Source organism: Rhodococcus sp. NPDC060090, assembly GCF_042729855.1.
Classification (GTDB): Bacteria; Actinomycetota; Actinomycetes; order Mycobacteriales; family Mycobacteriaceae; genus Rhodococcus.
Genome location: NZ_JBHWXB010000018.1, coordinates 57,672 through 104,769, shown reverse-complemented (window position 1 = coordinate 104,769; position 47,098 = coordinate 57,672). Strand labels below are relative to the sequence as shown.

Sequence of the window (47,098 nt, the reverse complement as noted above, 5' to 3'; positions counted from 1 at the left end):
GATCGGGTCGAACTACGATCTGTGTCACGGCTTCCTCGATCACACCGGGCTTTCCTTATGACCAGTTCTCACTCAATTACCGAAACATCTTTAATGCACGCTGGCATCCGCTCGCGCTAGTCCTGGGCCCCGTCGCGCCGATCATCCGGATGCGCACGCGTGTGAACGAACTCGTCAACGCGAACTTGCGCTTCACATTCGGTCGATGGACCTCGTACCAGCGATCCGCGGAGCGATCCCAACTGTTGCGGCAAGTCCACCGGTCCAGCTACCGATCTTGCACACGCCGACCGAAACCGACGACGAACACGGGATGACCGTGCATTCGATAGTCGATGCTCGGCCGGAGGCCTGACGGTGTTCAGGTCAGGCGACGAACCTTCTCCAAGACACCGGTCATCACCTCGACGAATTCGGCCTCGAATTCCCTGCCCTGGTATCCGAGCACCATCACGGTGTATCCATTCAGAGCCGCGTAACCGAGTAGCACTTCGTCGTTGCTCCAGTCCGGGTTGTCAGGGTCGGTGACCTCGGACAAGATGACCGCGTCGTCCGATCCGAGTTCCGGAGGAAGATCGAGACGCTCGGTCTGTACTGTCCCTCGGTGCGTGTGGTCGTTGCTGGTGGATGTGAGTGTGTAGGCCGAACATGATCCGGTATGCGCGTCTGCCACCCGAGGCACATCCATGTCGGTCTCGCTGACCAGGACGACGTAGCCGCGTTCACCATTGAGAAGTGCAACGTTGGCGGAGCTGTCCTTGATCAGGCCGACCCTGGCGTTTCCGGACCATGCGAGGTGATGTGGCGGCACACCAGCATGTGGTGGGCGCCCGTTTGGAACCGGTAGTCGACCTCGACGACTTCACCGGTGATGTCGTGGTGCCGAAGGTCGGTGAGCAGCGTGCCCAAGGTTGGGTAGCGAACCCCGGATCCTGAGGCCACGAGTGGGAAGATCCGCAGCTCGCCGCGGGCGAGACGCATCAACTCGCGGATCGCATCGAGGTGGAAGGCGTGATCGAGACGGTCGGAATAGCTGAACAGCAGGTGGGAGCTGAGCACGAGGTCGAATCCGGCATCGGGGAACGGCAAGGACGGTAGCCGTCCGGCGACGTAGCGGTGCGGGTGTCGGCGTATGTCGGCGGCGAATTCCTGGACCGCGTTCCGGCGTACGAGTTGATGCTCGTCGGGATCAGCGAAGAACGTCCAGTCGTATTGCTCTGCGTGGGCACGGATGTATCGGTTACCGCGGTCGGTTTCGGCCTCCCCAACGATGGCCAGCTCTTCGGGTTCGTGGTCGAAATATGCTATATCGCATGCTGTTACGTCACCGCCGAGGCGGTTCGCTGCGCTGGTGAATCCGGCTGCGCCGGCGGGGCAGTCCAGGATCTTTCGGGTCAGGTCTTCGTCGGTGAGGGTGAACATCGATCGGTACTCGTCCAGTGAACGGGCACTGATCAACATCTCGCCGATACCGGCGGTCCGGCCAGGCCTGCTGTCGGGGGTCATGGGGTGGGTCCTCTCCAATTCGAGGCCACCTCACCATGTCGGACGGTGTCACTGCCGTACGGGGTAAGTGAGTGTCATCGACCGCGCAGAGAGGCGGCCGGGCAACACAGTTGACGAGGCCGCTAGGGGTGCGGTTGCCAGGGCTGTGTCGGGGTCATCACTGGTCCATTACAGCACGACCGGGGACCGCACTGATCCCGTAAGGTGCGGATCCGACGCCACCTCGCTTCGATCTCGCAGACTGCTGAGGTCGGCGAGCATTCCCGGGCGCTACTGCGACACCGAGCAGGAAGTGCACCGTGTCGACCACTGGATCGTGGACCGCGTGCTGGACAATCCCCGGTGATGCCACCAACACTGCGCTCGCCCACGGTCGGCTACATCCTGGTGCTGATCCCGTTCATCCTGAGCTTCTTCACCCGATTCGCACCGGGAAGCCTCGCCGGCCCGCTCGCCGAAGAACTCGGATTCTCCGGTGCCCAACTCGGGTTGGCCACGGGCACCTACTTCTACGTCTATACCGTCATGCAGCTACCCGCCGGCGCGATCATCGACCGGATCGGCATCAGCTGGGCGGTCGGGGTCGGCACCGCACTTTCCGCAGGTGGACTGCTGCTCTACGCGGTCGCGATGAACCTGCCGGCCGCGGTCACCGCGTCGGCACTGATCGGCTTCGGCAGTTCCACCAGCTTCCTGGGTGTGCTGCGCGCCATCGGGGCGTGGCATCCGGCAAGCAGATTCGCTGCCATGTCGGGGACGACCATGCTGATCGGCAACATCGGCAGTATCGCCGCCGGTGGCCCGCTGGCGTCGTTGCTGTCGGTGACAACCTGGAGAGGGGTCCTGGCGGCCACCGCGGTGGTGTCGTTGCTGAGCGCCGCGGCGGTACTGCTGTTCATCCGGCATCTTCCGTCCGCGGTGGTGGACCGCACGGCAGGCCAGGACCTCGGCGCCGGTGTCGGCGCCGTGCTGCGGGATCGCACGCTCATCGCGTTCGCGCTCGTCGCGGTGGGTACCAACTCGACGTTCTACACCTTCACGAGTCTGTGGGGTACGCCGTTTCTGACCACGACCGGTATCGCGTCGGCGACCGCGGCGACCGTGATCTCTGTGGCGTTGCTCGTGTACGGGGTGACCTCGCTGGCGGTCGGGCGCTTCTGCGATGCCCACGGTCGGGAGCCGGCGACGATGGTGGTGGTCAGTGCTGTCGGAGTGGTCGGCTGGGTGGCGGTGCTCATCGCGGCGCAAGTGACGGGCGCTGCGGCGGCGGCAACGGTCGGAATGCTGCTGGCGGCGGTCGCAGCAGGCAGCGTCGTCGTGGTGTTCTCGATGGTCAATGATCACACCGGTGCTCGTGGGGGAGCGGCAGCGCTGGCGGTGGTCAACGGTGCGGTGTTCCTGGTGGTGGCGGTGCTCCAGCAGGTTGTCGGATGGCTGGTCGATATCGGGGATGGTAGGCCGCAGTCGTATGCGATCGGTATCGCCCTCGTCGCGGCAGTCGCCACGATCGGGCTCGGATTCGCACTGCGGATCGGCGTCGTCGCCAGACGAGTGGACGCATCCGTCGGTGCCATGACCCGCGCGTGATGCGCGGGTCCGTCCCCGACGATTGGGGCAATTTGCCCTCCCGGGGCTCGCGCGGCTAGCGTTGACCACCATGTTCGGCAAAGATCGCGCGCAGGTCGTGAGCACACGCATGGTGGGCGTCGTCGCTCCCGCGTGTTGTTGTCGCCGTTGCTACTGACGGGCCCTGCCCGAGCGACCTCCCGTAAGTTCTGCCTGTTCCGGATCCTGGGTTACATGTCGGCGCCGGAATAAACCCGTGGCCACACCCGTTCTGTTCGCGACGGTGCGACTCGGCTCGAAAGGATCCACCATGTCCGATACGGCAACTCTGCCCATCATCGACCTCACCGACCTCGACCGGGGCAAGGATGCGCGCGCGGCGCTCCTCGACCGACTGCGGATCGTCACCCACGAGATCGGTTTCTTCCACCTCGCCGGACACGGTATCGACGAGACGCTTGCGGATCGCCTCATCGCGGCCTCACGGCAATTCTTCGCTCTCTCCGATGCCGACAAGCTCGAGATCGAGAACTCGCACTCACCCCACTTCCGTGGGTACACCCGCGTCGGCGGCGAGCGCACTCAGGGCTACATCGACTGGCGAGAGCAACTCGACATCGGGCCCGAGCGTGCTGCGGTAGTGAATGTCGATCCGCAGCGACCCTGGGAAGTGCTGCACGGGCCGAACCTGTGGCCGTCGCAGGTGCCGCAGCTGCGCGACCTGGCGCTGGAATGGATCGCACGCTCCAGCGACGTCGGTCTGATCCTGCTCCGCGCATGGGCCGAATCACTGGGCGCCCCAGCCGAATTCTTCGACGACGCGTTCGCCGATCCCGACCCGCTCCTCAAGATCGCCCGGTACCCGGGTCACGACCGCACCGTCACGAACCAGGGCGTCGGCAGCCACAAGGATGTCGGTGCGCTCACCCTGCTGTACCCCGAACCCGGCAGCGGCGGATTCCAGGTCGAACGTGACGGCGAGTGGCTCGACATCGACCCGCTTCCAGGACACTTCATTGTCAACATCGGCGAACTCCTCGAAGTCGCGACCGGCGGCTACCTCAAGGCCACCGTGCATCGGGTGCTGCCCCCTGCCGCCGGCTCGGACCGCGTGTCGCTGCCGTTCTTCCTCAACCCCGGCCTGGACAAGGCGCTGCCCACAGTCCCGCTGTCCGCGGACCTGGCTGCTGCCGCAAAAGGCGTGGGCACCGACGTTCACGGCGGTACCTTGCATTCTGTGTACGGACTCAACGCCTTGAAGTCGCGACTGCGGGCGCACCCCAACGTCACCGAGCGTTATCACGCAGAATTGGCTCGTTCTTTCGACAGGTGATTCATTGTCGGCTCGACCCGGTGCCGCGCCGCGGACCGGTCTCCACCCATGGAAGGTAAGAAACGATGTTCTTGCGCCGCACCGCCGCCGCATCGGCAGCTGCTGTCCTCGGTCTGGGCCTGGCGGCCTGTGGCTCATCGGGTGGTGACGAGAACACCCTGGTCGTCTCCGCATCCTCCACACCGCACGTCGAGATCCTCGAGCATGTCGTGAGCACCGGTGCGCTCGGCGACTACTCGCTCGACATTCGTGAGGTCACCGGCGAAATCGACCCCAACGAACTGCTCTCCGCCGGCGACGTCGACGCCAACTTCTTCCAACACGAGCCGTATCTCGTGGACTGGCAGAAGCAGAACGGAGTCGACAACCTCGTTGCCGTCGCCGACGTGCACCTCGAGCCGATCAGCCTCTACTCGAACAAGGTCGCCTCGCTCGACGAGCTCGCCGACGGTGACTCGATTGCTGTCCCGCGCGACACCACGAACTATGCGCGTGCGCTGTACCTTCTCGAATCCGCTGGGCTGATCACGATGGATGTGCCGTTCACCGAGGCCGACCTCTCGGTGGTCACCGAGGCGAACATCATCGAGAACCCGAAGAACCTGACGTTCATCCCCATCGAACGCCCGCAGCTCGCCCGTCAGCTCGACGACCCGCAGGTCACCGCAGCCGTGATCAACTCCAACTACGCGCTCGAAGCGGGTCTCACCCCGGCCGACGATTCGATCTTCACCGAAGAGGTCGTGGACAACCCGTTCTCCAACCTCCTCGTGGTCCGCGCGGAGAACGAGAGCGACCCGATCGTGGTCTCGCTCGCCGAGGCGCTCGAATCCCCCGAGACCGCCGCATGGATCGAGGAGACCTACTCGGGCTCCGTGGTTCCGGTGCACCCGGCGAACTGATGATCGTCGTCGACAGTCTCGTCAAGACCTTCCCCGGTGCCGGTGGCGCCGGGGAGGTCGCGGCGCTGCGCGGCATCGACCTCGAGATCGGCGACGGCGAGATCTTCGGGATCGTCGGGCCGTCCGGCTCGGGCAAATCGACGCTGCTGCGCTGCCTCAACCTGCTCGAAGAACCTACCTCGGGACGGATCCTGCTCGGCGGTGACGACCTGTCGAAGCTGTCCGGAGCCGAACTCCGGTCGGCGCGGCGCCGCATCGGGACCGTCTTCCAGCAGTTCAACCTGCTGCACTCGCGCACCGTGGTCGGCAACATCGAGTTTCCTCTCGAAGTGGCGGGAGTCGGCAAGGCCGAACGGCGGGCACGCGCGAAGGCGCTGATCGACCTCGTCGGGCTCGCGGGTAAGGAGAAGTCCTACCCGTCACAACTGTCCGGAGGACAGCAGCAACGCGTCGGCATCGCCCGCGCCCTCGCCGCCGAACCCGATGTCTTGTTGTGCGACGAAGCGACCAGCGCGCTCGACCCCGACACCACCGACCAGATCCTCGATCTCGTCGCGGAGGTCAACCGGCGTCTCGGTGTCACCGTCGTGATCATCACCCACGAACTCGGGGTGCTGCGACGGGTCTGCACGTCCGCGGCTCGGCTCGAGGCCGGCCGCATTGTCGAAACTGGTCGCATCGCCGATCTGGTGGCGGACCCATATTCGGGGCTCGGTGCCGCGATCGTGCCGGTGGGCGACGACCCGTCGGCGGGGGCGATCAGCGACACCGCGCTCGTCACCGCGATCGGCGAGGACGCGCACGGGCCGTGGCTCTCGGAGATGATTCGCGAACTCGACACCGACATCGCCGTGGTCGGGGGTCGGGTCGAGAAGGTGGGCGACATGACCGTCGGCCGGCTGCGTCTGCGCTTCGACGCGGGAGTCGATCGTGCCGGGATCGCCCGATTCGTCGACGAGCGTGAGCACCTGACCCTGTCGTGGGGGACCGACACCGACCTCGAAGGGTTATCGGCATGAACAAGACCGCCTGGTACGAGGTGCTTCCCGAAGTCTGGGTCGCGACACTCGAGACCCTGTACATGGTCGGTGTGTCGTTCGTGCTCACGGTGATCGGTGGGGTGCTCGTCGGGATCGTGTTGCAGATCACCGGTCCGACGGGACTGTGGCCGCAACGAGCGATCAACGCGGTGCTCGGCGTGATCGTCAACCTGTTCCGCTCGTTGCCGTTCCTGATCCTGCTCATCGCCCTGATCGGCGTGACCCGGTTCATCGTCGGCACCGCGATCGGCCCCACCGCCGCGATCGTGCCCCTCACCATCGGCGCGATCCCGTTCTTCGCGCGCATCGTCGAATCCGCGTTGCGGGAAGTGCCACGCGGACGGGTGGAAGCCGCGGAGGCGATGGGAGCGACGAACACTCAGATCGTGCGCAAGGTACTGCTGCCCGAAGCGACGACTGCGCTCGTGGCGGGAGCGACGCTGACACTGGTGCTGCTCGTCGGCTACTCCGCGATGGCCGGCGTGATCGGGGCCGGGGGCCTCGGCGACTTCGCGCTCGTCTACGGCTACCAGCGTTTCAACACCCCGGTGCTGCTCGTCGCTGTGGTCGTGCTGATCGTGATGGTGCAGATCATGCAGTCGATCGGCGACACGATCATCAAGCGGATGGCCCACCGGCGTTGACGGCCGGATGAACGGCGCACACCAGCAACGCGACTTCCGGATCCGATTCGACTGGGGATTGCAGGGGGCCGCGGCCATTGCCGAGGGCGCGGATGTCGCGGTCGTGGTGGACGTCCTGTCGTTCACCACGACGCTGTCCGTCGCGTTGGACGGCGGCATCGACGTCCTGCCGTACCGATGGCGGGACGAGACCGCGGCGACCTATGCCGCTGCACACGACGCTGTGCTCGCGGTAGGACGAAGAGAAGCCACCGACGGTGCGGTGAGTCTGTCGCCTCGTACGATTCGCGCGTCTCGCGGTATCCGGAGGCTGGTGTTGTCGTCGCCGAACGGGTCGTCGATCTCGTACGCGCTGCAGTCGGCGACGTCGACGTGCGTCGGGGTGTCGCTGCGAAACTTCCACGCCGTCGCGGCATGGATCGCCCGGCAGCATGCGGACGCTGTGGTCGCCGTCGTCGCGGCGGGGGAGAAATGGCCGGATGGCTCGTTGCGTCCGGCCGTCGAAGATCTCTGGGGTGCAGGTGCGGTGATCGCGGAGCTGGCGGATACCCACGGTTTCGGGGCGTTGTCGCCCGAGGCCGAGCAGGCGCGCTGCGCCTGGGATGCGGTCGCCGGCCGGATCTCCGAGGCGCTACACGACTGCGCGTCCGGACGCGAACTCGTCGAGATCGGTTTCGCCGACGACGTCGCGATCGCGTCCGAGATGCGGAGCAGCGAATGCGTTCCGGTGCTTGTCGACCACCGCTTCACGGAAGCTGCACCACCCGAGGCGCAGGTGACACGCGGATTGCGACAATGTCTGCCATGAGCAGTTCCCGCGAGGTAGAGGACGCCGACGACGTCCGGTCGTGGTTCGTCGAACGATTCGCCGACTACTGGCAGACAGGTGGCGCATCGAGGATCGAAGGGCGCATCGCCGGCTATCTGCTCGTCGACGAATCGGGCGGGGTCAGCTCCGATGAACTTGCCCGCGCGCTGGGCGCGAGCCGCGGTTCGGTATCGACCTACACCCGCCGGCTCGTCGCACGCGGTTTCGTGCAGCGGGTCCGGCGTGCGGGGGAGCGAGCCCACTATTTCGTGATGGCCGACGACGTCTGGGGCGGCTTCCTCGACATCGAAGAAGACTATCTGCGTAGCCAGCGCTCCCTGGCGGAGGAGGCGCTCGCGAGGGTAGGCCCGGCGTCGGCGGCGCATACCCGGGTCGAGAACATGCGCGACTACATGGGATGGCTGCTCGACAACCGGAAGCTGAGCGCCGAATGGAAGCGGTACAAGGCCGAACGCGACAACGAGAAAGGGTGAAGGCGATACTGGTGCGCCTTCACCCTTTCCGTATGTATCCGCCTCTTACCGGTCCAGTTTCGAGATCGCTTCGTCGATCATCGGGACATAGCGGTCGAGCGCCCACGGCACCGTGAGCGGGTTGATGATCGAAGACCCGGTGACGAAGGGCTGTTCTTCGGGAGCCACGATCGAACCCCGAGAGATCGCCGGAATCTGCTGGTAAACAGGCTGTGCCTCGATCTCGGCGCGGTTGGCAGGATCGCTGTAGAACGTGAAGATCAGGTCCGAGTCGGCGAGCAGATGAGCGTTCTCGAGACCGATGACCGACGAGTCGGTGCCCTCGGTCTCCTCGAGGGTGTCGACGACCGGATCGACGGTGAGACCGAGCCCGCGCACCATCGCGACACGCTGCTCGTTCGCGAGGAACACGCCCAGTGTGGCGGGTCCGGTGTTGTAGATGTAGGAGAAGCTCACGTCCTGATATTCGGGATGCTCAGCGGTCGCGTTCGTGAACGTGTCGTCGATCTCGGTGATGAGATCGAGGGCCTCGTCGTGCTTGCCCATCGCGGTGCCGATCGTCTCGATCTGGTCCTGCCATGTGATGGTCCACGGCAGTTCCGGGTAGGCGACGGTCGGTGCGATGCCGTCGAGCAGGTCGTACTGCTCCTGGGTGACACCGGACCACGGCGCGAGGATCAGATCGGGCGCCAGCGCCGCGATCGCCTCGATGTCGACCTCGGCTCCGCCGGTGAACTGGGCCGGCAGTTCCTCGCCGCGCTCGGTGAGCTCTTCGTGGATCCACGGCAGGTAACCGGTCTCGTCGCTGCCCCACGGGTACTCTTCGATGCCCACAGGAACGGTGCCGAGTGCGATCACGGTCTCCGCGGATCCCATGCCGAGGGTGACGATGCGTTCGGGTTCCTCGGTGATCTCGGCGGTGCCGAGCGCGTGCTCGATGCTCACCGGTTCGAAGTCGCCGGTCGCGGTGGTGTCGGATCCACTGTCGCTGCTCGAGCAGGCCCCGAGCAGGAGTGCGCCGGCCGCGACCATCGCGATGAGCTGGGGCCGGCGGAGCGCACGGCCGAGTCTGTTGTGCATGGATGCCTTTCGACGGGGCCGGGCGAGGGGACGTCCCAACCGATTGCTGGGTCAGCCTAGCCTTACCTAGCTCCTGGTTTCAAAAATTCTGAAACTTCGGGTGGTGGAAGAATCCTCGCCGACGCCGTCACCTAGGGTGAACCGGGCGGAATTCGGGAGGTGCGGTGGACACGCAGAACCAGGCGTCGCACGGCAACGCATTGATGTGGCGCACGCTGCGGCGACACCGCGGACGAATGACCATCGCGGTGGTGTTGTGCGGCCTGCACCAGTTGTTCGAGGCCCTCGTTCCGGTCGCGATCGGAGCGATCGTCGCGAACGCCATCGCCCCGGGCGACCGGACCGTGCTGGTGGCCTGGCTGATCGGACTTGCACTGCTGTTCACGGCCCTCACCTACTCCTGGCGCCTCGGTGCACGCCTTGTCGTCGCCGCGATGGAAGGGGAAGGCCACCGGCTCCGCGTCGAGGTCACCGACACGCTCCTGCGCCCGCGCGGCGTCCGCACCGACATGCGCGCCGGAGAACTGCTCTCTGTCGCCACCTCGGACGCCGACCGCACCACCTGGATCCTCGATCTCGTCGCGCGAGCCGTCGCCGGTGCCGTCGCGGTGATCGCGACGGCGGTGATCCTGTTCGTCATCGATATTCCACTCGGCCTCGGCGTTCTCGTCGGAACGGTCGCACTGCTCGCAGCACTGCACTTCGCTGCGCCGGTCATCGCACACCGCACCGCCGAACAGCAGGCCCGCATCGGAACCGCGTCGGCCGTCGCGACAGACCTCGTCACCGGGCTGCGGCCGCTGCGCGGATTCGGAGGAGAAGTCGAAGCAGGACAACGTTTTCGTGCCGTCAGCGACGACGCCCTGACCGCTACACTCGGCGCGGCGAAGGTCCGATCGGTGTTCGCAGGTGTCTCGACCAGCGCGAGTGCGTTACTTGCAGTGGCAGTCGCCGCAGGGGCCGGTTGGCTGGCGCTCAGCGGCAGGATCGGACTCGCCGAGGTCATCACGGTGGTGGGTCTGGCCCAATTCCTCATCGAGCCCCTCACCACACTCGCCCAGGTACCGGCCGCCGTCGCGGCATCGCGAGGATCGGCCGACCGCGTTGCGCGGGTCCTCGACAGCGCACCGCTACTGCACCCCGGAAGCGACGACGTCAGCCACCGGGCGCAAGGACCCGTCCTCGAGCTGGCCGACCTCACGTACCGGACGCTCGACAGACTCGACCTCACCATCGCGCGCGGAGAGTTCGTCGGAATCGTCGCGTACCGGCCGGAAGACGCCGACGCACTGTTCGCGCTCCTGTCGTCGCAGGTCCCCGCGGACGACTACATCGGATCGTTCACCGTCGGGTCGGTGCCGGCCCGCGACCTTCCGATCGAGCTGGCTCGCACACTGGTCCTCGCCGAACCGCACGACACGTTCCTGTTCTCGGGCACACTGCGCTCCAACATCACAGCGGGTTCCCACATCACAGCGGGGTGTGGCTCCGACGCGTCGATCGACCTCGAACGCGCACTCGACGCGTCCGCCGCCCGCGACGTCGTGGATCTGCATCCGTCCGGTCTCGACCAGCCGGTCGGCGACGACGGCACCACACTGTCCGGCGGCCAGCGGCAACGGGTCGCGTTGGCGCGGGCGCTCGCAGCGGATCCGCCCGTGCTCGTCCTGCACGATCCCACGACCGCGGTCGACTCGGTCACCGAACTGAACATCGCAGAGGGGCTCCTCGCGCTCCGGCACGGAACCGACCCGCGCACCACCATCGTCCTCACCTCGAGTCCTGCACTTCTCGCCGCCGCCGACCGTGTCGTGGTGATCGACGAAGGGCGTGTCGTTGCTACCGCGACGCACCATCAGCTCGTCGAGATCGACGCGGTGTACCAGGAGGCGGTCGTTCGATGACAGAGCTGATCCCGGAGGCCGAACGTCCGCTGCTGCCGGTCGCCACCGCCCGCGAATCGTGGGCCTGGCTCGGCCGGGCGGTCCGAACGAAGTCGGCCATCGCGGCAGCGGGAGTTGTCACGGCAGCGCTGGGCGCGGCGGCGACCGTGCTCCCCGTCTACATGTTCGGGGTCCTCGTCGACCGCGTGCGTGAGTCGGCTCCGATCGCCTCCCTCGGCGGGATTGTCGCGATCATTGCTGTCGCGGCGGTTGCCGCGGGCGTGTTCACCGGCCTTTCCCGCTACTTCGTTGCGGTGCTGGGGTCCACGGTGCTCGCCAGGCTCCGCGAATCAGTGGTTGTGCGCACCCTGCGGTTGCCGATGCGCACGGTCGAGCAGGCAGGCAAGGGCGACGTGCTCGCCCGCGTCGGCGATGACGTCGCCGTGATCGACAAGGCGGTCTCCGACGCCGTCCCACCGGTGATCTCCGCGCTGTTCCTCGTTGCGGTGAGCCTGACCACGATGGTCGGAATCGACTGGCGCCTTGGGCTGGCCGGTATGATCGCCGTCCCCATGTACACCCTGGCGCTGCGGTGGTACCTGCCGCGGTCGGCGCCCCGATACGCCGCGCAGCGCGTCGCGATGGGAGCGCGATCCCAGGCCTTGATCAGCAGCATTCAGGGGCAGCACACCGTGCGGGCCTACGGAACCGAAGCCGTGCACCGAGACCTCGTGGACCAGGCATCGGATCGTGCCCGGGTGCTGGGCATCGACGTGTTCGGGATCTTCGCCCGGTTCGCGAGCCGTGGGAACCGCGCCGAATACGTGAGTCTGGCCTGCATCCTCGCCGCGGGATTCGTCCTGGTCGACGACGGGTCGGTCACAGTCGGCCAGGTCACCGCCGCTGCACTCCTGTTCCACCAGTTGTTCAATCCCATTGCCGCGATCCTGTTCACCTTCGACGAGGTGCAATCGGCCGGGGCGAGCCTGGCCAGGCTCGTCGGCATCGTCTCGCTCCCCGACAGTGCACCGCCGGTCGACCCCCGCCCGCCCACCGATTCACGCCTGCGGCTGAGCGGTATCCGCCACAGCTACGACGGGCATGAGGTATTGCACGGCATCGACCTGACCATCGCTCCAGGTGAACGGATCGCGCTCGTCGGCCCGACCGGGTCGGGCAAGAGCACCCTGGCATCGATCGCGGCGGGCAGCATCACTCCGGATTCCGGCGAGGTGGCACTGGGCGGTGTTCCACTGGCCGAACTGACAGGCACGATCCGCGACCACATCGCGATCGTCACCCAGGAGGTACACACCTTCGCAGGCACACTCCGCGACGACCTGCAGCTTGCCGCCCCGCAGGCCGACGACCAGGTGCTCGAGGCCGCACTCACGTCGGTGGGAGCGATCGGCTGGGTCCGCGCGTTGCCTGCCGCCATCGACACCGTGGTGGGTGAGGGAGGCCATCGGCTCACCGCCGCGCAGGCGCAGCAACTCGCGCTCGCCCGCGTGCTGCTCGCCGACCCCGCGGTAGCGGTCCTCGACGAGGCGACCGCGGAAGCCGGGAGCGCAGGCGCCCGCGATCTCGAGGAGTCGGCGGCCGCCACCGTGACCGGCAGGACCTCGCTGGTGGTGGCGCACCGCCTCACTCAGGCGGCCACCGCAGACAGGATCATCGTGCTCGAGCACGGTGTCGTCTGCGAGTCGGGGACCCACGAGGAGCTCGTCGCTGCCGGAGAGCAGTACGCACGACTGTGGGCGACATGGTCGGGAGCCGCCGCAGTGGGGGACAGTCCACCCGAAGGGTGACCGGATTCGACCAGGGCCACACGATGCAACAGCTTGGTGACGCACCACAGGTCAGTTGCGAGATATTCATCACATTTGGTAGTGTTTCGTTATCCACTACGCCGCGGGCCCGGGCGTAACGGGTAAGGGGCGGAACTCTCGATCCATTCGGATACCGCGACCGTGCATCTCGCACTCTTCGATGCGCAGAGCACACACGGTCGAGTCCGCTCCGGGGAGGGGAGGAAACATGGGCGAACATCGCACCGAGTCGGGGGACCGGTCGCAGAGCAGAGCGTTGGCGATCCTCGTTCTGTCGGCAGGGCTCATCATCGGAACCACGGTGGTCATGATCACCGGATCGGTCGTCTCAGGACTTCTCTACGGTGCGCTCACAGGTGTCTGCGTCGTCGTGGCGCACCTGATGATCACGCCGGGACCGGCTGCCGGCCGGGTGCACAGCGCAGGTGAGCGGCTCCGGAGCCTGCGCCGATCGCATCCGCGGAGAACGTCGACAGTCAGGGACGGTGGCAAGCACTCCGTCGCTTGAGGGGCCATGGCCCGAGAAGTCACGGTAGAGCGGGGAAGCCACCGTGACACAGCGGTACTCCGACGGTAATCCACGACAGGTTCCTGCCGGGTCGGTATGCGCGCGTATCCTCGCCTACTCTCATGAGCCATGAGCACTGGTGACCGGTCGCTGGCGATCGATTTCGGCACGTCGAACACCGCTGCGGCCGTGACCGATCCGGGGGCGGGCATCCACACGCTCTCGTTGACGCACCATGGCAACCTCATGTCGTCGTCGGTCTTCGTCCGGTCGGTGCCGGTCCGGTCGCTCGACGACATCCTTGTCGGCGATGCTGCGCTCAACGCCGCCGAGTCGGATCCGGGAGCCTACGTTCCGTCGCCGAAACGGCTCGTGAGTCTGCCCGCTGTGTCGGTGCACGGCACACCCGTGCCCCGCACGGCCCTTGTCGCCGCAGTGATCGGCAACGCATATCACCGCGCGCTGCGACACAACAACGCGGTCCCGCCGTCCCGCGTCGTGCTCACCCACCCCGAAGCCTGGTCAGCAGACCTGGTCGCGGTGCTGACCGACGCAGCCGCTCAGGTCGGTATCGATCCGTCCACCGTCGTAACGGTGTCCGAACCACGCGCCGCCGCGCACTTCTACTCCCGCAACACCCCCGTGCCCGCCGGATCGGCAATAGCCGTATTCGACTTCGGGGGCGGCACCGTCGACGTGGCGATTCTGCGCGGTACTCCCGACAACGAATTCGAGGTCGTCGCCGCTGTCGGCGACAATGGACTCGGCGGCAAGAACTTCGACGCACTCGTGCGCGGCTGGGCCGAATCCCAGCTTGCCGACCTCAACCCCGACCTCGCCGAGTACCTGCGCGGATCCGGCCCCGAGCAAGTGCAGGCCCGGCGGGCGCTCGAGGAGTCCGCACGTCGTGCCAAGGAAGTGCTGTCCGATGCGCCGTCCGCGACCGTCTCGGCCGTAGGCGGCCCATGGCGCGAGAACCTGCTCCTGACCCGCGACGAGTTCGAAGACCTCATCACCCCTCAGATCGAGCAGGCGGCCTCGCTCGTCCGCACCGCGCTTACGCAGGGAGGTGTTCCGCGCGATCGGCTGCAGGCGATCTACCTCACCGGAGGATCCTCTCGGATCCCGCTGGTACACAGCGTGCTCGGACAGGTCGGCCCCGTCGCGACCCTCGATGACCCGAAAACCGTGGTGGTGCGTGGTGCGCTCATCGCCACCGGCCGCGCCGGCCGCCCTGCAGCGGCGCCCACGGTGCCGGTGCGTGCCTCTCGGCCGCCGGATCCGTCGAATCCGCCGCGTGTATCCGCCCGAACTCTCGCCGCACTCGGCGCGGTGGTGGCGGTCATCGCCGCAGTCGTCGGTGTCGCGGTGTACTGGCCCGATCTCGGCGCAGGCCAGGGCCCGACCGCGACCGGCGGCCCGGCACCGTCGCCGACGGGCAACGATGTGTTCACCGTCTCCGCCGGAGGATGGTTCACGTGCGCCGATTCTTTCGGTGATGTCAGCTGCTGGGGACTCAACGCCTCCGGTCAGCTCGGCGACGGGACCGCCGATTCTCGATACTCACCCGTCTCGGTCGAGCTCTCCGCGCCCGCGTCCGCGCTCGGCACCGGCCGTGAGCACACCTGTGCGGCCCTGGGCGACGGCGAGACCTACTGCTGGGGTTACAACACTTTCGGTCAGCTCGGCACGGGCACGACCGATCCGAGTACAGAACCGGTACGGATCGACATGCCCGCCCCCGTCTCGGCGCTGAGCGCAGGTGAGGACCACACATGCGCCCTGACAGAGAGCGGCGAAGGCTACTGCTGGGGCCGCAACACCAACGGCCAGATCGGCGAGGAGGGAGCCGACCTGATCGAAGCGCCCCGCCGCATCGACCTGCCCACCATGACGTCGCTGGCAGCGGGAGGCAACCACACCTGCGCGTCCACCGTCGTCGGTGATGTCTTCTGCTGGGGCGCGAACACCTCCGGCCAACTGGGACGCGGACACACCAACGACTCCGACGTCGCGATCGCCGATCCGCTGCAGGTGGAGCTACCCGGCCCCGCCGCGTTCGTCGTGGCGGGGCGCGGACACACCTGCGCCGCCCTCGAGGACGCCCGGACCTATTGCTGGGGTGAGAACGGCTGGGGACAGCTCGGCGACGGCACCAACGACTCGCACTCAGAACCGGTGCTGTCCTCGCTGTCCGGCCGAGCCGTTGCGCTCTCGGCCTCGCTGCGGCACACGTGTGCGCTCACGGAGGACGGCGTCGTCTCCTGCTGGGGAACGACCGACTGGGGGCAGCACACGAGCGCTCCCGGCGGTATCTCGACGGAACCGACACCGGTGGCACTTCCTGCCGCGGCGACGGCCATCACGACCGGTGCCGTCCACACCTGCGCGACCACCGTCGACGACCAGGTGTTCTGCTGGGGCGAGAACGGAAACGGTGAGCTGGGCAACGAATCGACAACGGCGAGTGCGGTACCGGTGCGGGTCCCGGTCTGAGCCGGTGTCGCCGCCGCGACACGTTCCTCCACTTGCACGGGTTTCCGTTGCCTCACGACCCACGGCAACCCGCGCAACGTGGGGAAAGATTCGTGCCGAGCTCGGGGCCATCTGCAAGGACATGCGGTCAAGATCAACTTACGGTTGTCGTACTAGTCTCCTCATTCATGAGAGATGACCGATGGTGGCTCGCGATCGACTTCGGGACATCGAACACTGCGGCCGCACACACCCGGGCCGGTGACGGCACGATCCATCCGGTCTCGCTCACCCACCGGTCGAACCTGCTGCCCTCGGCGGTGTTCGTGCGTGCCGACGGGGAGATTCTCACCGGGGACGCAGCCCAGAATGCGGCGGCCCACCACCCGGACAGGTTCGTGCCCGCGCCCAAACGCCTGATCGCCCAGCCGTTCATCCGGGCCGGCGGCGTAGATATGACGCCGTCGCAGATGATCGCCGCGGTTCTGCGCAGCGTGGTCCGCCGGGCAGCGGCGCTGCACAACGACGTGCCACCCGAACGCGTCGTGCTCACCCACCCCGAAGCGTGGTCGCACGCCACCGTCGCGGTGCTGGTGGAAGCGGCGTCGCGCGCGGGAATCGACCCGGCTGCGATCACCACCGTGTCGGAACCTCGGGCGGCGGCCTACCACTACTCCCGCACCGCTTCGCTGCAGGTCGGCACTGCGCTCGCGGTGTTCGACTTCGGCGGCGGCACCGCCGACGTCGCGGTGCTGCGGGTCGCCGACTCCGGAGCGTTCGACGTCGTGGCTGCGCGTGGCGACAACGCGCTCGGGGGCAAGAACTTCGACGCACTGGTCCGGCGCTGGGCACTCGACCACGTGGCCGACCGCGAGCCCGATCTGCGCGCGGAATTCGCGGACGGGGTCCCCGGCAGCATCGACGCGGTCCGGGCGCTCGACGACACCGCTCGCGCTGCCAAGGAAGTGCTGTCCGAAACTCCCTCGGCGACAGTCGCTGTCACGGGAGCGGGCTCCCGGACGGCCCTGTCGATGACCCGACCGGAATTCGACTCGCTGATCACCCCGCAGGTCGAGTCGGCGGTGAACCTGGTCCGCGGCGCGCTCGCCGATGCTTGGGTGGCGCCCGGGTCGCTGCATGCCCTCTATCTGACCGGTGGATCCTCGCGGATTCCACTGGTACACCAGCAACTGTCGCGGGTGGCACCGGTCGCGACCCTCGACGACCCCAAGACCGTGGTGGCACAGGGCGCGTTGATCGCTGCGCGGCAGATGTCGAGCCAGCCCCAGAATCGCAGTGCGTCTCGGAATTCTGCTGCGTCTTCGAACCCTGAGGCGGGCCCGAACGCTCCGGAATCCCCGCCTCACAGCACCTCGAGGGGTGCTCGTCGAGGTGCCCTCGCGGGGGCTGTGACCGCGCTCGTTGCCGTCGGTGCCGTCGTCGCGTGGAGCAGCACGAGGGACGATTCGGCCGACCCCGGGACACTCGCCGGTGCGTCGACGGGTATCACGACGGTCACCACCATGGCGGTCACCGAGGAGGCCACGACCACAGCCGCGCCCACGACGACCACGACCACGAGGCCCACGACGACCAGGCCCACGACGACACGAACCAGCGCGACACCTCCGCGGAGCGTCGTCGCCGTCACGAACGCGGACGCGCAGGGCTTCGTCGGCGGCGACGGTCCGCGATGCAACGCGGACAACGAAGCCGTCGGTATCGCGCGCACCGCGGACTCGCTGATGGTGGTGTGCCGGACCGGCGTCGACCGCCTCTACTACAAGGGCATCCGCGTCGACGACGGCTCCGGCATCGAGATCGAGGATCCTGTCGCGACCGCGGACGGCTTCAGAGCCACCAACGCGGGCGTGACCTACCGCTTCGACGACAGGGCCCTGCTCATCACCGAGAGCGGAGCCGAACTCGCGCGGGAACCCATGCTCGAATTCTGGTCGGCGTACAGCTGAGGGCGCCGACCGAGTCGGCGCGACACGCCGCGCGAGCGTGACCGCACCGTCCGGTGAGGTCCGCGACGCTCTAGCATCGGGCACGTGAGTGATGCCGCGAGCCGTCCCGCAACTCTGAAGGTCCTCGTGTACAGCGACGACGCCACTGTGCGTGATCGAGTGCAGGCTGCGCTGGGCACGACACTGCACCCCGACCTCCCACTGATCGAGTACGTCGAGGTGGCCACGGCACCCGTCGTCCTCGAGCACCTCGACGCCGGGGGGATCGATCTGGTGATCCTGGACGGGGAGACCGCGCCGGCCGGAGGGCTGGGAATTGCGAAGCAACTCAAGGACGAGATCGATCCGTGCCCGCCCGTCGTCGTGATCATCGGCCGACCCGACGACACGTGGCTCGCATCGTGGTCGCGAGCCGAGGCCGTCGTATCGCATCCGATCGACCCGATGAAACTCGGTCGCGAGGTCGTCCGACTCCTGCTTCCCGGCGCCGGTTCGGCACCCGGCCACTGACCCGAACCGCCCGGTGAGGGCACGAACCCTACTCCTTGCCGAGAGCTCGAACAGGCGGACACGCCGCTCCGAAGAATGCGTGTCGAATCCTGGACAAGTCCGGCGTCATCAGCACTAGTGTGTGTGCCGTGGCTCACAGGACATCGAGTGTCCGTCAGTCGCACGACCGGGGATCGACGTTCGGAACCGGAGGTGCCGATGAACGTCTACGTGCCGATTCTGGTGCTCGGCGCAGTCGCGCTCGCGTTCGCCCTCTTCTCCGTGGTCGTCGCGAGCATCGCCGGTCCGAGTCGTTACAACCGGGCGAAACTCGACGCCTACGAGTGCGGTATCGATCCGACGCCGCAGCCGACCGGCGGCGGCCGATTTCCGGTCAAGTACTACCTGACGGCCATGCTGTTCATCATCTTCGACATCGAGATCGTCTTCCTGTACCCGTGGGCGGTGCATTTCGATGCCCTCGGGATGTTCGGTCTGGTCGCCATGGGGTTGTTCATGTTCAACGTGTTCGTCGCATACGCCTACGAGTGGAGACGGGGCGGCCTGGCATGGGACTGACCGGATGAACCCGAAAATTGTTCTCCGCAAATTGATTGCGCCCGAATAAGATCCACAATCCTGTCGAAGGTGGTAGAAGTCGGACATGGGTCTCGAAGAGAAGGTCCCGAGCGGATTTCTGCTCAGCACGGTCGAAGTGCTCGCCGGGTTCGCCCGGAAAGGATCACTGTGGCCGGCCTCGTTCGGTCTCGCGTGCTGCGCCATCGAGATGATGTCGACTGCGGGGGGACGTTTCGACATCGCTCGATTCGGGATGGAGGCGTTCCGTGCGTCGCCGCGTCAGGCCGACGTGATGATCGTCGCCGGCCGCGTCAGTCAGAAGATGGCGCCGGCTCTCCGTCAGGTCTACGACCAGATGGTCGAACCGAAATGGGTTCTCTCGATGGGGGTGTGCGCGTCGTCCGGGGGGATGTTCAACAACTACGCGATCGTGCAGGGCGTCGATCACGTGGTGCCCGTCGACATCTACCTACCCGGATGCCCGCCGCGCCCGGAAATGCTGATCAATGCGATCCTCGCGCTGCACGACAAGATCCAGCACATGCCGCTCGGAAGCAACCGCGAAGAGGCGGTGCGCGCGGCCGAGCAGGCTGCCCTCGCACAGCGCCCGCTCATCGAGCTGAAGGTGCCGCGCAGATGACCGACGATGCGACTCGCGACTCGCCCGCGCCACCCGATGCCATCGCTGAGCGCCGGGGAATGTTCGGCGTTCGCGACACCGGCGACACCAGTGGCTACGGGCGGCTCGTCCGCCGGATCTCGCTGCCGGGCAGCAGCCCGAGACCGTTCGGCGGGTACCTCGACGACGTCGCCGACACGCTCGAGGATGCCTTGAACGACGCGGACCCCGCCGGGTTCGGCAGCGCGGTGGAGCGGATCGTCGTGTTCCGGGGAGAGCTGACCGTGCACGTACACCGCGAGCACCTCCCGCTGGTCGCACGCACCCTGCGCGACCATTCCGCTCTGCGATTCGAACTGTGCCTCGGCGTCAGCGGCGTGCACTACCCGGAGGACACCGGCCGCGAACTGCACGCGGTGTATCCCCTGATGTCGATCACGCACAACCGGCGCATCCTCGTCGAGGTCGCCGCACCCGACGCCGATCCTCACATTCCGTCCCTCCACACCGTCTACCCGACAACGGACTGGCACGAACGCGAGACCTACGACTTCTTCGGTCTCGTCTTCGACGGGCATCCGGCCCTGACCCGGATCCAGATGCCCGACGACTGGAACGGCCACCCGCAACGCAAGGACTACCCGCTCGGCGGAATCCCCGTCGAGTACAAGGGCGCACAGATCCCGCCACCGGACGAGCGGAGGGCCTACAATTGACGAACGACGCTGCAACGGAATCGGATACCGGCACGACCGTCTACGACGCCGCAGGGCAGGACTGGGACGAGATCAGCGCCGCAGCACGTGCCGCCGGTGAAGACCACATCGTGGTCAACATGGGCCCGCAGCACCCGTCCACCCACGGCGTACTGCGCCTGATCCTCGAGATCGACGGCGAAATGGTGACCGAAGCCCGATGCGGAATCGGCTACCTGCACACCGGAATCGAGAAGAATCTCGAATACCGCAACTGGACGCAGGGCGTCACCTTCGTGACCAGGATGGACTACCTGTCGCCGTTCTTCAACGAGACCGCCTACTGCCTGGGAGTCGAGAAACTCCTCGGCATCACCGACCTGATCCCCGAACGCGCCTCGATCATCCGCGTGATGCTCATGGAACTGAACCGCATCTCGTCGCACCTGGTGGCCCTCGCGACCGGAGGCATGGAACTCGGCGCCACCACACCGATGCTGTTCGGATTCCGCGAACGTGAACTCGTCCTCGAGGTGTTCGAGATCGTCACCGGCCTGCGTATGAACCACGCCTACATCCGGCCCGGTGGCCTCGTCCAGGACCTCCCGTCCGAGGCCGTGCCCAAGATCCGCGATCTGCTGAAGCTCATGCCCAGCAGGTTGCGCGACATGGAGCTGCTGCTCAACGACAACCCGATCTGGAAGGCACGCACCGAAGGAATCGGATACCTCGACCTCACCGGATGCATGGCGCTCGGTGTCACCGGCCCGATCCTGCGCGCCACCGGCCTGCCGCACGATCTGCGCCGGGCCCAACCGTACTGCGGCTACGAGAACTACGAATTCGAGGTCGTCACCCACACCGGAAACGACTGCTACGGCCGCTACCTGATCCGGGTGGGGGAGATGTGGGAGTCGCTGAAGATCGTCGAACAATGCCTCGACCGGCTCCAGCCCGGACCGGTGATGGTACAGGACAGAAAGATTGCGTGGCCGGCGCAGCTGGCGCTCGGCCCCGACGGCCTCGGCAACTCGCTCGAGCACATCCGCACCATCATGGGTACTTCGATGGAAGATCTCATCCACCACTTCAAACTCGTCACCGAAGGCATCCGGGTACCTGCAGGCCAGGTATACGTGGCCGTCGAATCACCCCGCGGCGAAATCGGCGTGCACATGGTCAGTGATGGCGGAACCCGCCCCTATCGCGTGCACTACCGCGACCCCTCATTCACGAATCTCCAGGCAGTCGCCGCGATGTGCGAGGGCGGCATGATCTCGGACGTGATCGCCGCGGTCGCGAGCATCGACCCGGTGATGGGGGGAGTGGACCGATGAGCACCGAACACATCGTGCCGGTGGTAGCGGGGCCGGGGTCTTCGGCGGCAGAACCGGTCTTCGTGCCGCTCGGGCCTCGGCCCGAGGAAGACACCCTGCTGGTGCGAGCCGGTGACCGTCGCAGCTACCCCGGAGACGTCCGCGCCCGCCTCGACGCCGACGCCGCGCAGATCATTGCCCGGTACCCGCACAGCAGATCGGCTCTGTTGCCGCTGCTGCATCTCGTCCAGTCCGAGGACAGCTACATAACCCCGGCCGGTATCGAGTTCTGCGCAGGCCACCTCGGACTGACCGGGGCGGAGGTCGCCGCCGTCGCGACCTTCTACACGATGTACCGCCGGTCCCCGACGGGCACCTACCACGTCGGTGTATGCACCAACGCGCTGTGCGCGACGATGGGCGGCGACGACATCTACACCACCCTCTGTGCGCGGCTCGGGGTGGACAACGGCGGCACCACACCTGACGGCACGATCACGCTCGAACACATCGAATGCAACGCCGCCTGCGACTACGCGCCGGTGATGACCGTCAACTGGGAACTGTTCGACAACCGCACCGTCGGCTCCGCGGCGGCCCTCGTCGACGATCTGCGGGCCGGGACACCACCGGAACCCACGCGCGGGGCCCCATTGCGTACCTTCCGCGACACCGCCCGCCTCCTCGCCGGATTCCCGGACGACCGGCCCGGAGTGCTCGAGGCAGGAGGCAGCGCCGGTCCGGCCTCGCTCGTCGGCCTGCGTCTCGCTCGCGACAAGCACATGCAGGCGCCTCCCGTGTCGGACGAATCCGTGGTGCACGACGAGCCGCTCGACTCCACTCTGACGCCCGTCCTCACCGAGTACTGGGACGACGACCGATCCTGGACCCTCGACACATACCGGCGCCACCGCGGATACGACGCCCTGCAGATCGCGCTGGGTAAAGATCCCGACGAGATCATCGACGACGTCAAACACTCCGGCCTGCGAGGACGCGGTGGGGCCGGGTTCTCGACCGGCACCAAATGGTCCTTCATCCCGCAGGGCGACGAAAAACCGCACTACCTCGTCGTCAACGCCGACGAATCCGAACCGGGCACCTGCAAGGACATGCCGCTGATGCTCGCGACCCCCCACGCGCTCGTCGAAGGCGTCGTCATCTCGGCTTACGCGATCCGCGCGCGACACGCATTCATCTATCTGCGCGGCGAAGCAGTGCCGGTGCTTCGCCGGTTGCAGGCCGCGGTCGCCGAGGCCTACGACGCGGGATACCTCGGCCGCGACATTCTCGGCTCCGGATACGACCTCGAACTCGTCGTCCACGCCGGTGCGGGTGCGTACATCTGCGGCGAGGAGACAGCCCTTCTCGACTCCCTCGAAGGCCGACGCGGCCAGCCCCGTCTGCGACCCCCATTCCCCGCCGTCGCCGGCCTCTACGCCTGCCCCACCGTGGTCAACAACGTCGAATCGATCGCGAACGTGCCGCCGATCATCCGCAACGGTGTCGAGTGGTACCGCTCGATGGGCACCGAGAAATCCCCGGGATTCGCACTGTTCTCGCTGTCGGGACACGTGAACAACCCCGGCCAGTACGAAGCGCCGCTCGGCATCACCTTGCGCGAGCTACTCGACCTCGCCGGGGGTGTGCGCCCGGGACACCGGATCAAGTTCTGGACACCCGGAGGCTCGTCCACGCCGATCTTCACCGACGAACACCTCGACGTCCCACTCGACTACGAGCATGTCGGGGAAGCCGGGTCGATGCTCGGCACCCGCGCCCTGCAGATCTTCGACGACACCACCTGCGTGGTGCGCACCGTGCTGCGGTGGACGGAGTTCTACGCGCACGAATCGTGCGGCAAGTGCACCCCGTGTCGCGAGGGTACGTTCTGGCTCGAACAGATCCTGCACCGGCTCGAACACGGACGCGGCACCGAAGCCGACCTCGAGAAACTGCTCGACATCGCAGACAACATCCTCGGACGTGCCTTTTGCGCGCTCGGGGATGGTGCCACGAGCCCGATCACGTCGTCGCTCGCTTACTTCCGCGACGAGTACGTCGCGCATTTCGAGCACGGGGGATGCCCGTTCGATCCGGGCCTGGCAGCCCTGTCGTCGGTGCACGCGACCGGAGGGGAGAACTCATGACCGCCGCAGCAGAGAACGGAGCCGGCGACACGACCCCCGTCGATCTCGTCACCGTCACCATCGACGACACCGAACTCTCCGTCCCCAAAGGCACCCTGGTGATCCGGGCCGCCGAACTCATCGGCATCCAGATTCCCAGGTTCTGCGACCACCCGCTCCTCGATCCTGTCGGCGCCTGCCGCCAGTGCCTCGTCGAAGTCGAAGGCCAGCGCAAGCCGCTCGCGTCGTGCACCACAGTGGCCACCGAGGGCATGATCGTGCGCACGCAGGCCACGTCACCCGTCGCCGACAAGGCGCAGCAGGGCGTGATGGAACTTCTCCTGATCAACCACCCCCTCGACTGCCCCGTGTGCGACAAGGGCGGTGAATGTCCGCTACAGAACCAGGCGATGTCCAACGGCCGGCCTCAAACCCGCTTCGACGACGTCAAACGCACCTATCCCAAACCCATCGCCATCTCGTCACAGGTACTCCTCGACCGGGAGCGATGCGTGCTGTGTGCCCGCTGCACCCGCTTCTCCGACCAGATCGCGGGCGACCGCTTCATCGACATGCTCGACCGTGGGGCCCTCCAACAGGTCGGCATCTACACCGAGGAACCGTTCGAATCGTATTTCTCCGGCAATACCGTGCAGGTGTGCCCCGTCGGAGCACTGACCGGAAGCTCGTACCGCTTCCGGGCCCGCCCCTTCGACCTCGTCTCGACCCCGAGTGTGTGCGAACACTGCGCCGGCGGGTGCGCGCAACGCACCGACCACCGGCGCGGATCGGTGATGCGCCGTCTCGCGGGCGACGACCCCGAGGTCAACGAGGAGTGGAACTGCGACAAGGGCAGATGGGCGTTCACCTACGCCACTGAACCCGACCGGCTCACCGGGCCGCTCGTTCGAGACTCCACGGGAGCGCTCGTCGCGGCGTCGTGGCCCGCGGCGCTCACCGTCGCTGCCCGGGGGCTCGCTGCCGCTCGCGGCAACACGGGTGTGCTGACCGGCGGACGTCTCACCTGGGAAGAGTCCTACGCATACGCGAAATTCGCACGAATCACGCTCGGCACCAACGACATCGACTTCAGAGCTCGTCTGCACACCCCGGAGGAGACCGGATTCCTCGGTGTCCGGATCGCAGGTACACGCATGTCGGTGACCTACGCCGACCTCGAAAAGGCGCCGGTCGTGCTTCTCGTCGGTGTCGAACCCGAAGAGGAATCACCGCTGATCTTCCTGCGGCTGCGCAAGGCCGTCCAGAAGAGGGGCACGGTGGTGTTCTCGGTCGCGTCACACGCGAGCCGAGGGCTGCAGAAGATGTCCGGAACCCTCCTCGACTGCGTTCCGGGCGGCGAAGCTCGGATGCTCGACGACCTGCGCACCGGCACGCACCCGGAACTCGACGAACAACTGCGACGCGAAGGCGCGATCATCCTGGTGGGCGAGCGGCTCGCCGCAGCACCCGGTGCGCTGACCGCGGCTGCGCGCCTCGTCGACGACACCGGTGCGCGGCTCGCGTGGGTGCCGCGACGGGCGGGAGACCGAGGGGCACTCGAAGCCGGAGCCTTCCCTACATTGCTCCCCGGAGGGCGGGCGGTGGCCGATCCCGAGGCTCGACGCGAGATCGAATCCGTCTGGGGCACTGAATATCCGATACCCGAGGCGCCGGGGCGCGACACTGCGGGCATCCTCGGCGCCGCGGCATCGGGGGAACTGCCCGCACTGGTGGTCGCGGGTGTCGACGTCGCCGATCTACCCGATCCGCCGGCAGCTCGCGCGGCGATCGACGCCGCGGGGTTCGTGGTGAGTCTCGAAATCCGCCGCAGCGAGATCACAGACAGGGCCGACGTCGTCTTCCCGGTGGCTCCCGTCGCCGAGAAGGCCGGCACCTTCATCGACTGGGAGGGCCGTGAGCGGCCGTTCCCCACCGCGCTGCCCGATACCGGGGCGCTGTCCGACCTCCGGATCCTCGATGCGATCGCCGAGACCATGAGCATTCCGCTCGGACTACCCGACGTGGCAGCGGCCCGAACCGAACTCGTCGCGTTGGGACAGCGGCGCAGCACCGGCCCAGAATTCCTCGAGGCATTGTCGTTCCCCGAGGCATTGTCGTTCCCCGAGGCATTGCCGGACGAGGTACCGAAACCTGTTCTGGGTGAGGCTGTCCTGTCGACATGGCGGTTACTCCTCGATACCGGACGCATGCAGGACGGCGAACCGAACCTCGCCGGGACCGCACGAGCACCTGTCGCACGTCTGTCGGCCGCGACCGCCGACGAGATCGGCGCGCGCGAAGGCGAGCCGCTGACGGTGGCGACGGAGCGCGGAGAGATCACCCTTCCGCTCGTGATCGATGCACTACCGGATCGCGTGGTCTGGGTTCCCCTCGCGTCCGAAGGTTCCGAGGTGCACGAACGCCTCGCCGTCGACGCGGGCGCGATCGTGCGGATCCGCGCCACAGTGTCCGTCGGTGAGGAAGCGTCCGTCGGTGAGGAAGCGTCCGTCGGTGAGGAAGCGTCCGTCGGTGAGGAGGCGCAACGATGACCGGGGCAGGATCGGCCGACCTGTCGATGTTCGGCACCGATCCGTGGTGGCTGGTGATAGCGAAAGCACTGGTGATCTTCGCGTTCCTCGTCCTGACGACCCTCGTCCTGATCCTCGCCGAACGCAAGGTCATGGCATGGATGCAGATGCGCGTCGGTCCCGACCGGGTCGGCCCCAAAGGCCTGCTCCAAACCGTGGCGGACGGCATCAAACTGGGCCTCAAGGAAGGCATCATCCCCACCGGAGTCGACAAGCCGATCTATCTGCTCGCGCCGGTGATCGCGACGGCACCCGCCTTCATGGCCTTCGCCGTGATCCCGTTCGGACCCGTGGTCTCGGTGTTCGGCCAGTCCACGCCGCTGCAGCTGACCGACCTTCCCGTGGCCGTCCTCTACATCCTCGCGGTCACCTCGGTCGGGGTCTACGGCATCGTCCTCGCGGGCTGGGCCTCCGGCTCCACCTACCCGCTCCTCGGTGGCCTGCGCTCGACGGCGCAGGTCATCAGTTACGAGATCGCGATGGGCCTGACCTTCGCCGCGGTGTTCCTGCTTGCAGGCACGATGTCGACCTCCGGCATCGTTGCCGCGCAGGAGGGCATGTGGTACGTCGTGCTGCTGATCCCGTCGTTCCTCATCTACTCGGTGTCGATGGTCGGCGAAACCAACCGCGCACCGTTCGATCTCCCCGAGGCAGAGGGTGAACTCGTGGGCGGTTTCCACACCGAGTACTCCTCGCTGCGCTTCGCGATGTTCATGCTCGCGGAGTACGTGAACATGATCACCGTCTCGGCGCTGGCGACCACGATGTTCCTCGGTGGATGGCACGCACCGTGGCCGTTCAACATGGGCGCCTGGGCGAATTCCGGCTGGTGGCCCGTGCTGTGGTTCGTCGTCAAGGTGTGGGGTGTGCTGTTCGTCTTCGTATGGCTGCGCAGCACGCTCCCACGCCTGCGATACGACCAATTCATGGCGCTGGGATGGAAACTGCTCATTCCCGTCGCCGTGATCTGGGTGATGGTCGTCGCTGTCGTGCGGCAACTCGCCGCCGAGGATGTCGTACCGGAATCGGCAACCCTCGTCGTCGCAGGTGTGCTTCTCACCGCAGCGCTGTTCGCCTACCTGACGATCCGTTCCCGCCGCCGCGACAGAAGCCTTTCCATGACCGTCCCGTCGGCCGGGTCCGCTTTCGACCCGATGGCCGGAGGGTTCCCGGTGCCGCCGATCCCGGTCCCCGCTGCACCATCCACATCCGAGGAGTCGAGCGATGTCTGAATTTCTGGGCCCGCTGGCGGGTTTCGGTGTGACCCTGTCGACGATGTTCAAAAAGCCCAACACCGAGTTCTATCCCGAGGTCAAGACCCCCACCGCGCCGCGCTTCCACGGCAGGCACCAACTCAACCGCTACGCCGACGGACTCGAGAAGTGCATCGGCTGCGAATTGTGCGCATGGGCGTGTCCTGCCGACGCGATTTTCGTCGAGGGCGCAGACAACACCGAGACCGAACGCTACTCGCCGGGCGAACGATACGGACTCGACTACCAGATCAACTATCTCCGCTGTATCGGCTGCGGACTGTGCATCGAAGCGTGCCCCACCCGTGCGCTGACCATGACCAACGACTACGAGATGGTCGACGACAACCGCACCGACCTCATCTACACCAAGGACCGGTTGCTGGCACCTCTCGAACCGGGAATGCAGCCACCACCGCACCCGATGGCGCCGGGAGCCACCGACGACGACTACTACCGCGGCACCGTACCGACTCCCGGCGCTTCCGGAAGCGAAGCCGACGGTGACGAGGAGCAGGCGTCATGAGCGCCGCTGCCCTCGCGGCGGAGGCCACCTCGACCGGTGAAGCGGTCCAGTTCTGGATTCTCGGCACGGTCGCGGTGATCGGGGCGCTGGGCGTCGTCGGTGCCGCAAGAGCGGTCTACTCTGCGATCTTCCTAGCCATGACAATGATCGTGCTCGCGATCTTCTACATCGCGCAGGGCGCGTTGTTCCTCGGTGTCGTCCAGGTGGTCGTCTACACCGGCGCGGTCATGATGCTCTTCCTGTTCGTGCTCATGCTGGTCGGTATCGACTCGTCCGACTCGCTCGTCGAAACCCTTCGGGCGCAACGTGTACTCGCCATCGTGGTGGGGATGGGATTCGGGCTCCTGCTTATCGGCGGCCTCGGCAACGCAGCGACCACTACGTTCGTCGGCCTCGACGACGCCAATGCGGCGGGCAACGTCGAAGCACTCGCCGAACTGCTCTTCCTCGACTACGTGTGGGCCTTCGAACTCACCGGCGCGCTGCTGATCACTGCGACGGTCGGCGCGATGGTGCTCGCGCACCGCGAACGTGTACGACCTCGGGAAACGCAACGGGAACGCGCCGAACGCCGATTCCGAGAGGGCGGTCGCGTCACGCCGTTGCCGTCACCCGGCGTGTACGCGCGGCACAATGCGGCGGACGTCCCCGCTCTGTTGCCCGACGGGTCCTTCTCCGATGAGTCCGTCGGCCCACTGCTGCAGCGGATCGGCCGCGACTGGCAGCCGTCGGATCTGGGAGTTCCCGGTCCGGTGGAGACGGAACGCCCGAAGACGGAGGGCCCGAAGACGGACGGCCCAGCGCAGAACACCACAGAGGAGGGGGATGGGGCGTGAACCCGGAGAACTACCTGTATCTGTCGGCGCTGCTCTTCACGATCGGTGCGTCCGGAGTATTGCTGCGGCGCAACGCGATCGTCGTGTTCATGAGTATCGAACTGATGCTCAACGCAGCCAACCTGGCGTTCGTCACCTTCGCCCGGATGCACGGCAACCTGCACGGCCAGGTGTTCGCGTTCTTCACGATGGTCGTTGCCGCCGCGGAAGTGGTGGTGGGACTCGCGATCATCGTCACGATCTTCCGGTCCCGCCGTTCGGCGTCCGTCGACAACGCCAACCTCCTCAAATACTGACCGTCAGGACGGTGAGTGTGACAGCCCACGAAGCGACGAGAGGACGTGCGTCATGAGCTCGTCGATCGCCACGATCATCTGGCTGATCCCGGCACTGCCGCTCGCCGGCGCCGCTGTGCTGCTGTTGGCCGGGCGCCGCAGCGACCCGTGGGGGCATCTGCTCGGATGCGCTACGGCGATCGCCTCGTTCGTACTCGGATTCGTTGCATTCTTCGACATGGTCGGTGCCACTGCCGCCGAACGAACAGTGCAGGAAACTCTGTTCGTCTGGGTGCCGGTCGACAGTCTGCGGGTCGACTTCGGACTGCAACTCGACCAGCTGTCCATGTGCTTCGTCCTGCTGATCACGGGAGTCGGGTCGCTGATCCACCTCTACTCGATCGGCTATATGGCGCACGACGATGCCCGACGCCGCTTCTTCGCCTATCTGAACCTGTTCCTCGCGGCGATGCTGCTTCTCGTGCTCGCCGATAACTTCCTCGGCCTGTATCTCGGCTGGGAGGGTGTCGGCTTGGCGTCGTACCTGCTCATCGGGTTCTGGCAGCACAAACTCGCCGCCGCGACCGCCGCGAAGAAGGCGTTCGTCGTCAACCGGGTCGGCGACATGGGTCTGCTCGTCGCCCTCATGGTCATGTTCGCGACCTTCGGCACCCTCTCGTACGACGAGGTGTTCGCCGCAGTCCCCGCCGCGAGCGAAGGAACACTCACCGCACTCGGTCTTGCGTTGCTCCTCGCCGCCTGCGCGAAATCCGCGCAGCTGCCACTGCAGTCGTGGCTCGGCGACGCGATGGAAGGCCCCACACCGGTGTCCGCGCTCATCCACGCCGCGACGATGGTCACCGCGGGGGTCTACCTCATCACCCGCGCCCACGCGATCTTCGACGCGGCGCCCGTTGCCCAGCTCGCGGTCGTCATCGTCGGCACCGCAACGCTGTTGTTCGGCGCGATCATCGGCTGCGCGAAGGACGACATCAAGAAGGCGCTTGCCGCGTCGACGATGAGTCAGATCGGGTACATGGTGCTTGCGGCGGGGCTCGGTCCGGCCGGATACGCATTCGCGATCCTGCACCTGCTCACCCACGGATTCTTCAAGGCCGGGCTGTTCCTCGGCGCCGGGTCGGTGATGCACGGAATGAACGACGAGACCGACATGCGACGCTATGGCGGGCTGCGCACACTCATGCCCCTCACTTTCATCACGTTCGGTCTCGGATACCTGGCGATCATCGGAATCCCACCGTTCGCCGGTTTCTTCTCGAAGGACAAGATCATCGAGGTGGCGTTCGCCGAGCCCGGCGCGAAGGGCGTGATTCTCGGTGTCGCCACACTGTTCGGCGCGGGCCTGACCGCGTTCTACATGAGCCGCGTGATGATCATGACGTTCTTCGGGGAACGTCGGTGGAAGGACGATGCCGATCCCCACGAATCCCCGGGCATCATGGTGTGGCCGATGATCCTGCTCGCCGTGGGGTCCGTCGCCGCCGGTGGCCTCCTCGTTCTCGGTGGGTCGCTGCAGAATTGGCTCGAACCCGTTGTCGGATCGGAGCATCACGAAGGTGGCCTTCCGGTGTGGCTGGTCACGCTCATGACCCTCGCCGTGGTCCTCGTCGGTGTCGCGCTCGCCTACCGCGAGTACGCGAGGCGTCAGATCCCCGAGACGGCGCCCGACGACGTGTCGGCGCTGACCGTCGCCGCGCGCCACGACCTCTACGGCGACGCGTTCGACGAAGCGGCCTTCATGCGACCCGGCCGAGGAATGGTGCGCACTCTGGTGGCAGTCGAGAACACCGGCGTGAACGGCGTCGTCTCCGGTACCTCTGGCGCAATCGCCGGGTTGTCGAGTTCGTTGCGTCGCCTGCAGACCGGTTTCGTGCGGTCATATGCGCTGTACATGTTCGCCGGTGCGGCAGTCGTGGTCGCAGCGCTGATGCTGGTGCGGTTGTGAGGGGGTGAGCCGAGCATGAACGAATTTCCGTGGTTGACGATCCTGTGGGTGCTCCCGGTCGTCGGTGCAGTCCTCGTCCTCGCGGTGCCCGCGCGGATGCGGACGCTCGCGAAGGGCGTAGCCGTGGTCGCCGGGGTGCTGACCCTCGCTGTCGCGGTGGTGCTCGCAGCGAGCTTCGAACCCGGCGGTGAGCAGTTCCAGTTCGTCGAATCGCACACGTGGATCCCCGCGTTCGGCGCCGGCTACACGCTCGGCATCGACGGCATCGCGCTGGTGCTCGTGCTGTTGACCACGGTGCTCGTGCCGCTGCTCCTAATCGCCGGATGGCACGACGATCGGCACGCCGTCGTGGAGGCCGCGCCCGCATCCCGGCCCCGCGCCGCCCACACCTACACGGCGCTGATTCTGCTCGTCGAGGCGATGGTGCTCATCTCCTTCGTCTCACTCGACATCCTGCTGTTCTATGTCTTCTTCGAAGCGATGCTCATCCCGATGTACTTCCTCATCGGCGGGTTCGGTGGTCGCGGAAGCGAGCGAACCCAGCGTTCCCGCGCCGCGGTGAAGTTCTTGATCTACAACCTGTTCGGTGGCCTGATCATGTTGGCGGCCGTCATCGGCCTGTATGTCGTCACCGCGCAGGCCGGGCTGGGGGAGTCGGGCACGGTCGGCACCTTCGACTTCCGGCGCATCGCCCTCGCTGCCTCATCGGGCGAACTGGGCGCGACCCCTGCGGTACTGAACGCGCTGTTCCTCGGCTTCATGTTCGCGTTCGCCGTCAAAGCCCCATTGTGGCCACTGCACGGCTGGCTTCCCGACGCGGCGGTGCAGACCACACCGGTGTCCGCGGTGCTCATGATGGCGGTGGTCGACAAGGTCGGCACCTTCGGCATGCTGCGGTACTGCCTGCAGTTGTTCCCCGATGCCTCGACCTACTTCGCGCCGTTCATGGTGACTCTCTCGGTGATCGGCATCGTCTACGGCGCGATGCTTGCAATCGGGCAGACCGACGTGATGCGACTGATCGCGTACACCTCCATCTCGCACTTCGGGTTCATCATTCTCGGTATCTTCGCGATGACCAGTCAGGGGCAGGCGGGGTCGACGCTGTACATGGTCAACCACGGCATCTCCACCGCGGCGCTGTTCCTGATCGCCGGGTTCCTGGTGTCGCGGCGCGGTTCCCGCGCGATCGCGGCATACGGCGGCGTCCAGAAAATCGCACCGATCCTCGCGGGCACGTTCCTCGTCGCGGGACTTGCCACGCTGTCACTGCCGGGTCTCGCGCCGTTCGTCAGTGAATTCCTCGTCTTCGTCGGCACCTATCCGCGATATCAGGTCGCGGCGATCATCGCGACCATCGCGCTGGTCCTGTCTGCGTTGTACGTGCTGTGGCTGTACCAGCGCATGATGGGAGGACCGGTGCGCGCCGACTCCGACCCGGCTCCCGGTGGCTCATCGGCCGACGATTCGAGTGAGGGGCACGCAACCTCGATCACCGATCTCGTGCCCCGCGAGATCCTCGTGGTCGCACCGCTGATCGCATTGTTGATCGTCCTCGGCGTCTATCCGAGACCGGTGCTCGACGTGATCACCCCCGCGGTCGACCACACCCTCGTCCACGTCGGCGAGCAGGATCCCGAACCGCTCGTGCCACCCGAGCGGCCCGTGGCAGAAAGGGAAGCCGGTATCGGCTCCGGAGGAGGTGCACACCGGTGAGGTCTTCCGACAGCGTCGACAGCACAGTGATTGTCGACAGCACAGTGGTTCTCGCCCAATCGTTGCCGGCTCCCGCCATCGACTACGGCGTGCTCAGCCCGATGCTCATCGTGTTCGGCGTGGCTGTAGTGGGGGTCATCGTCGAAGCATTCGCACCGGCCCGCGGACGCTACGCGAGTCACCTGGTGCTGGCGTTCGGCGGCCTGATCGCGGCGCTCGTCGCAGTGGTGGTGCTCGCCGGAACCGAGACGGCCACGGCGGCCGGTGCCGTGGTGGTCGACGGCCCGGCACTGTTCCTGCAGGGCGCGATTCTCATCGTGTCGATTCTCGCGGTTGCGCTCGTTGCCGAGCGCGGTGTGGAGAGTGCGCGGTCGACCGCGGACGCCGCACTGGCATCGGTCGGTGCGGAGACGCGTACTCGAACGGATGCCTTCACTCCGCAGGCCGCATCGGTACCCGGCAGCGCGGCCGAACAGGAAGCCACCGACGCGGGGATCGCCCGCACCGAGGTGTTTCCGCTGGTGCTGTTCGCGGTCGGCGGCATGATGCTCTTCCCCGCGTCGGACGACCTCCTGACGATGTTCATCGCGCTCGAAGTGTTGTCGTTGCCGCTGTATCTGCTGTGCGGGTTGTCGCGTCGTCGGCGGTTGCTGTCGCAGGAGGCGGCGCTCAAATACTTCCTGCTCGGTGCGTTCTCGTCGGCGTTCTTCCTCTACGGTGTCGCGTTGCTGTACGGGTACGCGGGCACCGTCTCGCTGGCCGGTATCGCCGACACCGTGGCATCGGGTACCGGCAGTGACGCCACGGCTCTCATCGGCGTCGGTCTGCTGTCGGTGGGGTTGCTGTTCAAAATCGGTGCGGTGCCGTTCCATTCGTGGACACCCGATGTCTATCAGGGCGCACCCACCGCGGTGACGGCGTTCATGGCGGCCGCGACGAAGATTGCGGCGTTCGGTGCGCTGCTCCGTGTTCTCCATGTCGCGGTGCCGGGTCTGAGCGACGAGTGGCGACCGATCCTCTGGGCAGTGGCCATCGCCACCATGCTGGTCGGTGCGGTTCTGGCGGTGACACAGACCGACGTCAAACGGATGCTGGCGTACTCGGCGATCAGCCACACGGGTTTCGTGCTGACCGGAGTCGTGGCCGCGAATGAGCAGGGAGTTTCGTCGACACTGTTCTATCTGCTCGTCTACGGGATAGGCACGGTCGGAGTGTTCGCCGTGGTCACCCTTGTGCGCGACCCGGACGGAGAAGCGTGGGATCTGTCCCGCTGGGAGGGGGCCGGACGGCGTTCACCGCTTCTCGGCGGTGTATTCGCACTGTTCTTGTTGTCGATGGCAGGAATTCCGCTCACCGGCGGATTCATCGCGAAACTGGGTGTGTTCAGTGCCGCGATATCGGGGGGTGCGCTGCCCCTGGTGATCGTGGGTGTGGTCGCGAGCGCGATCGCCGCCTACTTCTATGTGCGGGTAATCGTCTTGATGTTCTTCCGCGACCCTCCGGCCGATGCACCGGCGATCGTGATGCCGAGCGTGCTCACGACAGCCACCATTGTGGTGACTGCCGTGATCACGTTGCTTCTCGGTATCGTGCCGCAACCGCTGCTCGACCTTGCAGGGCAGGCAGCTCCGTTCCTGTCCTGAGCAGCCCGCCCGTGGTGTCAGTTCGACGACTGCTCTCGTGCCTGCTCGAGCCACTCGACACCCGCGCGCGGATCGTCGACGGTACCGCCGTTGAAGCCGAGCTCGAGTCCGCGGCGCACCTCCTCGAGGCTCCGGACCGGCCATGCCGCCATCTCGTATCCGGCATCGTGGATACGGTCGACGAGTTCGTCGGTCAGTCCGTCCCATCCGCAGTAGAACGCGGTGGCCTCGACCTCCGCGAGCACCGTCTCGATGCCGCTCGGGTGACGCTCTGCGTCCGGGTAGCCGTGGGTGATCAGGCCGCGGGAGATCTCCGGGGCCAACGCATGCATGCGGCGCAGAGCCTCCGGCCGAAAGCTCGTGAACCGGATGCGTTCGGCGTCGGCAGGATGCAATTCGTCGACGACGCGGGCGATCTCGTCGCACGCTTCGACCGCTTTGATCTCGACCTGCAGGGGCACTGTGGTCTCGGCGATCACCTCCGCGAGGGTCGGCACGTAGCGACCCTCCCCGACGTCGACCGCCTTGATCTGCTCGTATGTCAGCTCTGCAACCGGGCCGAGCCCGCGACCATCCTCGTTCGCGGCGGTGCGGTCGAGGGTCGCATCGTGCAACACGATCGCGACACCGTCCGCGGACAGACGAATGTCGAACTCGAGCTCGTGGACCCCGATCTCCTCGGCGAGCCGGAATGACTCGAGGGTGTTCTCGGGCGAAAGGTCTCGTGCGCCACGGTGTCCGACGACAGCGTATGTGTCGCGTCGGCCGCTCTTCTTGGTGGTCTCGGTGTGCATCAGGCAACAAGCTCCTCGTACTGCGGGCGGATGTCTTCGATGTCGCGGCGAATGACCGCGGCCGCGGCGCCCAGGGCGGCCGCAGGGTCGGCGTTCTCGGTGTAGAGCTTCTGGATGACGGTGCGCATCTCGAGGATGGTCGAGCCCACATACAGGCGGGCAGGATCGGGCTGGCGGGCCCGGTCGAGCTGCTCCACCGCGAGTCCGTAGTTGGGATCCTCGGCGATGCGCGAGGTGACGATCGGCGATCGGGTGGCGCCCTTCGTCGCAGGCAGGTAGCCGGTACCGACAGCCCATTCGGCGGCTTGTTCGTCGCCGGAAAGGAACTCGATGACCTTCGCTGCCGCGGCCTTGCGCTCGGGATCTGCGTTCTTGAGGATGCCCAATCCGGCGCCACCGGTAGGGACACCGGTGTCCGCTTCGACCGGGAGGAAGCCGGCGCCCAATTCGAAGCCGGCGGCCTCGGCGCCCTTGGTCAGGCCGGTGAGCGATCCCGTGGAGTTGGTGATCGTCGCGACGAGTCCGTTGGTGAAGTCGGTGTTCATCTCCTGGGCCAGATAGCCGATCTTGTCGTCGTTGACGCAGGCGCGGTCGAATTCGGCCGCCGCGATTGCCTCGGCGGAGTCGACCGTCACGTCCAAGCCCTCGGACAGCGCTCCGCCGTAGTTCCACAGCAGACCCTGGAAATACCAGTCGTCGGATCCGGTGTAAGCGCGCATCATGAGCTTGTTGCCGCGGTAGTCGCGGCCGGTGATCCGGTTGCCCCAGTCCCGGAACTCGTCCCACGTCTCGGGGGCACGGTCGGGGAGACCGGCTTGCGCGAAGATCTCCTTGTTGTAGTAGAACAACGGTGTCGACCGGCCGAACGGCAGCCAGTACGGCTCGTCGCGTACGACGCCTTCGGCGTAGAGCCGGTCGTGGTAGGTGTCGGCGTTCCACGTGTCGGTGAAATAGCTGCTGAGCGGTTCCATATGACCCGACAGGAAGAATTTGTTCCACGACACGTCGGAGAAGATGGCGAGCTCGGGAACCTGCCGGGCCTGTAGTCCGGCGGACAGCTTCTCGGTCAAGCCGTCGTATCCCTGGAATACCTGGATCTCGACGTAGATGTCTTGCTGCGACTCGTTGAACTTGTTGATGAGATTCGCCAGAACTTCACCGTTGGTACCCGACCATCCGCTCCAGAACACGACATTCTGCCGTCCCGCGAACTGCGACGGGGCAGCGACGTCGGGCTGGGCGAAGCCTCCCGACACAGAGCCGCCCCCGGGTGCGCCACAGGCAGCGAGAATCGGGATCGACGCGGCTGCGCCGCCGGCAATGGTCAGAAAGCGGCGCCGGCTGAGCTGCGATGCACTCAGCGTACGTCCACGGGTGAACAACGACATGGGATTTCTCCTGGGTTGCGAAATGAACTGGAAGCGTGGGAAATCGAAAGGATTTCAGCGGCGGACGGCCGCACCGGCGAGACCGTCGACGATGTAGCGCTGGGCGAGCAAGAAGAGCAGTAGCATCGGCAGAATCACCAGGCTCGTGCCCGCCATGATCGGGCCCCACTGATCGACGCCCTCGGTCTCCTTGAGGAACATCAGACCGATCGGCAAGGTGCGGGCCTGGAGGGTGTTGGTCACCAGCAGCGGCCAGATGAAGTCGTTCCATTCGTCGATCACCGCAATCAATGCGACCGTCACCACCGCGGGCTTCGACATCGGCAGTACGAAATGAATGAGCCGGCGCAGGTGGCCGCAGCCGTCGAGTTCGGCGGCCTCGAGGACTTCCTTGGGGAGCGACAGGAAGTGCTGCCGGAGAAGGAAAGTCCCGAATGCACTGGCCAGGCCGGGCAAGAAGATGCCGGCATAGGTGTTGAGTAGGCCGAGGTTGCCGATCGTGATGTAGTTGATCAGTAGCGTCACGTGACCGGGCACCATGAGCGCGCCGAGTACCGCGAAGAACACGAACTTCTTGCCCGGAAATCGTAGGAATGCGAACGCGTGGGCACTGAAGACGGCAAGCAGAACCTTGAGTGTCGACCCGGCAGCCGTGACGATCACGGAGTTGACGAAGAACTGCCCGAACGGAACTGCCTCCCACGCACGCGCGAAGTGATCGAAGGTGATGGTCGAGGGAATCCACTGCAGCGGCCACTGGTAGATCTCCGCCTCGGGTTTGAACGCCGACGACAGCATCCAGTAGAAGGGGACGAGGAATACCAGGCCGACAGCAATCAGGCCGAGGGTGCCACCGAGACTCCGAATCCGGAACTTGCGAGGGCGTCGAGCGGCGGCGTTGACCGGGGTGATGGACGGTGACTGTTCCGACTGGCGTTCGATCGTAGTGGTCACCGGTAATGCACCTTCTTCTCGACGAACCGCATCTGGACGACCGTGACGACCATCAGCAGGACGAACATGATCATGGCGCCGGCCGCGGCGGATCCGGCCTTGAATTGCCGGAAGCCTTCGTTGTAGATGAACCAACTGAGGGTGGTGGTCGCGCCTGCGGGCCCGCCGCCGGTCATCATCGCAATGAGGTCGAACGATTGGAACGCCCCGATCACCTGGGTGACCAGCAGAAACAGAGTGGTCGGCGACAGCAGCGGCAGTTTGACGTACCGGAAGATCTGCCACCGGTTCGCGCCGTCGAGGCGTGCGGCTTCCAGCACGTCTCCGGGAAGAGACTGCAGGGCGGAGAGATACACGATCGCGACGAAGCCCACGCCCTTCCAGATCGCGACGATGAGCAGAGCCGGCAGTGCCCACTGGCTGGAGGTCGTCCAGTGCGGTGAGTCGAGTCCGAACAGGGAGAACAGGGCGCGGGAGAGTCCGTAGTTGGGATCGAAGAGGAACAGCCAGACTGCGGCGACCGCGGCACCCGAGAGGATATGCGGCGAGAAGGCAAGCGCCGAGGCCGCGGATCGTCCGCGCGCTTTGGTGGTGAAGAGCAGTGCCAGTGCGAGCCCCCCGATAAGGCTCACCCCCACGACTACGACGACCCAGATGAGGGTGATGCGCAGGACCCGCAGGAACGATGGGTCGGTGAGCAGGTGAATGTAGTTCTCGAGCCCCACGAAGGTGGGGCTCGGCGCGATCATGTCCCATCGGGTCAGGCTCAAGTAGGCGTTTCCGATAACGGGCCAGTAGGCGAACACCGCAATCAGCGCCAGGTTCGGGAACGCGAACAGGGCGAACAGGAAATACTCGCGTCGCCGGCGACGGGATCTGTTGCGGTGTGGCGCCGGCTCCGGAACGGGGAGTTCACGAGGTTCTGCCGATGTCGTCCACGCGGGACGCTGGGCTGTCATGGACACGTTCACCCTCCTTTCGTAAATATCAAATGGGTGTTATCAAGTCTGGGGCCGCGATCATGGTGGCACTCGGTGACGAAGCCGTCAACGTGTCGTCGGTGCCTTTGCTGGGGTGATCGGTTTTGGTCCGTGTGCGCGAAAGAAGCTGCAACACAACATATTATTGATTCGTAGGTGATCCGAATCGAACCCTGTACGGGTGAGGTTCGGGTAAAGTCCGATGATTCTTCGGCAGCTGTTCACGACCCGTTAATCACAACAAAAGTGATATAAACAACGTCGATGTCACAAGCGCAGTGGAAGGCATACCGAACATGACGCAACGGAGCATCAGTGAGTCCCGCAGGGAGCGGCTAGACGCGATCCTCGAATGTCTGATTGCGGACGAGACCGAATCGGCGCAGTCCCTGGCCTCACGATTCGGGGTGTCCCTCATGACCGTGCACCGCGACCTCGACGAACTCCAACGGCGCGGTGTGGTCCGTAAGTTCCGCGGCGGTGTGAGTGTGGCGCGTACCAGCACATACGAGATCAGCGCATCGCTCCGGCGTCTCGTGGCCGTACCGCAGAAGAAGGCGATCGCCGCAGTGGCCGCGCGAATGGTCGGACCGGGTCAGTCCGTACTCCTCGACGATTCGACCACCGCCGCAATGATGCTCGATCACCTGCTCGGGATCGAAGACCTGCACATCGTGACCAACTACCTTCCGACGCTGGCTCGCATCGCGCACGAGGGTGGCCCCACTGTCGCTGCGATCGGCGGGACTTTCGACGTCGGGCACGAGTCCTTTCTCGGAGTGGGGGCAGTCGGCGCGATTCGGGCGCTGCGCGTCGATATCGCGTTCTTCTCGACCACCACTGCGGACGTCGACGGCATCTATCACCAGGAGGAGTCCATCGTCGCGGTGAAGTCCGAGATGATGCGTTCGTCGCGGCGGCGGGTGCTGCTCGTCGACTCCGGCAAACTCGGCGACACGTCGTTGCATCAAGTCGCGGAGTGGGGCGGGGTGGACGACCTCGTCACCGATGCGGGTGCCGACGTGAGCCTCCTCGATGCGTTGCGGTCACGCGGAGTCTCCGTGACCGTCGTCGACCCGACACCTCATGGCGAACCGGCCTTTCACGACACAGATTCAGGACCCGGCACCGACGCCGCGGATCAGGACAACGAGGAGAAGTAGTGACCAAAGTGGATTCCGGTGTGCATGCCGTCTTGTGGGACATGGATGGCACACTCGTCGACACCGAACCGTATTGGTTCCGGGCCGAGGCGGAGCTTTGCGCCGAATATGGTGTTGCGTGGAGTGATGAGCAGGCGTCGTCCCTGGTGGGCAATGCGCTTCCGGCGTCGGCCGCGGTGCTGCGGGATGCCGGTGTGGGTCTCGAGATCCGCGAGATCATCGACACCCTAATCGATTCCGTGATCGGACAGATCCGGCAGGAAGTGCCGTGGCGTCCGGGCGCGCGAGAACTTCTCGAGGAAGTGCGCGCGGTGGGCATTCCCTGTGTGATGGTGACGATGAGTGAGACGCGGCTCGCGACCGAGATCGTGGACCTGCTACCGGTGGGAACGTTCGAGTTCTTGGTCACCGGCGACATGGTCGTCAGAGGTAAGCCCGATCCCGAGCCGTACCTGATCGCAGTCGAGAAACTACGCGCCACCTGGGGGGATCTCTCGTTCGACCGGATCGTGGCGATCGAGGATTCGCTGCCCGGGCTGGCGTCGGCGATCGCTGCCGGTGTCGTCACCATCGGTGTGCCCAATGTGGTGGCGCTGCCGGGTGGTCCCGGGCATACCGTGTGGTCGAGCCTCGAAGGGCGGGGCGTTGCTCAGCTGAAGGAACTCGTCGGCGGTCTCTGACGAGTATGTCTCGTCCTGCCTGGAGTGGGTGGTGTCCGTAGAGAACGGACCCCACCCACTCTGTGTCAGGCCTGGGGTATCAGGCGCTGAGGCGCAGTCCGGTCTTCTGGTCGAAGACGTGCAGACCCGACGCATCAGGACGCACACGTACGACAGAATCGGCACGCGGAGGGGCCGCGCCATCGGTGCGCACGGTGACCGGATGGCGCGATTCTCCGATGCTCATGTGCCCGTACAGGTACGCATCGGCACCGAGCTCTTCGACCATGTCGACGACCATGTCCACGCCGTCCCCGTCGCCGGTCAGTCGCAGTGACTCGGGTCGAACGCCGATCGTGACCGAATCAGTTTGCGCGGCACCGAGTATCGAACGCTCCACGGGAATGGTGATGCCGGCGAAATCGACTCCGCCGTCGATGACGGGGACATCGAGCAGGCTCATCGCCGGGGACCCGATGAATCCGGCGACGAAACGGTTCGCGGGACGTGCGTAGAGGTTTCGCGGGGTGTCGATCTGCTGGAGAATGCCTCCGTCGAGAACGGCAACGCGATCGCCCATCGTCATCGCCTCGACCTGATCGTGGGTGACGTACATCGTGGTCACCCCGAGAGTGCGGGTGAGTCGCGCGATCTCGTTGCGCGTCTGCACACGCAGCTTGGCGTCGAGGTTGGACAGCGGCTCGTCCATCAGGAACACCTGCGGACTGCGCACGATGGCCCGGCCCATGGCAACGCGCTGGCGTTGCCCGCCCGACAGGGCCTTCGGCTTGCGATCGAGATACGGTTCGAGGCCGAGCATCCGGGCCGCCTCGACGATACGCCGAGTGCGCTCCTCTTTGGACACTCCACCGATTTTCAACGCGAAGCCCATGTTCTCGGCAACCGTCATATGCGGGTACAGCGCGTAGTTCTGGAAGACCATCGCGATGTCGCGGTCCTTCGAATCGACATCGGTGACATCGGTGTCGCCGATGAACAACCTGCCGTCGTCGATTTCTTCGAGACCGGCGAGCATGCGCAGCGTGGTGGTCTTTCCACAGCCTGATGGTCCGACGAGCACGAGGAATTCGCCGTCCTCGATCTGGAGGTCGAGCTGGTCTACCGCTGCCCGGTCGGAATCAGGGTAGCGGCGGGTCACTCCTGTGAATGTGACTGGTGCCATGAGGACTTCCTTTCACGGGCAGGAACGTGCCCGACGATCCGTGGTGAAGGGACGAGCGTCCGATCCCGTGCATTTCACTCGGTGTGAGTGAACGAATTCCGGGTCTGTGGTGAACGGTTGGTGTCGTACGCGACGACACTCGGGACGCCGTCCTTCCGAACCGTGATGCGGCGGCAGCGGCCGGCGGTATTCGACTTGTCGGCGCGTCTGTTCGTCGCCGGGTTCGACGCTCCGTGGGTGCAGTGCACCCACCCACAGCGGTCCGATTCGCAACTACCATCGGAGAATGCCTTCCAGCGAACTCGGAGATTTCCTTCGGTCACGTCGTGCACGGGTATCTCCTGAGGAGGTAGGACTTCGCAGCTATGGCACCCGGCGGGTCCAGGGACTTCGGCGTGAAGAAGTCGCGATTACCGCCGGGCTCAGTTCCGACTACTACACCCGGTTGGAGCAGGGGCGAGAACGAAACCCGTCCGTGCAGGTTCTCGACGCCCTCTCTCGCGCGTTGCGGCTCGACGCAGATCAGGAGATGCACCTGTACCGGCTGGCTGGGCTGGTGCCGAGCATCCACGGGGCAGGTGCACCCGAATCCGTCGGTTCCGCACTCCGCCAGTTGATGGATACATTCGATTCCACCCCGGCATTCGTACTGAATCGGACGCTCGACATCGTGGCATGCAACCCGCTCGCCGTGGCGCTCTTCTCGCCGTTCACCAGTGCCGACAACCTCGTGCGGATGGTGTTCACCGACCCCGCAGGCACGTCCTTCTACTCCGACTGGCGTCGTGCGGCCCAGGCCACGGTCGCGACGCTCAGGTTGGCCATCGGGCACGATTCGAATGATGCGCGTCTCGTGCGCTTGGTCGACGAGATCTCGGCCGTGAGTTCTGAGTTCCGGGAACTCTGGGAGGAGGGGGAGGTGCGAGGCAAGACCGTGGACGCGAAGAAGTTCGTCCATCCCGACGTCGGCCCCTTGGCACTGACCTTCCATACTTTCGATGTACGCGAGCATCCCGGCCTGCAGATGGTGATCTACCGGGCGGAGCGGGGATCTTCGAGCGATGAGGCGCTGCGGTTGCTCGGTTCCCTCACCGCAACGAGGAACCGGGAGCGAGAGAATGCGAACCCCGAATCACTGAGGTGAGCACTCTCCCGTCCCGGCCTGCCTGATTATTGTGCGCTTGCGACGGGGCGCACGATGATCTCGTTCACATCGACGTCTGCCGGTTGATCGATTGCATACGCGATGGCGCGGGAAATCGCCTCAGCGGGAAGTGCCACAGCGCGATACACCCTCATCTCCTTTCGGGCAGATTCATCCGAAATGCTTTCCGCCAATTCTGATTCCGTCACCCCGGGAGAGACAACGGTGACACGCACGTCTCCGGACGACTCTTGGCGCAGTCCCTCGGAGATCGCCCAGACCGCGTGCTTCGTCGCGCAGTAGACAGCGCCCGTCGGAACCACCTCGTGCGCGCCGACCGAGGCGATGTTGACGATATGTCCGCTCCCTTGTGCCTGCATCACGGGTAGCGCGGCGGCGATGCCGTTGAGGACACCACGAATGTTCACGTCGATCATCCGGTTCCATTCGTCGACCTTCAGGGCCGCGAGCGGAGACAGCGGCATGACGCCGGCATTGTTGACCAAGACGTCGACGCGACCGAAATGTTCACGCGCCGAGGAGACGAACGAACGGACATCGGTTGTGTCCGTGACGTCTACTCTGCGAAACGCTGCGACGCCGCCGGCCGCGACGATCTCTTGCACGAGGTGCTCGAGGTGCTCGGCACGCCGCGCACCGAGAAACACCTGGTGGCCGTCGTCGGCGAGGGCCCGGGCTGTCGCGGCGCCGATCCCGCTGCTCGCCCCCGTGATCAGGACTGTTTTGGGTTCGATCACGACAGTGCGTCCTCTCGGTACAGGACGAGATGCTCATGAAAGAGCACCCCGTCGCGAAGATCTCCGGTTGCGGTGAAACCGCTGTCGTCGACGTACTCGAGGTGGCTCCCAGTCACCGTGTAACTTCCGGTGTACGCACTCCGCCGTGCGCCACGGGCCTCGTCGTAGCGCCCATCGGACCGCAACTCCTGGCGAATGAAGCCGTCCGCTGTCACCCACATGCCGACGACCTCGGCCCGGTTCTCGGTTTCCGTTTTCTCCATCACAACCCTTTCTCGACTCGGTGATCCGAGTCTTGCGAGATTCAGGGCGCGTGGGCAGGACGTGGTGAGACCGGGTGCCGCGCACCCTGTCGGGCCATAGGCGTCATCCTCCGTGGCGGAGTGGATTCCGATGCACGGTGGAGTGGCCGTTGTCGCGGACGAGAACATCGTCGAACGCGGCGATGAGGCCGTCCGGGAACCACCGCGCCCCATGGTCGCTGCTGGTCGCGACGACGGTGAGGTTGCGGTCTCGTGCGGTGGTCACCAGATCGGTCAGGCGCTCGCGGTCGGGGAGATCCAACTTTGCGATCGTCGTCGAGAGTCCCGCGAGCAGCAGCAGCCGCCTGGGCCCGGCGGCTGCTGAGTCCAACTCTGTGAGCATGCGCCCGATCCCCTCTGGGGTGTCCGCCCAGGATGCGCCCCAGTCGGTTGCGTTTCGGGACCCGGCGAGCCAGTGGTGGCGATGATGGGGATCGGCGACGAACAGCTCGTGGGTGCGCCTGGACAGCACGCCCGTCGCCATGAGTGTGAGGGGCAGATTGGGGAAATTCTCGGTGTCGCGTTGATGCACGAGCAGGTTGCGTCCGGCGGTCACTGCCCAGGACACGATGGCGCCCGCGCCGTCGCGCCCGAACGGGACGACGAGACTGTCCGCTCGATCCTGCGAGCGGCACACCGCCCGGACCCGGGCGTTGTCGCTGCGGGACCGGCCGGAATACGACCGAACCGCGTTTGAACAGCTTCGATGCGTGGGCGGGATGACGGGATGCGCCATGTCGTGGTCCGTTCCGTGTCGGCGATGTCCGAATCTGTGTTCGATACCGCAGTCACGCTAGCGGCAGGCACCGACAAGAGTTCGCGCGTTCGACTCGGTCACCATTCCCGACCGGCGTGTCGTGCCTGGATGCGTGACCTGTCCGGCGAAGGTGAGGTGTGACGACGTGGCTCAGAATTGTTCTCCTCGCGATCGGCGGCTACCTAGCGGGTGTGGTTCTCGCAGCTCCGGATGCCGAGACGTACCCGATGGCGGTCGGGTTCGGTCCGGGGCCGGTGTTGACGTCCGCGATGACTGCGTCCGCAGTCGGAGCGACCGTGGCGGCACTCGTCGCCGCCGGTACTCGGCACCGAACCCCTACGATCGTGGCGGTTGTGGCCGGGGCGCTGGCAGTGGGAGTGGTCGCATTGCCCGGCGCGTGGCGCTTCGACATGTACGTCGCGACGATCGGTGCGGGAGCCCTGCTCGGTGGCCTCGTGGTGACGTGCTTCGGAATGCGCCGAGCACAGCTGCAGGCGGTGCTGACAGGTGCAGTAGTAGCAGGACTGGTGACTGCCGAACCGATAGCCGAGTTTCGTGACTTCACCTCGATGCCGAGGCGGTATGCAGACTACGTGCCGGTCGATACCCAACTGGTCAATACGGTGTGGCTGGTCCTGGCGGCCATCACTTTCGTTGCAGGCGTATCGACGTGGGTGGTCGGCCGTGGAGACGATGCTTCGGTCGACGAACGTCGAGGGAGCGCCAGAGAACTGCTGATCGGCATCGGTCTACCGCTCGTCGGTGTGGGCCTGCACTGGTCGTTCGAAAACGCCGTGGCGTCGTTGAGTGCGGAACGACCGGAGGCCGGTAAGTGGGTGCTGGGCATTGGTGCGGTGGTGGTCGTGATCGCTGCGGCGTTGTGGCTTCGGGAACGGTCGGGAATGATCCTCCTGGCGGCGATGGCATTCGCCGTGGTGGGGCGCGAGGCGGTCTCGTGGTCTCCCGAGGTGTGGCCGCTGTTGTCGGTGCCGATCCTGCTCGCCGGGGTGGGTGCGTGGCTCGGTCGCCGCACGCCGCGGCCATTGGCCGGTATCGGTGTCCTGGCGATCGTGGCCGCCTCGTCGATCGTCGGTAGCTCGCCGTGGGACACCGTGCACATCGCCGCGACCCTCTTCGTGGTGCCGGTCGCAGCTGCCTACACGATCGTCGCGTCCCTGCCGTCGACCACGACGGTGACGGCGACGGCGTTGGCGCTGCCCGCGGTGATGGTGTTGCCGCTGGTGGCGCAGTTCGGGTGGACCGGCTACGCACCGCTCACGCAGGATCTCGACAGCTGGTCGCCGAGTTCGTGGACATGGGTGTCGTCGGCGGTGTCGGTGACCGCGGTGCTGGCACTCGGGGCTGCGACGGCGTGGTTGCGGTACCGCCGGCCGACCGATACGCCCGGCCCGAGGTGAGTGCGCGAGCATCAGATCTACATGACGGATCGAGAGTTGCTCAACGCTGTGGGTTGACTCTCGATGCACCTTGCGACGGTTCGTGTCGTCACAGCGCCCGTAACCCGTACATGTATGTGGTGAGGTATTCCTCGATGACCGGTGTCCGGATCTCGTCGACCTCGGGAATCGTGATGAGCAGCGCGTAGAGGCCCACGAGGAACGACACCCCGTTGTGGAAGACATCGACGTCGGCGGGGATGTCGCCGCGTTTCTGGGTGCGCCGGAACTCCTCGACGACCGCCACGATCACCGGATGATCCGTCGATTCCTCCGAGGGCGGTCGTGTCGTGGAGAAATGCAGTGCGAGGAAATCTTTGAACAGGCGGTTGCCGAGTCGAGTCTCGAGCTCCTGAAGGACCCGCACAATTTCGGTGAGTGCGCTCCGAAGATCGTGGATCGTTGCGAAGACCTTCGCGAGTTCCGCGGCCATGCGCTCTTCCTCGCGCTTCTCCAACTCGATCAGGACGTGCTCTTTCGTCGGAAAGTGGAAGAAGAACGTGCCGTGCGAAACGCCTGCCGCCGCGACGATGGCCCTGATGTCCGCAGCCACGATGCCGTCACGGGCGAACTCCGCCACCGCTGCGCCTAGGAGCCTCTCGCGCGTCTGCAGTCCCTTAGTTCCGCGCACCACCGCCTTGCCCTTCACCATTCGTGATCCGTCCTGCCCGGTTCGACTGTTTCGCTGTGAGGCTATCGCAAAGCAAAAAACTTGACTCAACACAGAAATTTCTTCCCCTGCTCCCGCGTATATGGCCGAGTGGTCACCGGGTTACTGCCGCGGGGCAGGGGCTGTGCGGGAGGTCGCGCCACGCTCTGACGCTAGTCAGGCAGCGTAAATCCGTTATCTCTCACAAAATCCGGTCTATCTCTGGCTATATCCGCTTTTTT

The 47,098-nt window shown here is 65.9% G+C and carries 42 protein-coding genes; 30 read left to right on the top strand and 12 right to left on the bottom strand.

Annotated elements, in window-relative coordinates; translation table 11 throughout:
• Positions 1-361: 361 nt before the first annotated feature.
• Together ACFWCF_RS22325 and ACFWCF_RS22320 are read right to left on the bottom strand one after the other, a co-directional pair.
• On the bottom strand, positions 362-811 hold the full coding sequence (locus tag ACFWCF_RS22325; protein ID WP_378566152.1) for a hypothetical protein: 450 nt from the start codon (positions 809-811) through the stop codon (positions 362-364).
• On the bottom strand, positions 763-1,506 hold the full coding sequence (locus ACFWCF_RS22320; protein WP_378566149.1) for a hypothetical protein: 744 nt from the start codon (positions 1,504-1,506) through the stop codon (positions 763-765). The genes ACFWCF_RS22325 and ACFWCF_RS22320 overlap by 49 nt, the downstream gene beginning before the upstream one ends.
• A gap of 345 nt (positions 1,507-1,851) precedes the next feature.
• On the opposite strand from ACFWCF_RS22320, the gene ACFWCF_RS22315 reads away from it, so the two are divergent.
• From ACFWCF_RS22315 to ACFWCF_RS22285, 7 genes are all read left to right on the top strand, one after another.
• Positions 1,852-3,093 (top strand): nitrate/nitrite transporter, encoded by a 1,242-nt coding sequence (locus ACFWCF_RS22315; protein WP_378566146.1) that lies wholly within the window; start codon positions 1,852-1,854, stop codon positions 3,091-3,093.
• Positions 3,094-3,382: 289 nt separating this feature from the next.
• Positions 3,383-4,405 carry an isopenicillin N synthase family dioxygenase gene (locus tag ACFWCF_RS22310; RefSeq protein ID WP_378566143.1) on the top strand — a complete coding sequence of 341 codons (1,023 nt, stop codon included), beginning with the start codon at positions 3,383-3,385 and terminating at the stop codon, positions 4,403-4,405.
• A gap of 65 nt (positions 4,406-4,470) precedes the next feature.
• A complete protein-coding gene (locus ACFWCF_RS22305; protein ID WP_378566140.1) occupies positions 4,471-5,307 on the top strand; it encodes a MetQ/NlpA family ABC transporter substrate-binding protein in 837 nt (278 codons plus the stop codon).
• The gene (locus ACFWCF_RS22300; RefSeq protein WP_378566137.1) at positions 5,253-6,326 is read left to right on the top strand and encodes a methionine ABC transporter ATP-binding protein; all 1,074 of its coding nucleotides are present in this window, start codon (positions 5,253-5,255) and stop codon (positions 6,324-6,326) included. The genes ACFWCF_RS22305 and ACFWCF_RS22300 overlap by 55 nt, the downstream gene beginning before the upstream one ends.
• Complete coding sequence (locus ACFWCF_RS22295) at positions 6,323-6,991, top strand: methionine ABC transporter permease (RefSeq protein ID WP_378566134.1); 669 nt, start codon at positions 6,323-6,325, stop codon at positions 6,989-6,991. Before ACFWCF_RS22300 ends, ACFWCF_RS22295 begins: the two co-directional genes overlap by 4 nt.
• Before the next feature lie 7 nt (positions 6,992-6,998).
• Entirely contained in the window at positions 6,999-7,799 is an 801-nt protein-coding gene (locus tag ACFWCF_RS22290; protein WP_378566131.1) for a 2-phosphosulfolactate phosphatase, read from the top strand.
• Positions 7,796-8,293, top strand: coding sequence for a GbsR/MarR family transcriptional regulator (locus ACFWCF_RS22285; protein WP_378566128.1), 498 nt, complete (start codon positions 7,796-7,798; stop codon positions 8,291-8,293). Before ACFWCF_RS22290 ends, ACFWCF_RS22285 begins: the two co-directional genes overlap by 4 nt.
• 45 nt (positions 8,294-8,338) lie before the next feature.
• Here ACFWCF_RS22285 and ACFWCF_RS22280 read toward each other — a convergent pair whose 3' ends face one another.
• Complete coding sequence (locus ACFWCF_RS22280; protein ID WP_378566125.1) at positions 8,339-9,373, bottom strand: iron-siderophore ABC transporter substrate-binding protein; 1,035 nt, start codon at positions 9,371-9,373, stop codon at positions 8,339-8,341.
• Between the two features lie 203 nt (positions 9,374-9,576).
• Here ACFWCF_RS22280 and ACFWCF_RS22275 point away from each other — a divergent pair, with 203 nt between their 5' ends.
• From ACFWCF_RS22275 to nuoN, 19 genes are all read left to right on the top strand, one after another.
• Complete coding sequence (locus ACFWCF_RS22275) at positions 9,577-11,277, top strand: ABC transporter ATP-binding protein (RefSeq protein ID WP_378566182.1); 1,701 nt, start codon at positions 9,577-9,579, stop codon at positions 11,275-11,277.
• Complete coding sequence (locus ACFWCF_RS22270) at positions 11,274-13,064, top strand: ABC transporter ATP-binding protein (protein ID WP_378566122.1); 1,791 nt, start codon at positions 11,274-11,276, stop codon at positions 13,062-13,064. The genes ACFWCF_RS22275 and ACFWCF_RS22270 overlap by 4 nt, the downstream gene beginning before the upstream one ends.
• 229 nt (positions 13,065-13,293) lie before the next feature.
• Positions 13,294-13,593, top strand: a complete 300-nt coding sequence (locus tag ACFWCF_RS22265; RefSeq protein ID WP_378566119.1) for a hypothetical protein — start codon at positions 13,294-13,296, stop codon at positions 13,591-13,593.
• A 129-nt stretch (positions 13,594-13,722) separates the two neighbouring features.
• Positions 13,723-16,089 carry an Hsp70 family protein gene (locus ACFWCF_RS22260; RefSeq protein ID WP_378566117.1) on the top strand — a complete coding sequence of 789 codons (2,367 nt, stop codon included), beginning with the start codon at positions 13,723-13,725 and terminating at the stop codon, positions 16,087-16,089.
• 167 nt (positions 16,090-16,256) lie between these two features.
• Positions 16,257-18,038, top strand: coding sequence for an Hsp70 family protein (locus tag ACFWCF_RS22255; protein WP_378566114.1), 1,782 nt, complete (start codon positions 16,257-16,259; stop codon positions 18,036-18,038).
• An 84-nt stretch (positions 18,039-18,122) separates the two neighbouring features.
• The gene (locus tag ACFWCF_RS22250) at positions 18,123-18,548 is read left to right on the top strand and encodes a hypothetical protein (protein WP_378566111.1); all 426 of its coding nucleotides are present in this window, start codon (positions 18,123-18,125) and stop codon (positions 18,546-18,548) included.
• Between the two features lie 198 nt (positions 18,549-18,746).
• A complete protein-coding gene (locus ACFWCF_RS22245; protein WP_378566108.1) occupies positions 18,747-19,106 on the top strand; it encodes an NADH-quinone oxidoreductase subunit A in 360 nt (119 codons plus the stop codon).
• Positions 19,107-19,191: 85 nt separating this feature from the next.
• Positions 19,192-19,746 carry a NuoB/complex I 20 kDa subunit family protein gene (locus tag ACFWCF_RS22240; protein WP_378566105.1) on the top strand — a complete coding sequence of 185 codons (555 nt, stop codon included), beginning with the start codon at positions 19,192-19,194 and terminating at the stop codon, positions 19,744-19,746.
• On the top strand, positions 19,743-20,441 hold the full coding sequence (locus ACFWCF_RS22235; RefSeq protein ID WP_378566102.1) for an NADH-quinone oxidoreductase subunit C: 699 nt from the start codon (positions 19,743-19,745) through the stop codon (positions 20,439-20,441). The genes ACFWCF_RS22240 and ACFWCF_RS22235 overlap by 4 nt, the downstream gene beginning before the upstream one ends.
• Positions 20,438-21,757 (top strand): NADH dehydrogenase (quinone) subunit D, encoded by a 1,320-nt coding sequence (gene nuoD, locus ACFWCF_RS22230; protein ID WP_378566099.1) that lies wholly within the window; start codon positions 20,438-20,440, stop codon positions 21,755-21,757. The genes ACFWCF_RS22235 and nuoD overlap by 4 nt, the downstream gene beginning before the upstream one ends.
• A complete protein-coding gene (gene nuoF, locus ACFWCF_RS22225; RefSeq protein WP_378566096.1) occupies positions 21,754-23,886 on the top strand; it encodes an NADH-quinone oxidoreductase subunit NuoF in 2,133 nt (710 codons plus the stop codon). The genes nuoD and nuoF overlap by 4 nt, the downstream gene beginning before the upstream one ends.
• Entirely contained in the window at positions 23,883-26,414 is a 2,532-nt protein-coding gene (locus ACFWCF_RS22220; RefSeq protein ID WP_378566093.1) for an NADH-quinone oxidoreductase subunit G, read from the top strand. The genes nuoF and ACFWCF_RS22220 overlap by 4 nt, the downstream gene beginning before the upstream one ends.
• Positions 26,411-27,685, top strand: coding sequence for an NADH-quinone oxidoreductase subunit NuoH (gene nuoH / locus ACFWCF_RS22215; RefSeq protein WP_378566091.1), 1,275 nt, complete (start codon positions 26,411-26,413; stop codon positions 27,683-27,685). Before ACFWCF_RS22220 ends, nuoH begins: the two co-directional genes overlap by 4 nt.
• On the top strand, positions 27,678-28,232 hold the full coding sequence (gene nuoI / locus ACFWCF_RS22210; RefSeq protein ID WP_378566088.1) for an NADH-quinone oxidoreductase subunit NuoI: 555 nt from the start codon (positions 27,678-27,680) through the stop codon (positions 28,230-28,232). Before nuoH ends, nuoI begins: the two co-directional genes overlap by 8 nt.
• Complete coding sequence (locus tag ACFWCF_RS22205; protein ID WP_378566085.1) at positions 28,229-29,068, top strand: NADH-quinone oxidoreductase subunit J; 840 nt, start codon at positions 28,229-28,231, stop codon at positions 29,066-29,068. The genes nuoI and ACFWCF_RS22205 overlap by 4 nt, the downstream gene beginning before the upstream one ends.
• Entirely contained in the window at positions 29,065-29,364 is a 300-nt protein-coding gene (nuoK, locus tag ACFWCF_RS22200; RefSeq protein WP_054719375.1) for an NADH-quinone oxidoreductase subunit NuoK, read from the top strand. The genes ACFWCF_RS22205 and nuoK overlap by 4 nt, the downstream gene beginning before the upstream one ends.
• Positions 29,365-29,416: 52 nt before the next feature.
• The gene (nuoL, locus tag ACFWCF_RS22195) at positions 29,417-31,309 is read left to right on the top strand and encodes an NADH-quinone oxidoreductase subunit L (protein ID WP_378566082.1); all 1,893 of its coding nucleotides are present in this window, start codon (positions 29,417-29,419) and stop codon (positions 31,307-31,309) included.
• A 15-nt stretch (positions 31,310-31,324) separates the two neighbouring features.
• Positions 31,325-33,025 carry an NADH-quinone oxidoreductase subunit M gene (locus ACFWCF_RS22190; protein WP_378566079.1) on the top strand — a complete coding sequence of 567 codons (1,701 nt, stop codon included), beginning with the start codon at positions 31,325-31,327 and terminating at the stop codon, positions 33,023-33,025.
• A 29-nt stretch (positions 33,026-33,054) separates the two neighbouring features.
• Entirely contained in the window at positions 33,055-34,668 is a 1,614-nt protein-coding gene (nuoN, locus tag ACFWCF_RS22185; RefSeq protein ID WP_378566179.1) for an NADH-quinone oxidoreductase subunit NuoN, read from the top strand.
• A 17-nt stretch (positions 34,669-34,685) separates the two neighbouring features.
• Here the strand turns inward: nuoN and ACFWCF_RS22180 are convergent, their stop codons facing one another.
• From ACFWCF_RS22180 to ACFWCF_RS22165, 4 genes are read right to left on the bottom strand one after another with little or no spacing between them, the layout of a single operon-like run.
• Positions 34,686-35,462, bottom strand: a complete 777-nt coding sequence (locus tag ACFWCF_RS22180) for a glycerophosphodiester phosphodiesterase (RefSeq protein ID WP_378566077.1) — start codon at positions 35,460-35,462, stop codon at positions 34,686-34,688.
• A complete protein-coding gene (locus ACFWCF_RS22175) occupies positions 35,462-36,850 on the bottom strand; it encodes an extracellular solute-binding protein (protein ID WP_378566074.1) in 1,389 nt (462 codons plus the stop codon). Before ACFWCF_RS22175 ends, ACFWCF_RS22180 begins: the two co-directional genes overlap by 1 nt.
• 54 nt (positions 36,851-36,904) lie before the next feature.
• Positions 36,905-37,804: a carbohydrate ABC transporter permease gene (locus ACFWCF_RS22170; protein ID WP_378566071.1), complete on the bottom strand. Its 900-nt coding sequence runs from the start codon at positions 37,802-37,804 to the stop codon at positions 36,905-36,907.
• A complete protein-coding gene (locus ACFWCF_RS22165) occupies positions 37,801-38,763 on the bottom strand; it encodes a carbohydrate ABC transporter permease (protein ID WP_378566176.1) in 963 nt (320 codons plus the stop codon). The genes ACFWCF_RS22170 and ACFWCF_RS22165 overlap by 4 nt, the downstream gene beginning before the upstream one ends.
• A gap of 317 nt (positions 38,764-39,080) precedes the next feature.
• Between ACFWCF_RS22165 and ACFWCF_RS22160 the strand changes: the two genes are divergently transcribed.
• Both ACFWCF_RS22160 and ACFWCF_RS22155 read left to right on the top strand, forming a co-directional pair.
• A complete protein-coding gene (locus tag ACFWCF_RS22160; protein WP_378566068.1) occupies positions 39,081-39,947 on the top strand; it encodes a DeoR/GlpR family DNA-binding transcription regulator in 867 nt (288 codons plus the stop codon).
• Complete coding sequence (locus tag ACFWCF_RS22155) at positions 39,947-40,627, top strand: HAD family hydrolase (protein ID WP_378566065.1); 681 nt, start codon at positions 39,947-39,949, stop codon at positions 40,625-40,627. The genes ACFWCF_RS22160 and ACFWCF_RS22155 overlap by 1 nt, the downstream gene beginning before the upstream one ends.
• A gap of 79 nt (positions 40,628-40,706) precedes the next feature.
• Here ACFWCF_RS22155 and ACFWCF_RS22150 read toward each other — a convergent pair whose 3' ends face one another.
• Positions 40,707-41,789, bottom strand: coding sequence for an ABC transporter ATP-binding protein (locus tag ACFWCF_RS22150; protein WP_378566062.1), 1,083 nt, complete (start codon positions 41,787-41,789; stop codon positions 40,707-40,709).
• 286 nt (positions 41,790-42,075) lie between these two features.
• Here ACFWCF_RS22150 and ACFWCF_RS22145 point away from each other — a divergent pair, with 286 nt between their 5' ends.
• Positions 42,076-42,933, top strand: a complete 858-nt coding sequence (locus ACFWCF_RS22145; RefSeq protein WP_378566059.1) for a helix-turn-helix domain-containing protein — start codon at positions 42,076-42,078, stop codon at positions 42,931-42,933.
• Between the two features lie 26 nt (positions 42,934-42,959).
• On the opposite strand, the gene ACFWCF_RS22140 is transcribed toward ACFWCF_RS22145, so the two are convergent.
• From ACFWCF_RS22140 to ACFWCF_RS22130, 3 genes are all read right to left on the bottom strand, one after another.
• A complete protein-coding gene (locus tag ACFWCF_RS22140; protein ID WP_378566056.1) occupies positions 42,960-43,691 on the bottom strand; it encodes an SDR family oxidoreductase in 732 nt (243 codons plus the stop codon).
• Positions 43,688-43,954: an Atu4866 domain-containing protein gene (locus tag ACFWCF_RS22135; RefSeq protein WP_378566053.1), complete on the bottom strand. Its 267-nt coding sequence runs from the start codon at positions 43,952-43,954 to the stop codon at positions 43,688-43,690. The genes ACFWCF_RS22140 and ACFWCF_RS22135 overlap by 4 nt, the downstream gene beginning before the upstream one ends.
• Before the next feature lie 103 nt (positions 43,955-44,057).
• Complete coding sequence (locus ACFWCF_RS22130; RefSeq protein ID WP_378566050.1) at positions 44,058-44,729, bottom strand: hypothetical protein; 672 nt, start codon at positions 44,727-44,729, stop codon at positions 44,058-44,060.
• 158 nt (positions 44,730-44,887) lie between these two features.
• Here ACFWCF_RS22130 and ACFWCF_RS22125 point away from each other — a divergent pair, with 158 nt between their 5' ends.
• A complete protein-coding gene (locus ACFWCF_RS22125) occupies positions 44,888-46,168 on the top strand; it encodes a hypothetical protein (RefSeq protein ID WP_378566047.1) in 1,281 nt (426 codons plus the stop codon).
• 88 nt (positions 46,169-46,256) lie between these two features.
• Here ACFWCF_RS22125 and ACFWCF_RS22120 read toward each other — a convergent pair whose 3' ends face one another.
• Positions 46,257-46,859: a TetR/AcrR family transcriptional regulator gene (locus ACFWCF_RS22120; RefSeq protein ID WP_378566044.1), complete on the bottom strand. Its 603-nt coding sequence runs from the start codon at positions 46,857-46,859 to the stop codon at positions 46,257-46,259.
• Positions 46,860-47,098 lie beyond the last annotated feature (239 nt).

Coding starts and splice junctions, on each gene's coding strand:
- ACFWCF_RS22280 (WP_378566125.1), bottom strand. CDS start 9,373: ATGCACAACAGACTCGGCCGTGCGCTCCGCCGGCCCCAGCTCATCGCG.
- nuoF (WP_378566096.1), top strand. CDS start 21,754: ATGAGCACCGAACACATCGTGCCGGTGGTAGCGGGGCCGGGGTCTTCG.
- ACFWCF_RS22240 (WP_378566105.1), top strand. CDS start 19,192: ATGGGTCTCGAAGAGAAGGTCCCGAGCGGATTTCTGCTCAGCACGGTC.
- ACFWCF_RS22160 (WP_378566068.1), top strand. CDS start 39,081: ATGACGCAACGGAGCATCAGTGAGTCCCGCAGGGAGCGGCTAGACGCG.
- ACFWCF_RS22285 (WP_378566128.1), top strand. CDS start 7,796: ATGAGCAGTTCCCGCGAGGTAGAGGACGCCGACGACGTCCGGTCGTGG.
- ACFWCF_RS22205 (WP_378566085.1), top strand. CDS start 28,229: ATGAGCGCCGCTGCCCTCGCGGCGGAGGCCACCTCGACCGGTGAAGCG.
- ACFWCF_RS22145 (WP_378566059.1), top strand. CDS start 42,076: ATGCCTTCCAGCGAACTCGGAGATTTCCTTCGGTCACGTCGTGCACGG.
- ACFWCF_RS22300 (WP_378566137.1), top strand. CDS start 5,253: ATGGATCGAGGAGACCTACTCGGGCTCCGTGGTTCCGGTGCACCCGGC.
- ACFWCF_RS22255 (WP_378566114.1), top strand. CDS start 16,257: ATGAGAGATGACCGATGGTGGCTCGCGATCGACTTCGGGACATCGAAC.
- ACFWCF_RS22275 (WP_378566182.1), top strand. CDS start 9,577: ATGTGGCGCACGCTGCGGCGACACCGCGGACGAATGACCATCGCGGTG.
- ACFWCF_RS22165 (WP_378566176.1), bottom strand. CDS start 38,763: ATGACAGCCCAGCGTCCCGCGTGGACGACATCGGCAGAACCTCGTGAA.
- ACFWCF_RS22320 (WP_378566149.1), bottom strand. CDS start 1,506: ATGACCCCCGACAGCAGGCCTGGCCGGACCGCCGGTATCGGCGAGATG.
- ACFWCF_RS22130 (WP_378566050.1), bottom strand. CDS start 44,729: ATGGCGCATCCCGTCATCCCGCCCACGCATCGAAGCTGTTCAAACGCG.
- nuoL (WP_378566082.1), top strand. CDS start 29,417: ATGAGCTCGTCGATCGCCACGATCATCTGGCTGATCCCGGCACTGCCG.
- ACFWCF_RS22270 (WP_378566122.1), top strand. CDS start 11,274: ATGACAGAGCTGATCCCGGAGGCCGAACGTCCGCTGCTGCCGGTCGCC.
- ACFWCF_RS22315 (WP_378566146.1), top strand. CDS start 1,852: ATGCCACCAACACTGCGCTCGCCCACGGTCGGCTACATCCTGGTGCTG.
- ACFWCF_RS22305 (WP_378566140.1), top strand. CDS start 4,471: ATGTTCTTGCGCCGCACCGCCGCCGCATCGGCAGCTGCTGTCCTCGGT.
- ACFWCF_RS22310 (WP_378566143.1), top strand. CDS start 3,383: ATGTCCGATACGGCAACTCTGCCCATCATCGACCTCACCGACCTCGAC.
- ACFWCF_RS22290 (WP_378566131.1), top strand. CDS start 6,999: ATGAACGGCGCACACCAGCAACGCGACTTCCGGATCCGATTCGACTGG.
- ACFWCF_RS22180 (WP_378566077.1), bottom strand. CDS start 35,462: ATGCACACCGAGACCACCAAGAAGAGCGGCCGACGCGACACATACGCT.
- ACFWCF_RS22150 (WP_378566062.1), bottom strand. CDS start 41,789: ATGGCACCAGTCACATTCACAGGAGTGACCCGCCGCTACCCTGATTCC.
- nuoI (WP_378566088.1), top strand. CDS start 27,678: ATGTCTGAATTTCTGGGCCCGCTGGCGGGTTTCGGTGTGACCCTGTCG.
- ACFWCF_RS22220 (WP_378566093.1), top strand. CDS start 23,883: ATGACCGCCGCAGCAGAGAACGGAGCCGGCGACACGACCCCCGTCGAT.
- ACFWCF_RS22175 (WP_378566074.1), bottom strand. CDS start 36,850: ATGTCGTTGTTCACCCGTGGACGTACGCTGAGTGCATCGCAGCTCAGC.
- ACFWCF_RS22190 (WP_378566079.1), top strand. CDS start 31,325: ATGAACGAATTTCCGTGGTTGACGATCCTGTGGGTGCTCCCGGTCGTC.
- ACFWCF_RS22245 (WP_378566108.1), top strand. CDS start 18,747: ATGAACGTCTACGTGCCGATTCTGGTGCTCGGCGCAGTCGCGCTCGCG.
- ACFWCF_RS22295 (WP_378566134.1), top strand. CDS start 6,323: ATGAACAAGACCGCCTGGTACGAGGTGCTTCCCGAAGTCTGGGTCGCG.
- nuoH (WP_378566091.1), top strand. CDS start 26,411: ATGACCGGGGCAGGATCGGCCGACCTGTCGATGTTCGGCACCGATCCG.
- ACFWCF_RS22260 (WP_378566117.1), top strand. CDS start 13,723: ATGAGCACTGGTGACCGGTCGCTGGCGATCGATTTCGGCACGTCGAAC.
- ACFWCF_RS22235 (WP_378566102.1), top strand. CDS start 19,743: ATGACCGACGATGCGACTCGCGACTCGCCCGCGCCACCCGATGCCATC.
- ACFWCF_RS22135 (WP_378566053.1), bottom strand. CDS start 43,954: ATGGAGAAAACGGAAACCGAGAACCGGGCCGAGGTCGTCGGCATGTGG.
- ACFWCF_RS22265 (WP_378566119.1), top strand. CDS start 13,294: ATGGGCGAACATCGCACCGAGTCGGGGGACCGGTCGCAGAGCAGAGCG.
- ACFWCF_RS22120 (WP_378566044.1), bottom strand. CDS start 46,859: ATGGTGAAGGGCAAGGCGGTGGTGCGCGGAACTAAGGGACTGCAGACG.